A 56,293-nucleotide genomic window follows, 5' to 3' on the forward strand; every position below is an offset into this window, starting at 1 on the left:
CGCAATGGGGGTCCCCCGCGCCCTTAAGGCGTGGGGGAGGTTCTCTGCGGGTGTGCCGACAACGCCGCGTGGGGTGCCCCCAGCGTTAGCTGGGGGAGTGCCGTGCCTGGGGGCACCTCCCAGCGTTAGCTGGGGGAGCGTCGCGAGCCAGGCGGGAGTTTGCGGACACGGCCTAAGGGCGGGGTCCGATGACCTCGCCCGCGTCGTCGTGCACGCTGATGGCCATGGCCGGACAGCAGTCCGCGGCGTCCAGCGCCCGCTCGTCCGCCCCGATCTCCTCGTTCACCGGCCGCGAGGAGCTCTCACCCAGGACGAACAGCTCCGGCGCGATGTTCGCGCACATCCCCGACGCCATGCACTGGCGGGAATCGACCGCCACTTTCCACGTCATCGGCGCTCACCACCCCACCGGCAGGACCCGCGGCCCACGCACCAGCATCTGGCTCTTCCACTCCACGTCCCCGGCGACATGCAGACCGGGGAAGCGGCCGATCAGCGCGCCGATCGCCTCCTGGAGTTCGAGCCTGGCGAGCGGCGCGCCCAGGCAGTGATGCACACCGTGCCCGAATCCCAGGTGCTGATTGCCGCCCCGGGAGATGTCCAGCTTCCCCGGCTCGCCGAAGCGCAGCGCATCGCGGTTCGCGGCACCCACGGCGACCAGCACCGGGTCTCCGGCCCGTACGAGCGTGCCGCCGACATCGATGTCTTCCTTGGCGTAGCGCGGCTGCCCGGCGCCGCTGCCCAGCGGCACGAAGCGCAGCAGCTCCTCCACGGCGCCGCCGATCAGCTCCGGCTTCGCGCGCAGCAGGGCCAGCTGTTCCGGGTGATCCAGCAGCGCGAGCACGAAGTTGGGGATCTGGGTGGCGGTCGTCTCGTGGCCCGCGACGAGGATCCCCACGCACAGGTCGACGAGTTCCAGCTCGGACAGCCGGTCGCCGACGTCCCGGGCGTCGATCAGCGCCGTCATCAGGTCATCGCGCGGCTCCCGGCGGTGGCCCTCGATCAACTGGCCCATGTAGGCGCGGAGTTCCTCGAGATTGGCGTCGAACTCCGCCGCCGTCAGCGAGCTGGTGGACAGCGCGGCGTCGCTCCACACCCGAAAGCGCGGCCGGTCCTCGGTCGGCACGCCGAGCAGCCGGCAGATCACCGCGACGGGAATCGGCAGGGCGTACCGGTCGACGAGATCGGCCGGCGGGCCGGCCGCCTCCAGCTCGTCCAGCAGCTCGCTCGTCAGCTCCTTGACCTGAGGCCGCAGCTTCTCGACCTGACGGACCGTGAAGGCCTTGGCGACCAGCGAGCGCAGCCGGGTGTGATCGGGCGGGTCCATGCCCAGGATGCCGCTGCTGCGGCGGCCCTCGGACTGCCGGGGCTCGTCGTGCGTCTCGCCCTCGGCCCGGCTGAAGCGGAGGTCGCCCAGGACGAGCCGGGCATCGGCGTGCCGCGTGACGAGCCATGCCGGCTCCCCGTAGGCCATCCGCACGCGGAGCAGTCCGGGGCGGCTGCGCGCCCGCTCGTACTCCTCGGCGAGGTCGAGGCTCTCGGGCGTATTGAAGGGGTAGGACAGTGGTGCTGTGTCGGCCATGGTCATGGAGACCTCCCTCATGTAAGCACCTGCTTACACAAGGTAGGCCGCTCCCTCCGGAGCGGTCAACGACGCAATATGGCCGTCATGGTGACGCGCCGACGAGAGGAGCGTGGCAATGGAGCAGACCCCGCAGAACACCGCCGGGCGCACCGGCACCGACACCGCCGGCGCGGCGCCCGAACGCCGCCGGGACGCGCAGGGCACCCGGCGGCGGCTGCTCGACGCCGCGTCGCAGCTGTTCGCCGAGCGCGGCTACGAACGCTCGACCGTACGCGATATCGCCGCCCGCGCCGGCGTCAACCAAGCCCTTCTCTTCCGCTACTTCGGCACGAAGAAAGCCCTGTTCGGCGAGGTCATGGCGCGCGGCGGCCAGGAGCAGCTGCGGGCCACCCCGCCGGACCGGCTCTTCGAGACGGCGCTGCGCGGCATGCTCGCCGACGACGGCGCCGCCAAGGACCGCTCGCTGGAGGTCTGTCTGCGCTCCATCGGCGGCAGCGACGAGATCGCCGAGGCGCTACGCGGGCTGGGCGAGGAGTACGCGGACGTGCTGGCGACCCTCTCCCGCGCCGAGAACGGCGATCTGCGGGCCGATCTGGCGCTCTCCTGGCTGCTCGGAATTGGCTTGATGCGAGTGGTTGTCGGAAAAGAACCGCTGGCGAGCGCCGACCCGGACGCGATATGCGCCCTCGCCGGCAGCGCCCTGAACATCCTGCTGGAGGGACCGCCGGAGGGCCGGGAGTAGCCGCGCCCCCGACCCTGCGCGTCCGTCGCGCGTACCGGCCACCTCGGCGACCGATCCGTTGGTGCGGCCCCACACCGTCGCTCCGCAGATATGCCGTGCACGACGTACAACCCGACCGCAGGGTCCATCAGTTGGGGCTCGGCGCCCGGCCGTCCATCTCCTCATGGATGCGGCGCAGGTCGGCGGTGAGCGTGTCCAGCCAGATGACGCAGTCGACGAGCAGCGCCGCGGAAAGGGCGGGCGGGCCGTCGCCTTCCGCGCCGCCTCCCTCCGGGCCGTCGCCGGCCGTCGGTGCGGGGGCGACGGCCACCAGCCCGCGGAGGTCGAGCGGTGCCGCGTCCGCGACCGCGGCGGCGGAGTCCCCCGTACGCAGCCGCTCGGCGAGGGTGCGGTAGCCGTCCGCCGTCTGCCCGGCCGCATGCCGCAGCCAGGCGCCGACCGCCCGGTCGGTGATCCGTCCGGGCCGTCCGGGCAGCAGCCGCTCGCCGCGCCGGGCGTGCGCTCCGGCGGCCAGCACCGCCGGCCAGTCCATCTGCCGGGAGGTCTTCTCCCGGGGTTCGCTCTGATACTGGGCCAGGCTCTCCTCGGCCAGGATCAGGGCGCGATGGGTGGCAAGGACGCCGGCGCCGAGATCGTTGCCGGCCGGTTCGCCGGCGGTCCGCTCCACGACCCGTGCCGTGGTCCGGCCGACGGCATCGGCGACGGCCGCGCACACCCCCGCCATGCTCCGCCGCAGCTCGCTGCCCGCTCCCCGCGGCCAGGCCAGCAGCCCGCAAGCCAGGCCGATCAGGCTGCCGGTGAGCACATCCGCGAAGCGGGTCGGCGCCAATTGCCATGTCACGGGCGCCACCTGCGCGAACAGCGTCGCGACGACCAGCGTGAAGCCGCCCTGGGCCCAGGCCGGGCCGCGCATCGGCCCCACGGTGAACGCCGAGAACATCACGACCGGCAGCACGACCGCGTACACCGTGTCGCGGTCCTGGACGAGCGCCAGCAGCCCCCCGGCCGCCACCGCCCCCACCAGCGTGCCCAGCAGCGCCCGCCGGACCACCGAGCGGGTCTCCAGAGTGGTCGTGCGGGTGAGCGTCAGCGTCGCGAGCAGGACCCAGAAGCCGTGTGACAGATCGAGCACCCCGGCGATCGCCCGCGCCGCCGCCAGGCCCAGCGCGAACCGGCAGGCGTTCTGGAAGATCACCGAGCGCGGGGTGAAGTGCGTGGACAGCCGCCGCCACCACAGCTGCGGGCCGCGCGCCCGCGCATACGTGAAGGCGTGCCCGGCACGGTCCTCGGGGACCGTGCGGTCCCCGCCCACCAGCCGGGTCGCGAGCACCAGCACCACCGCGGAGTCCGCCGCCTGCACCGCCAGCGCCCGGCGGCGCAGCGAGACCAGCCGCTCATCGGCGCCGAGCCGCGCCAGCGCGGCCACCGCGCGGTGCGCGCGCGCCGGGCCCAGCTCGTCCTGCAGCGCCGCCGCCGAGGGACCCGGCCGCCCACCGCGCAGCGCGTGCGCCGCCTGCCGTACCGCATCGCCGATCGCTTGCAGCAACGCCACCGTCTCCGCCCGGTACGAGCCGCACGTCCCGGCCTCGCCGTGCAGCGCCGCCAGCTGGGCCAGCAGCGCACGGATCGCCTCGGCGGCGTGCGCCATGGCCTTGTGCGCAAGGGTGGGGGAGGCGGGCAGATCGGCGGGCGGCACGCGGGACGGACGCAGCCGGTCCCCGGCCGCCCGCGCCCGCGCGAGCGCATCTTGGGGAGCGGGCCCGCCATGGTGGTCCGCCAGCTCCGCGGCCGCATCGGCGGCGTCGGCCAGCAGCGCGCGGAACGGCGGCGTCGCGGGCTCCGGCAGGATGAGGGCCTGGGCCGCGGCCAGCAGCACCGTCCCCAGCAAGAACCCGTAAACCCGCTGGTCCAGAGTGTCCGGCGCATACGGCGGGAAGCACGGCAGGATGTACAGCAGCTGCATCCCCGGCGCCGCCCCGGCGATCCGCGGCCCCGCGATCCCGGCGTAGGCGACCATGAAGCCGATGACGAGCATGCCGAGGACCGCCGCCCAGGTGCGCACCGCGAGCAGCGTGCCCAGCGTGACGAGCGCCGATCCCGCGGGGATCGCCATCAGCGTGGTGGCGGCGCGCTGCCGCCCCGACCCCGGGATCCCGGCGAGCGCGCCGAGCGCCACCACCGAGAAGGCGGCGTACAGCGACATCACGAGCGCGTCGAGGCCGTAACGGCAGAGGTAGAAGGCGGCACACGCGGCCACCGTCACCCGCGCCGCATTGCCCACCACGGCCCGGTGTTCCCGCAGACCAGGTCCGCCGCGCTCCACCCCTCCACTATTGGCCGCCCGGTGCCGGGCCGCACCGCGGGGCCGCACCGGGGGCGGCCCGCCGGGCTCCGCCGCGCACTGCCGGGCGCTGCCGGGTTTGGCGGACCCGCCCCCGCCTACGTACAGTTCCGCCGAAGCGTGAACAGGCACTTTGCAACGAACAACACACAATCCCAGGAAAGCGGCGCAGCGGCGATGACGGTGACCGAGGAAGGCCGGGCCGTGGGCCCGGCCATCGACGTGGAGCGGATGGCGATCTGCCTGAGCGTGCTCGAGGAGCTCGACGCACTGCCGCTCGACCACCCGGACGCGATCACCATACGGCGCGCCACCGCCGGGATCTTCCGCAAGGTCAAGCAGCGCCGCCGCCAGGAACGCCGGGCCGCCAAGACCGCCAACGACCTCGCGGTCACCGCGGCCACCGCCACCGGGGCGCCCGACCGCATCGACGACGAGACCCAGGGCCTGGCCCTGACCAGCTCCGTGACGACCGAGATAGCCGGGATCCTCGAGCGGCCCCGGTCCTGCTACGTCTGCAAGAGCCGCTACGTCGAGGTCGACGCCTTCTACCACCAGCTGTGCCCCACCTGCGCCGTCGAGAACCGGGCGCGCCGCGATGCCCGTACGGACCTCACCGGCCGGCGCGCACTGCTCACCGGCGGCCGCGCCAAGATCGGCATGTACATCGCGCTCCGCCTGCTGCGCGACGGCGCGCACACCACCATCACCACCCGCTTCCCCAACGACGCGATCCGGCGCTTCACGGCCATGCCGGACAGCGCGGAGTGGCTGCACCGGCTGAAGATCGTCGGCATCGATCTGCGCGACCCGGCCCAGGTGATCGCCCTCGCCGACTCGGTGAGCGCCGAAGGCCCCCTCGACATCCTGATCAACAACGCCGCGCAGACCGTGCGCCGTTCGCCCGAGGCCTACGTCCAGCTGGTCACCGCCGAATCCGCCCCGCTGCCCGCCGGTGAGCTGCCCGCCTCCCTCGTGCTCGGCCACTTCGGCAGCGGCGCCCCCGCCGCGCTCCCCGCGGTCTCGGGCGAGAACGGCGGGATGACCGCCGAGCGCCTCACCGCGCTCGCCCTCACCAGCGGCTCCGCCTCGCCCGCCCGGATCGAGGCGGGCACCGCCATCGACGCGGGCGGCCTGGTACCCGATCTGCACGCCACCAACAGCTGGATCCAGAAGGTGGACGAGGTCGACCCGGTCGAGCTCCTCGAAGTCCAGCTGTGCAATATGACCGCGCCGTTCCTGCTGGTGAGCAAGTTGCGCCCGGCGATGGCGGCCGCGCCGGCCCGCCGCAAGTACGTCGTGAACGTCTCCGCCATGGAGGGCCAGTTTAGCCGCGGCTACAAGGGCGCCGGCCACCCGCACACCAATATGGCCAAGGCGGCCCTGAACATGCTCACCCGCACCAGCGCCCGCGAAATGCTGGAGACCGACGGCATCTTGATGACCGCCGTGGACACCGGCTGGATCACGGACGAGCGCCCGCACCCCGACAAGATGCGCCTCGCCGACGAGGGCTTCCACGCCCCCCTCGACCTGGTCGACGGCGCGGCCCGCGTCTACGACCCGATCGTCCGCGGCGAACTCGGCGAGGACCTGTACGGCTGCTTCCTCAAGGACTACACCCCCGCGGCCTGGTGACACCGCGGCGGCCGGCCCGACATACCGGCCGGCCGCCGCGGCCTTCCCCGTCGAACCCGCCGCCGCAGCTTGGGTGACGGCCCACAGCACGAGACGTGACGGCCCACAGCACGAGACCGAGGCAGCTGAACGCCGCACCCAGTGCGCATACGGCGCCCCAGCCGGCCGCCGTGTAGAGGGAGGTCGCGGCGATGGCGCCGGTGGCGCTGCCGATCGAGTAGAAGACCATGTATCCGCCGATCAGCCGGCTGCCCGCGTCCGGGTGCAGCGCGTAGATCAGGGTCTGGTTGGTGACATGGACCGCCTGCACGGCGAGGTCGAGAAGGATCACCCCGGCGAACAGGGCCCAGAGCGAGCTGCGGGTGAAGGCCAAGGGCAGCCACGAGGCGGCGAGCAGGGCCAGGGCTATGCCGGTGGTCCGCCGGGAGAGTCCGCGGTCGTTCAGGCGGCCCGCCACGGTCGCGGCCAGGGCGCCGGCGACACCGATCAGCCCCAGTGCCCCGATCGCGCTGTGGGGCAGGAAGTACGGGGCCTCGCTGAGCGGCAGTGCGACGCTGCTCCACAGGGTGCTGAAGGCGGCGAAGACCAGCAGACCGAACAGGGCCCGGAGCCGCAGCACCCGTTCCCGCGCGAAGAGCGTGATCGTGGAACGCAGGAGCTGTCCGTAGCGCAGGGTGTTCGGCGCAGCGGCACCGTGGCGCGGCAGCACCCGGTACAGGACCAGGGCGAGCAGAGCGGTGAGCGACGCCGAGGCGAGGTAGACGGAGCGCCAGCCCGCGAGGTCGGCCAGGACGCCGGATGCGGTGCGGGCGAGCAGGATTCCGCTGACCACGCCGCTGGTGACCAGGCCGACGACCCGTCCGCGCCCGGCGGGCGGGGCCAGTGACGCCGCGAAGGCCACCAGCGTCTGCGTGACGACCGCGAGAAGCCCCGTCGCGGCCATACCCGCGAGCAGGGCCGCCGCCGTGCGGGCGACGGCCACCACGGTCAGCGCCGCCACCAGGAGCAGCAACTGGGCCACGACGAGCCGTCTGCGGTCGGCCACGTCGCCCAGCGGCACGAGGAAGAAGAGCCCCAGCCCGTAGCCGACATGAGTGAGGGTGACCACGCTGCCGACGAGTGCCGGGCTCATGGCGAGGTCGTGGCCCATGGTCACCAGGAGCGGCTGGGAGAAGTAGACGTTGGCCACCGCGGCCCCGCAGGCGACGGCGAACAGTATGACGACGCGACGGGACAGGACGAACCCCTCGGGACCTTCCCCGCTCCGGGCCGCGGTCCGTCGCGTCGCGGCCGCACAGTTGCCGGACATCAGCACCCCCACATTCTGGTTTCAACTTGCTACCGTTGGCGACGGTAACTTCCTTGGTAGCATGTTGCAACCACATGAGAGCGAGGGACGCCATGGTGACCAGGACGCGCTTCGACGACAGTGAATGCCCCGTCGCCCGGTCGGTGGACGCGATCGGCGACTGGTGGTCCCTGCTGATCGTGCGGGACGCCTTCGACGGAAGCCGGCGCTTCGGGGAGTTCCAGCGCAGCCTCGGCGTCGCCAAGAACATCCTCACCGCGCGTCTGCGCACCCTGGTCGCCGGCGGCGTCCTCGAATCCGTCCCCGCCTCGGACGGCAGCGCCTACCGCGAGTACCTACTGACTCCGAAGGGCGAGGCGCTCTTCCCCGTCATTGTGGCGCTGCGGCAGTGGGGCGAACAGAACTTCTTCGCCCCCGGCGAACCGCACTCGGAGCTGGTCGACCGCCGAGGGGGGCATCGGCTGCGCGCACTGGAAGTGCTCTCCGAGGACGGGCGACGCCTGAACCCCGACGACACCACCGTCCACAAGGTTTCCGCCCGGTGATCCGATCCGGAGCCCCGTGCCGGTACGCCGCTCCGCCGGGCCGGTGCCCGACCGCCCGCGGTGCGGGGGCCGGGCACCGTTGCCGCTCGTTATCCGTGCATCCGTGCCGTTCCTGCTCGGCTCGGCGCCACTAACTCCGCGGAACGTCCTTGACGAAGACGATCCCGTCGATTCCGGTCAGGTGGGCCGGGTCGAGCGGGGCGTAGCCGAACCAGGGGGATACGCGGGGCGCGGGCCGGGTGTCGGCGAGGGCGGTGGCCAGCCGCGGGGCGTCGATGACGCAGCGGTCCTCCGGGAGCGCGTACAGGAGTCCTTCGACGGTGTCCGGCGGCGGGGTGTCCACTCCCTGGTGCCGGAGCGTGCCGAGGGCCGTGGCCACGAAGGCGTACTCCTCGCCGAGTTGGGCGTTGACGAGAGCGCCGGCGCTCCACCACTCCACCGGTCCCTGCCACATCTGCATCGAGCTCTTCTCCCGCTGGAGATGGGAGTTCTGGGCGTTGACGAGTGCCGGGCCCCGTTCGGCGAGTGCGAGGAGGTTGTGGGCCATCATCAGGTCCCGCAGCGCGCACAGCCGTGTCATGCGCGCCGGTGAGGTGTCGGCCATCCAGTAGTGGTAGCGCAGCAGACCGGTGGCGGTGCGCCCGTACAGACACGCCCGGTCGAAGTCGTCCCGCGAGCTCACCGCGTTCAGATGCGGAGTCTGCAGGTCGAGCAGCGCCACCAGATCGTCGGCGAGCAGCCGCAGCCGACCGGCCTCGGCCGACCGCCCCACGGACTGGGCCGGTTCCATCATCGCAGCCGGGTTCGTCCACCGGTCATCGCTACCGATCAGGCCGTCGAGTGCCTCCGCGGTGCAGGGCAGCAGATCCGCGTCCACCCGGGCCGCGAGGTAGCCGTGGAGTGCGGTGAGGGTCTGCCGGGGGCTCGCGGCGGCGCTGATCTCCAACGGGCCGTCGAACCCGGCGAAGCGGACCCGCTCGGACTCGGGCCGGTCTTCGTTGTGGGCGCGCATCCAGCGCACGAGTTCACGGTTGCCGGTGAAGGCGCCCCAGCCGTGGCTGAATCCATGCTCCATGACCTCGTCGAGGGTGCCCGTGCCCGAGGTGACGTAGTCGTCCACGACCAGGCCCGTCATGCAGTCGCTCTCGATCGCGATCGTCCGGTAGCCCTCCTCCTCGACGAGCTGCCGGAAGAGCTCGTTGCGCAGTTCGAGCAGGGTGTCCTCGCCGTGGGTGGGCTCGCCCAGGGCGAGCAGCCGCGGCCTGGCCGGGAGCAGACTCATGACGGCGGTCGCCTCGACGGCATGGGTGGTGGCTTTGATGTCAGCAGCACTTGACTTCATGCCTTCAACGGTATCGTTGAACCCTCGGTGGAAACTTTTTCGCGATATCGGCAGGACCATGGGACGAAACCTTCAAAACGGCGAGCGCCTCAGGCCGGTTGACCTGGCGCGCGGGCACGGTCTGTCCACGCAGGCGGTCAGGAACTACGAGGAGGCCGGCATCCTTCCGGCCGCCGGTCGCACGGCCCACGGCTACCGCACCTATACGCCGCTGCACGCGGGGGCCCTGCGCGCGTTCCTCGCCCTGGTGCCCGGCCACGGCCACCAGACGGCGACGTCGATCATGCGGGCGGTGAACGACGGCGCGGACGACGAGGCGTTGCGCCTCATCGACGAGAGCCACGCCCAGCTCCTCGACGACCGCCGGACCCTCCAGGCGGTGGAGCGCGCCCTTGGCGACCTGGGGCCCACCACGGCGTCCGAGCCCGGTGCGGGGCCCGAACCGGCCGCGTTGTCCGGGCCCGGCGGCACGTTCATCGGGCCGCTGGCGGGGAAGCTCGGAATCCGGCCCGCGACGCTGCGCAAATGGGAGTGCGCCGGGCTGGTGCGCCCGCGCCGCGACCCGCTGACCGGGTACCGCGTCTACGACGAGGCCGACGTACGGGACGCCCGGCTGGCCCACCAGCTCAGGCGGGGCGGCTACCTGCTGGACCAGATCGCCCCGCTGATCGCCCAGGTGCGGGCGGCCGGCGGGCCGGCGCCGCTGGAGGCCGCACTGGGCGACTGGCGCGGCCGGCTGTCCGCCCGCGGGCGGGCGATGCTGACCGGGGCCGCCGAGCTGGAGGCGTACCTCCGCGAGCGGACGAACGGAACGGCGGCGGGCAACGCCCCTCCGCCGCAGGTCAGTTGACCTGCGGCGGACGGTCGCCGGCCGCTATCGTCCGGCGGTATGCACCGCACCGAGCCGTTCATCGACGATGCCACCGACCATCGCGCCTGTTGGTTCTGCCCCTCCCTGCGCCTGCCCCCGGGCGGCTTCGATGTGCTGGAGGGGCCCAGCCTTGACTATCCGTTCGATGCCGCGGACGGTTTCCGCTATCACCGGGTGACGCGGGTACCGGCGTGCGTGCATCCCGAGCGGATCGGCCTGGAGCCGGGCAAATACCGCTCCGAGGGCCGGATGCCGGAGCTGCCCGAGACCGGCGGGGCGGCGGCGCCGGCCGTCGCCCCGCCGCCGCCCCGCGAGCCCGATGCGGCACCCGTGCGGGCATTGCTCGAGCGACGGGCGAGGCGGACGAAGCGAGCGCCCCGTCATGAACCGGCGCCCTTCGAGGGCCCGCTGCCGCCGGGCGTCCCGGACCGGATCGACGACCTCGCCCCCTGGATCCACTCCCTGCTGGCCGACGCCCGGCCCGACCGCCTCGCCGAGACCCTGGCCGGCGCCGAAGCGGCCGCCCGTGAACGCTTCCCGGACGAGGCCGTGCTCGGCGTGCTGCGCAGGGTGCTGGCCGGGGGCTGAAGGCGCGGGGCGCGGCCGGGAGACGGAGCGGGCACGGAAGGACGTCGGAAGCATCGATCAGGCAGTGGCCAGGTGACTTTGACGGCGGGTCACGAGGCGGAGACGAAGCCGCGGCGCGGTGGTTGAACGCCGACGCGGCCGGCTCCGTATTACTCCCCATCACTCATCCTCTGAGGAGGGGCACATGTCCGAGCCCATCACCCCGCCGCTGACCGCCCTGCCCGACGGAGAAGCCGAACTCCGTGTGGTGCTCCGGCTGCAATGGGAGGACGTCGCCGCGCTCGGCCAGGAGGCCGGCCGGCTCGCCGTGCAGATGAAGAGGCCGGTGACGCTCGACGAAGCCGCCAGTCACCGGTTGCGCGGCCGTCCGTCCGCGGCCCATGCCAAGCCCGTGGCGCAAGGGCGGGAGCGGCTGCCGCAGCCTGCCGTCGCGCCGGCGTCCGTGTCGCCGCTGCCCGCCCGTTCCCCGGGGGAACAGGCCCGGCAGGCGATCGAGAAGATCACCGGGGGCGGCCAGGGGACCGCCTGACCCCGTCGGGCTCCCCCCACCCGTGCGCGGGGAGCCCGACGGCGTGGTCCGGGCCGGGCTCGCGTCTCAGGACTGTGGCCGCTTCCCGTGGTTGGCCGCGTGCTTACGGCGGGACTTCTTCTTGCGGCGTCGCTTCGAGGACATACCGGCTCCTTTCTCGATGATGACGCTTTGGGCTTCTTTCTACCATTCCGCGCCATTGGTGCCGCGGCAGCCTTGGCCCGGCCATGTCCCCGCGGCCGCACCTTCGCCCACCGGCCGCACTCCCGCCCGCCGGCCGCGCTCACGCCTCCGCCGGTGGCCGCCGCAGCACGTACAGGCCGACGCACACCACCAGCACGATCACGCAGCCGGCGAACGTCAGGCCCGCGCCGCGCAGGCCCAGCGCCAGGGTCAGCGCCCCGACGCCGACGACCGGCAGCGAGATGCCCAGGTAGGCGACGAGGAAGAAGGCCGAGATGGTGCCGCCCCGGCGCTCGGGCGGCGCCGCGGCGCTGACGGCGGCCAGACCTGCGCGGAAGGCGAGGCCCTGCCCGGTGCCGCCGCACAGCGCGCCGATGACCAGGACCGGCAGCGACTGCACCGCCAGTGACGTACCGACCAGCACCAGCCCCACCGCCAGCACCAGACAGCCGCCCGGCAGCGCCCGCCGCACACCCAGCCGGCCCGCCAGCAACTGGCCGAGCGTGGACCCCAGGAACACCGTGCAGACGATCACCCCCGCCACGGCCAGGTTGTGCATCCGCAGCGTCTGCCCGACGAAGCTGGGCGCGACGGCGGTGAACAGACCCAGCAGCGAGAACCCGGCGAACGCCGCGACCGCGGACGGCGTGAACACCCCGTGGACCTCCGGCGGCAGCCGCAGCGCCGTCGGCCGCAGCCGCGTGGGCCGCCGGGGATCGCGCACGGTCTCCGGCAGGAGCCAGGTGACCACCGCCGCCAGGGCCACCAGCAGCAGATGCACCAGGAACGGCAGCGCCAGCGGCCAGGGCGTGTACTGGGCGAGGACGCCCGCGAGCAGCGGACCGCAGCCCAGACCACCCATGTTCGCGGCCGTCGCGGCGAACCCCGCCCGCCCTTCCCGGCCCGGCTTCGCCAGCTCCAGCACGGCGGCGGTGGCCGCGCCGCTCAGCAGCCCCGCGGCGAATCCGGAGAGCACCCGCCCGGCGAACAGCGCCGGCAGCCCGCCCTCGAAGAGGAAGCACAGCGCGCTGGCCGCGGACAGCCCCAGCGCACACAGCAGCACCGGGCGCCGGCCGACCTCGTCGGAGACGTTGCCCGCCAGCAGCAGCACGGTGATCACCCCGATCGCGTACGCGGCGAAGACCACCGTGACCATCAGTTCGGAGAACCCGAGCTCCTGGCGGTAGAGCCCGTACAGGGGGGTGGGCAGCGTCGTGCCGGCCATGCCGATGGCGAACACGCCCGCGGCCGCGGCGTACCCCGGACGCCGCGTCTGCTTGCGACCTGTGTGAAGGGACATGGCGACAACGGTAGGAGCAGGCCGTACAGACCTGCGGCTCCTGCGCGCCTATCTTGTGGCGTCATGGACCGCATTCCGCGCGAGACTCCCGACGAGGCGAACCCCCTCGGCCACCTCACCCTCGACCGGCTCCGGCGGCGCACGAGCATGAAGTGGCTCCGGTATCCGCCCGACGTCCTGCCGCTGTGGGTGGCCGAGATGGACGTCAACCCGCCCCGGCCCGTGGTGCAGGCGGTCGCGGACGCGATGGCGCTCGGCGACACCGGCTATGCGTACGGGACGGCCTACGCCGAGGCGCTGGCGGAGTTCGCGCGTACCCGATGGGGCTGGGACGGGCTCGACGTGGCGCGGACGGCGCTGGTGCCCGATGTGATGCTCGGCGTCGTCGAGATGCTGAAGCTGGTCACCGGCCCCGGGGACCCGGTCATCGTCAACTGCCCCGTCTACCCGCCCTTCTACCAGTTCGTCGGGAACATGGGCCGGCGCGTCGTCGAGGCGCCGCTGGGCCAGGACCTGCGGATCGACCTCGGCGCGCTGGAGGACGCGTTCCGGCGCGCCGTCGCGGGCGGGCGGCGGGCCGCGTATCTGCTGTGCAGCCCGCACAACCCGACCGGAACCCTGCACACCGCCGAGGAACTGACCGCCGTCGCCGCACTCGCCGACACCCATGGCGTACGGGTCGTGGCCGACGAGATCCATGCCCCGCTGGTGGCCTCCGGAGCCTCCTTCGTGCCGTATCTGAGCGTGCCCGGCGGGGAGCGGGGCCTGTCCCTGCTGTCGGCATCCAAGGCCTGGAACCTGGCCGGACTCAAGGCCGCCGTCGCCGTGGCCGGCCCCGCGGCCGCCCAGGACCTCGCGAGCCTGCCCGAAGAGGTCGGCCACGGCCCCAGCCACATCGGGGTCATCGCCCACACCGCCGCCCTGCGCGACGGCACCGCCTGGCTCGACGCCCTGCTGTCCGGCCTCGACCGCAACCGCCGTCTCCTCGCCGGCCTGCTGGCCGAGCACCTGCCCGCCGTCCGCTACCGGCCGGGCGAGGCCACCTTCCTCGCCTGGCTCGACTGCCGCGCCCTCGGCCTCGGCGACGACCCCGCCGCCGTCTTCCTGGAACGCGGCAGGGTGGCCCTCAGCTCCGGTACGGCCTTCGGGACCGGGGGAGAGGGGCACGCCCGCTTCAACCTGGCGACCTCACCGGAGGTGATCACGGAGGCCGTACGGCGCATGGCGGCGGCGGCCACCGGCTGACGCGGCGTCACTGCGTCACTTCGCCGACCCCCGGCACGGTCGGCCCCACCTGCCTGCGCTCGGCTAGCCGTCCCAGCAGCCGGGTGCGGTGCTCCTCGTCCGCGGCCAGCGCGAGCGCCGTCCACGCCATGGCGAGGCCGCCGTCGAGCACCGCGCGGTCCGCGCCCGCCGTGACGCCGTAGCGGGTGAAATCGGGGTTGTGCATGATGGCACCCGCGCAGTCGTAGCCGATCATCGGGTGGATGGCCGGCAGGACATGGGAGACATTGCCCATGTCGGTGGAGCCGCCGCGAAAGGCCGGATCGCGCGGCGCGACGGTGCGGCCGAGGGCGGTCGCGGCGACGCCGTACAGGCGGCTCATCTCGAGGTCCTGGCGCAGGTCCGCATAGTCGTTGCCCACGGTCTCCAGGGCGAGTTCGGCGCCGGTGGCGAGGGCGCCCGCCTCGAAACAGGCGCGGATGCGGGCCTGCAACTCCTGCAATTCCTCGACGGTTTCGGCCCGGCAGTCATAGGCGGCGGTGGTCCGGCCCGGGATGACATTGGACGCCTCACCGCCCGAGGTGACGATCCCGTGGACGACGCCTCCGGGCACCATCTGCTGCCGGTACGCGCTGATCGCGACCTGGGCGATCATCATCGCGTCGGCCGCATTGACGCCGCGGTACGGCAGCGCGGCCGCATGCGCCTCCCGGCCGGTGTACGTCACCCGCCAGCTGCTGATCGCCAGGGAGTTCATCCCCATCGCGTCGGACGGCGCGGCGTGCACCATCATGGCCGCCGCCACATCGTCGAAGGCGCCGCCGCGCAGCATGTCGGCCTTCCCGCCGCCGAACTCCTCGGCCGGTGTGCCCAGCAGCTTCACCGTGACGCCGATGTCGTCGGCGACGGCGGCGAGCGCGAGCGCGGCGGTCACCGAGGCGGCCCCGTTGACGTTGTGTCCGCAGGCGTGCCCGATGTCCGGCAGGGCGTCGTACTCCGCACAGATCCCGATCACCAGATCGCCCGACCCCGCGGTGGCCGAGAACGCCGTCGGCAGGCCGCTCACCCCGCGCTCGACCCGGAAGCCCGCGCCTTCGACCAGATCGGAGATCTTCTTCGCCGACCGGTGCTCCTCATAGGCGAGTTCGGGCTCGGCGTGCAGGCTGTGGCTGAGCGCGATGACCTCGTCCTGGCGCCCCGTGACGGTCGCCCGGCAGCGTTCCCGAAGGTCGGCCACCGTGGGGCCCACACCGAAGGACGTGCCCCTCGCGCCCCTCGTGCCCCTCGCGTCCATCTCGCTCATCACCATGCGTATCTCCTTCGTCGGTGTCGGTCGGCCGGGGTCAGCGGGACCCGGGCCCGTCAGGGGTGTGGCCGGGGCGCCGGTACAGCAGCGCGATGAGCGCCCCGGCCAGCGACACGGCCGCGCAGATCGCCCACGAGTGGGTGTAGGCGGTGACGGCCGGCAGCGGCCGGCCCGCGGCGGTCTGTGCGGCGAAGACGGACAGCACCACGGCCGCGCCGAGCGAGCCGCCGACATTGATCAGGAGCTCGTTGATGCCGGAGCCCACGGAGGTCTGGTGCCGCGGCACCGCCTCGACGGCGAGGGTCCGGGTGGCGTGCTGCAGCAGCCCGCTGCCCAGCCCGACGACCGCGGTGAAGACGAGATACGGCGGCAGCGTGCGGTGCCAGGCAAAGGTCGCCAGATTACCGGCGGCCATCAGCAGCGAGCCGGTGACCAGCGTCAGCCGGTCGGAGATCCGCCCGGCGACGGACGGCGCGATCAGCGCGCCGAGCACCAGGGCCAGCATGTTGGGCAGCAGGGCGAACGCCGTCATCAGCGGGGAGAGGCCGAGCCCGTAACCGGCCTCGGCGCGCGAGGTACTGAGGAAGACGGGACTGGCGACCAGCAGCCCGAGCATGCAGGAGCTGAAGGTGAGCGTCACCAGCGCGACCACGACGACACTGCGCCTTCGGAAGAGCCGTACGTCCATCACCGGATCGGCCGTGCGCAGCTCCACCAGCACCCATACGCCCGTGACCACCAGTCCGCCGACGAGGCTGCCCAGGGTCTTGGGTGAGGTCCAGGCCCAGCCGGGGGCGCCGCCCTGCCCGAGCCCGAGCATGATCGCCACCAGGCCGGTGCACAGCAGCGCCGCGCCGGCCCAGTCGGCCCTGCCGCCGGGACGCGCCTCGCTCTCCGGCAGCAGCGGCCAGGTCACCACCATCGCGATGGTCACGGCCAGCGCCGGCACCCACAGGGCGGCGGTCGGCCGGGCCACGTACTGGGCGATCAGCCCGCTGCACACCGTGCCGAGCGCGAGCCCGGTGACCAAAGAGGCGACCATGAAGCTGATGCCCCGGCGGTTCTCCGCCGCGGTCCGGCGGTTGCGCACAATGCCGACCAGCAGGGGGAAGAAACCCGCGAAGGCGCCCTGGAGCACCGACCCCGCAAGGAGCAGCCCGAAGGACCGGCTCACGCCCACCAGCACCGAACCCAGCAGCACGATGCCCAGGTTCCAGCGCAGCACCCGACGGTGGCCGTGCAGATCGCCGAGCCGGGACAGGACGGGCGTGAACGCGACGCTGGCCAGCAGATTGGCGACGCTGATCCAGTTCAGCTCGGCGACGGTGACATGCAGGGTCGCGGTGAGCCCCTTGAGCAGCGGGCCCAGGAAGCCCTGGGTGACGCCGCTCGCGAGCTCGACCAGGACCAGGCTGATGAGCACGGCCGCCGCCGGCGTCGCACGACGCCCGCCTCCGGCGGAAGGGCCGGATCCGGCGGAAGGGGTGAGCTCAAGGGCTCCGGTCTCGGTCATGGAGGGCGCCGCACCTGTTCTGTGAGGGCACACGGGGGGTGCCGTGCCGGGGGAGGCCGCCACGGGCACTGAAACGGTGCGATGGCGGAAACTGCTGCTCAATGTGGCGGGGGCGGCGTACTCTCGGCAATATCCGACCGCAATATCGAGGGAAACACGCATCCTAGGGATGATCATTGGCGGATTCAGGCATGGAAAGCGGTGCGCCGGAGGTTTTGGACCGACTGGATCACGCCATCGTCCGGGTGCTCACCCGCGAGCCCCGAGCCGCCTTCGCGGACGTGGGGGAGCGCCTGGGCGTCCACGAACGGACCGTCGCCCGCCGGCTCGACCGCCTGGTCGGGGCCGGACTGGTGCGTTTCACCGCGTTCCTCGTACCCGAATTCCTCGGCGAGGGACTCGTCGTGGAACTGGGCGTCCGCTGCGCCCCGGGCCGCCTGCACGACACCGCCGTCGCCCTCGCCCACCGGCCGGACACCCGCGCCGTCGACGTCGCCTCGGGCTCCTCCGAGGTCGTCGCCGAGGTCATCGTCCCGGGACCCGACCACCTCCTGACCACCGTGGACGGCTCCATCGCCCGCATCCCGGGCGTCACCGACATCCACACCTCGGCCGTGCTGCGCCTGCTGCTGACCGCCAACGACTGGGACCCGTACGGCGACGAACCCACCCCCGCGCGCCGCCGCATCGCCGAGGGCGGCGAGCTGCCCCCGCCCCTGGTCGTCGACGAACTGGACCGGCGCCTGGTGGCCCTCCTGGAGCGCGACGCCCGCGCCCCCATCACCCGTCTCGCCCGCGAGCTCTGCGTGGGCGAAACCACGGCCCGCCGCCGGCTGACCCGCCTGATGGAGTCCCATGTCCTCCACCTCCGCATGCACGCCGAACCCGAGGTACTGGGCTTCCCGGTCGAGGCCCGCTTCCGCCTCAGCCTGGAACACCGCGCCCTCGACGCCGCCGTACGCCACCTCGCCCGCGAAAGCGACGTACGCCATCTGCTGATCACCACCGGCCGCGCCAACGTCCTGGGCTACTCCAGCCACCGCTCCGCCCAGGACCTGCACTCCTTCACCGCCCGCGTCTTCGCCGAACTGGAGGGACTCACGGGCGCCGGGACGGAGCTGCTGCTGCGCACGTACAAGCGGGCCGGGGTCGTCACGGCGGCGGCGGGCGCCGGGCCCGGCGGCGGGTAACGGCCGGGGCGGGGCGCCGGGCCGCCGGTGCCGACGCGCCGGCTCACTCCCCCCGCGTGCCCGAGGGCGCGGGCAGACGCTCCTGCTCCCTGGACGCCAGCCGGGCGTAGGCACGGACATCGGCGTCCGGGTCGTCCGCGACCGTGGCCAGCGCGCGCCGGGCGTCCGGATGCGCGGTGTGGCGGCCCAGGGCCAGCACCGCGGCCTTGCGTACGTCCGCATGGCCGTCGGCGAGGGCCAACCGCAGTGCGGGGACGGCCGGTCCGTGCGCGGCGGCGGTCAGGGCCCGGGCGGCTCCGGCGCGGACCTGCCAGGCCTCGTCGTCGAGGGCGGCGACGGCGAGGGCGTCGTACGGCGGCGGGCACCCGGTGGTGGCCAGCGCCGCGAGCGCCGCGGCCCGTACGAGGAGGTCCGCGTCGCGCAGCGGCGCCGCGAGGTGCTCCGGGGTGCCGACGGCGCCCAGCCCGTGCGCGGCGGCGACCCGGACCTCGCGGGAGGGGTCCGTGGCGGCGCGCCGGAGGTCGTCGGCGGCGTCGACGGAGACCAGGGCGCGGACGGCCTGGATGCGGACGTCCACCGCGGGGTCGGCGAGGGCGGTGGCGAACAGCGGGCGGTCGCCCAGGCCCAGTACGTACAGGACGTTCAGGGCCGACGACCGCACGAGGGGGTCGGCGCCGCGCACGGCGGCCGCGCCCAGCGGTTCGCGCAGCTCGTCCTCCGGCGGCAGGACCTCGACCAGTTCGCGCAACGAGGCGCCGGCGGCGGCCCGTACGGCCGGGTCGGCGTCGGCGAGCAGGGCGGCGAGGGCCCGGCCGGTGCCGGGCGGGACGCTTTCGGTGAGCGCCTCGACGGCGGCGCGGCGGACGGCCGGGTCGGGGTCGGCGAGGTAGGGGCGCAGGGCGGGCAGGTCCGGCTGGTCCTCGGCGAGGGCGAGGAGTTCGAGGATGCGGGGGGAGGGCGCGCCCGAAGGCCCCGGTCCGGCCGCGACGTCGCCGGCGGCACCCGCGGCCGTGGCGGCCGCCGCCGCGCCCACCGGCGGTGTGTCGCGCGGGCCCGCCGTCGCCACCTGCTCCGGATGCACCTCCCCGAGGAAGCGGGACGCGCCGCCGGAGGGCGCGTACTCGTCCACCGGCACGAGGTACGGCGCCACCGGCCGGGCCGTGAACTCCATCGCCCCGGTGGGGGACTTGCGCAGGTCGAGGTGGTGCAGCCACCCGTCGTCGTCGCGTTCCGGGTGATCGGTGCGCTCGTGGTAGAGCCCCCAGCGGGACTCCGTCCGGGCCAGCGACGACCGGGCCGCCATCTCGGCGCAGTCGCGGATGAAGGTGACCTCGGCGCAGCGCATCAGTTCGTGCGGGGTGCGGGCGCCCATGGCGGCGATGTCGGCGCGCATCCGGTCGAAGTGCTCGACGGCCAGTGACAGGCGGGCGCCGCTCTTGGGCGGGGCGACATAGTCGTTGACGAAGCGGCGGAGCTTGTACTCGACCTGGGGCTGCGGCGGACCGTCGGGGTTGCGCAGCGGCCGGTAGATCAGGTCATGGGCGGCACGGAGCTGGCCGACGGGCAACTCGCCCTCGTACGCGGCATGTCGGGCGGCGTCCGCGCCCGCCAGGTCGCCGAAGACGAACGCGCCGATCATGTAGTTGTGGGGGACACAGGCCAGGTCCCCGGCCGCGTACAGGCGCGGCACGGTGGTGCGCGCATGGTCGTCGACGCGCACGCCCGACGCCGAATGCCCGCCGCACAGCCCGATCTCCGAGATGTGCATCTCGATGTCGTGGGTGCGGTAGTCGTGGCCGCGCCCGGAGTGGAAGGTGCCCCGGGTGGGGCGTTCGGTGGTGTGCAGGATCGTCTCCAGCGCGGAGACCGACTCCTCGGGGAGATGGCTGAGCTTCAGGTAGACCGGTCCGCGTTCGGAGGCCACCTCGGCCGCGAACTCCGCCATCATCTGCCCCGACCAGTAGTCGGACTCCACGAACCGCTCGCCGTGCCGGTTGACCTGGTAGCCGCCGAAGGGGTTGGCGACATACGCGCAGGCCGGGCCGTTGTAGTCCTTGATCAGCGGGTTGATCTGGAAGCACTCGATGCCGGTCAGTTCGGCGCCCGCGTGGTAGGCCATGGCGTAGCCGTCGCCCGCGTTGGTGGGGTTCTCGTAGGTGCCGTAGAGATAGCCGGAGGCGGGCAGTCCGAGCCGGCCGCAGGCGCCGGTCGCGAGGACCACCGCGCCCGCGCGGACCGCGACGAAGGCGCCCGTGCGGGTGTGGAAGCCCACCGCCCCGATCGCCCGGCCGTCCTCCCCGGTCAGCACCCGCACCGGCATCACGCGGTTCTCGATACGGATCCGCTCGCGCATCTCGCGGCGGCGCAGCTGCCGGTAGAGCACCTTCTTGACGTCCTTGCCCTCCGGCATCGGCAGCACGTACGAGCCGGAACGGTGCACCTGGCGGACCGCGTACTCGCCGTGCTCGTCCTTCTCGAACTTCACACCGTACGACTCCAGCCGCCGCACCATCGCGAAGCCGCGGGTCGCGGTCTGCCGGACGGTGGACTGGTCGACGATGCCGTCGTTGGCGCGGGTGATCTCGGCGACGTAGTCATCGGGTTCGGCGCGGCCCGGGATGACGGCGTTGTTGACACCGTCCATGCCCATGGCGAGCGCGCCGGAGTGGCGGACGTGCGCCTTCTCCAGGAGGAGCACGTCCGCGCCGCGTTCGGCCGCGGTGAGTGCTGCCATGGTGCCGGCGGTGCCGCCGCCGATGACCAGGACGTCGCAGGAGAGTTCCTCTGGGGCGTCGGGGGCGGGGATCTCCATGGAGGTGCCTCTCATCGCGGCGAGTAGGGCATGCCGACGCGGTGGCGGATGCGTTCGGCGGGCTTGCGCCGGACCATACCGACGCGTTCCGGCCCGTGGTGTTGCCGCAGTATTGCGCCACTGCCCGCCCCGCCGGTTACGGCCGTGACCTGCGATTTTTGCGCCGCGGCGGGAAGATGGGCCACCACCGGAGGCGGGCCGCCCCGCCCGCTCAGGGGCTCCGATCGGAGTCGCCGCCGCCGGTGCCCGCCGTCACCGGAGCAACGCCTCCCAATTCGCGACAACTTCGCACCGCCGCTGGCCAAAACCCGCCCGGTACGCAACGCCGACGCCCCTCGCGCCCTCCTCCCGCATGCACCTGTACTCACTTCTTCTCTGGAGGTAAATCTTGCGACGGTTGGGAACAGCGGCCACCGCACTCGCGCTGGCGGCCGCCGGCCTGGCGGCGACGGCCGGGTCCGCGAACGCGGCGTCCGGACCGGTGGGCAAGGCCGCGTCGGCCAAGGCCTGCTCGACCGCCTGGGGCAGCGGCGCCAAGTCGGCCACGGACGCCTACGGCAAGCCGCTGAAGAACATCACGACCAGCCGCAGCGCGTGCTACGACCGCATGGTCTTCGACATCGGCGGGGCCGGCGGGAAGGTCGGCTACCACGTCGGGTACGTCAACGAGTTCCACCAGGACGGCTCCGGCGAGCGGATACCGGTCAAGGGCGGCGCCATCCTGGAGATCTTCGTGTCCGCGCCCAGCTTCGACTCGGCGACCGGCAAGCAGACCTATGCCGGCAAGGCCGGGAAGTCGCTGCCGGGCGTGAACCTCACCGGATACAAGACGTTCAAGGACACCAAGTTCGGGGCGAGCTTCGAGGGACAGACCCAGGTCGGTCTGGGGACCCGCGCCAAGCTGCCGTTCCGCGTGTCCCAGTCCGGTCATGAGCTGATCGTGGACGTCGCGCACTCCTGGTGATCCACCGCCACGCGCGGGGCCGCCCGGCCGCACCCGAGGAACGGCCGGGCGGTCCCGCCCGGGTGGCCGAAGTGTGACGTAGCAAATATTCCGGGAGGGTCCGCCTGCAACCGGCGGGTGGGGCAATTAGTCCTACCCGGTATGAAACGACTACCGAACCTCCGTATGCGGCGGTCCCGCACCGGCCGCAGAGCGGGCGCCGCGCTCGCCCTCACGGCGTTGACCGTGCCCCTGACGGTGGCCTTCAGCACCACCGCCTCGGCCACCGCCGCGTCCTCGTGCTACGCGGTCCGCGGCCCGTATCAGAAGCAGGCCGAGAAGTTCCTCGGGCTTCGGGTGGACGGCCGGCAATCGGCCTCCGACTGCCGGGCGATCCGGGCCTTCCAGACGAGCCATGGCATCACGCCGAACATCGGTTACGCGGGCCCCGTCACCTGGGGCGTGATGCGCGTCGTCGCCCAGCAGCAGGCGGCCGGGCACCAGCCGAACCGGGCCCACAAGTGCCCCACCGACCGAGGGCGAATAGCCTGCGTCGACCTGACCCGCCAGATCAGCTGGGTCCAGGACGGATCGAAGCTGGTGTACGGCCCCGTACCGGTCCGCACCGGCCGCAACGGCTACGAGACCCGCACCGGCGCAAAGCGGATCTACTGGCGCCATCTGCACCATGTGTCGACGCTCTACCACGTGGCCATGCCCTACAGCCAGTTCTTCGACGGCGGTCAGGCCTTCCACTCCATCAGCGGCAGCGTCTGGTCGGCCCCCGGCTCGCACGGCTGCGTCAACATGCGCGGCAAGGACGCCAAGAAGTACTGGTCCCTGCTCAAGAACGGTGATGACGTCTACGTCTACGGCCGCAAGCCCGGCACCTGAGCGGCAGCGGAGGACAGGGGCAACGCAGCGCCCGGTGGCTGGAGGTCACCGGGCGCTCGGCATCGTCAGACATCCTGCCGTGGGCCGCGGGAGGCGGCGGGCAGCGCACAGGCCGCCGTACCTCCCGGCATCCGGTGACGGTTGACCGCGATGAGCCGGTACCCGACGTGGGCGGCCCAGCGTACGGGCGGGAGGGTGAGCAACGCCCCCACGACCGGCCACCCGCCGCGCGCGCTCAGCAGCAGCTTGGCGACGGCCTGGGCGCCGCCGTGCACGGAGCCCGTCGGCGTCACCCACAGCACTTCGTGCTCGGCCCGCCGCTGACTGACGCCGAGCTCCTCCAGATCGGCGAACTGCCAGGGCGTTGCCTCGCAGCACGGGTGCAGGCGCCGCTCGGCGAACCGCACCGCGGACGTGCAGAAAGCGCAGTCTCCGTCATAGACGAGTACGGCCTGCTTTCTCATGCGCGCGTCCCTCTCCCTCGTCCTGTGCCGGCCAACGGCCTGCGCAACGTTACCGCGCAGGCTCGTGGACCCGATCAGCGGGCGAGCAGGTTGTACAGCGCCATCGGCGTCACATAACCGGGCCAGCGGTGGTCGGCGAAGAGGTGCACACCGGCGTCCTGGTAGCACTGGTCGACGAGTTGGGAGCAGATCATGTGGCGGGTGCTGGCGACGTAGCGGCGCAGTCCCGGAACGGGCAGATGGAAGCGGTGCGCGGCGATCGCGAAGTAGTCGAGGAAGCTGTACGGCACCCCGGTGTACGAGACGGCCGCTTCGCAGATGGCCGTGCGCTGCCGCTCGGTGAGCCCCGGAGGGCAGACGTAGAGGACGTTGGCGCCGCCGTAGCGGCCGAGGGCGCCGATGCGGGCCCCGCCCGGCTCGGCCTCCAGCAGCCGGTCGTCGGGCAGGACCAGGAAGGCGTGTTCGTAGTCGGCGAAGCCGTCTTTGTTGATCCACTGTCCGAAGCGGATCAACTGGCCCGTGACGCCGGATATTTGGGTGAGCCCGATGTCGCCGGGCAGGGGGTGGGTGTGCCTCATGAGCAGCTCCCAGGGCGCAAGGCGGATTACGAGGGTGATACCCGGTGTCCGGCCGGGCGCACCGCTTCCGCAACGCCACACTGGGCCCGCTCGCGCACGGGACCTCACTGCGGTCGCAGGGGTCTCACGGCGACCGCGTCACGGCCGCCGCACCACCAGCTCCACATTCCGGTCACCCGCACCGCCCGCCATCGCCTCGTGCACGCCCCCGGTCATCCGGGCGGCGAGACCGGGGGCGTTGTAGGACAGTTCGCGGTACAGGGAGGCGAGACCCACCGCCGAGAGATCGCCGATGTCCGTGTGGTGCGGGGCGGCGGATTCGATGAGGGTGCCGAACAGGGAGAGGGTCCCGTCGTGGTTGTCGACGAGCTCCAGGAGCCGGGCGTGGTGCGGATAGTCCACGTGTGAGGCGGTGTTGACCTCCCAGAAGGACCGGGCGGCCGTGGGGTGGGCGTGCGGTGTGACGCGGTTGATGTGACTGTGGCCGTTGATCCATGCCACGACGTTCGGGAACCGGCCGAGCAGCGCGATCAGTTCCTCGCCGTCGTGCCGCCTCTCCTCCGTGCGCCCGGCGTCCGGGCGCCGCGTCATGCTGGGGCTGTGGTGGTGGCTGAAGACCAGGATGTGCGCGTCGTCGGCCCCCGCATTCCGCACCAGCCGCCCGTCCGCGTCGTAATGACGGGCGCTGTGCGCCGCCAACGTCCGCTCCAGCCAGGAGAATTGGTCACTGCCGAGGGACCCTTCGTAGTGACCGCTGCGATAGGTGGTGTCGATGCTGATGCCGATGACCCCGTCCGCCACGGGGAAGGAGTAGTACATCCGCTCGCCGTCCAGATGGTCCTCGCCGTACCCGTGTCCCACCGGCCCCGCTCCGGCGAAGGCCGGGTCCAGGTGTGCGCGCAGGTACTCGTGCGGCGTGAACATGCGCCGGCGCTCGTCGGGCGTCACCGTCCGGGCCCCGGCGGCGTTGCGGCGCAGGATCTCCTTGAGCACGGTGCTCTTGGGGTCGCCGCCGGTATTCAGTACGCGGGCGAGGGCGGCCACGTCCGTATCCGGGACGGAGAACAGCTTCCGCGTCCCGGTGACGTAGTCCCGCAGCACGGGATCCCCCGGCGCCAGGCAGCCGCCCGGCAGATCGTCGTGATTGCCGGGCGTCGAGTACCAGGGAATGCGCAGGCCGGGACTGACCACCGGGCGCAGCGCGGCGTCGAGGTAGCCGGGTATCTGCGGCAGGCCACGCCGCTTGTCCTGGTCGCGCAGGGCCCGCTCCGGGTGCCAGTACAGCGCGAGACCGGAGTCCTGCACGCCCTCGTACGAGAGCGGGTCGCCGGTGTTGGGCGTGATGCGGCCGCCGCTCATGAGGGTCAGGAACCACTCCAGCTCCATCGCGGAGTGGTTGTCGATGTTGTCGCCCGTGGACATGACGAACGCCGGCGGCCGGCCGGTGTGGGGGCCGCCGTCGAGCGCGTTGACCTGCTCGACCAGCGAGACCGAGCCGGCCACGGACAGGGCCTCCTGCGCCCGCCACGACCCCGCCGACCGCGCCCGCAGGAACTCCGTGCGCAACGGGCTCTGGACATCGGCCACATGGAGGTCGGTGAGCTGTACGAAGCACGCCAGCGCGGTGCGCCGGTCCTGGCGCCCGGGCCGCGCGGCGGCCAGCTCGGGCCGGACGACCACCGGCCAGCCGGGGCCGGAGACGATGCGCCGGTAGCCGCTGCCGCCGGCCAGGCGCGCCGTCGTCTCGAGGGTGGTGGCCCCGTACGGTGCCGCCCGCCCGCTACCCGGGCGGGCCGGGGGCGGGGCGGGAGCGGCTCCCGGGGGCGGGGCGGCCGCGGCCGCACTGTCGCGGCGCTGACCCGGCAGCGCCCAGCCGGCCCCGGCTCCGGCGAGCGCGGCGCCGGACGTGAAGAGGAATCGACGACGGTTGGTGGTGGTGTCCATACCGGCCATGAGGCCCTCCGTGCCGTGGGCGGCGTACCGGCCACAGCGGTGTCACCAAGCGGAACATCTCCTTCCGAGAGCGTGTGCGTCCCGCGTGACCGGAAATTGAACGGAGCCGGAATGCGTCACACCCGTCACCTGTCGGTACGGACCGCCGGCATCCTCGTACGGCGGTCCGGGGTGTCCCTCATGACGAGGGTCTGACCTGTCGGACAGACCCGAGGGCGTCCGGGCTCAGACCCGAGCCGTGAAAGGGCACGCCCAGTCGGCCGGCTTGCGTCGGCCCGAGTAGCGCCGGGCCTCGGAGAGCTTCTCGTACTCCACGAGATTGGGGTTGATGTTGCCCTGCAGCTCGATGTCCTGCTTGCGGATCTTCTCCTGCAGCCGGTCCCACAGCCCGGCGGCCTTTATCCGGTCGAACTGGGCGTGAGAGTTGAAGGCGAGCATCGGGAACGGCGGGCGGCGGCCGATGCGGCTGTGCGTCTCGTGCAGCCCGATCACGAAGAACGGGTGCCCGGCGACGCTGTAGGCGAAGGCGCCGGACGAGGGGTCGGGGTCATAGCCGTCGGCCCAGCCGTGCGTGCGGCTGTCATGATCGTGTACGGCCTGCAGCTGCTGCCACATCAGCCGCTCGAACTCGATCTCCGACACCATCAGGGGACCCGAGAAGGTGGCCACGAAGCTGGTGAAGGGCTTGGCGTCCCAGTCCACCGCCGCTACGTAGGCCTGCAGGTCAGCCGCCATCTGCTGGGCGGAATCGTCGTCTCCGAACCACGTGTAATGGTGATGGGTGATCCCACCCTGCCGCCACGCCGAGCGGCCGGCGAGGCAAGGAAACGAGTCGCCGAGCAGGAACTGCCCGACTTCAGTGGCGGCGGAGGCGTGAACCGTCATGTTCGCGAGACCTTAGACCTTTGTTCGGGGGACACAACCCGTGGGGGGACCCCGGCAGTCAAGATCGGGCATGGCCGTTTCGTCAAGCCCGGGGGTCCCGGCCCCCACATCGGGTGACGAGGCATCGCCCCACGTCACCGAGCACCACCCCGCCAAGATCGCTCGCGGGGTGCGCGGCGGCGCAGCCATCGGCCGGTCCCCGGTCGTGGCCGATTGCGGGTTCCGTGTGGTGGCAGGCACTCTTGCGTCATGTCGCACGTAAGGCTGGAAGCCTGGATCGGTGGAGAGTGGCTCGAGGTGGACGCCGTGAGCGTCACCGTGGAGGAGTCCGCGCTCACTCTCTCCTTCGACCGTCAGCGGACCGAGTCCGGGTACCGGGACCTCATCTGGGAGCCGCTGGAGAAGTTTCTCGGCGAGTACCGCGACGAGCCGCTGGTCGTCGTGCCGCTGGGCCGCAACTTGCCCGTGATGTTCGGCCCCGGCGCCGCCGGCCCCTTCCGGCTGGCGGAGATGCCGGACGACTGACCGCGGCCCCGCGACGGCGGCTCCTCCGCGGCGGTGCGGCCGGCTGCCCTTACTGCAGTCCCGTCTGTGCCTTGCTGAACAGTTCGCCCTCGGAGTAGAAGAACACCGCATTGCTGCTGCCGTCCGCGCCGTAGCACGTCCAGGTGACGGGGTAGCCGCGGGTGTCTCCGGCTTCGCTTTCCTGCTGGCAGGTGCTGGCGTACCGGAGCAGGGTCTGCTCGCTGCTGCCGGCCTTGATCTCGTTGAATTCGGCGAGGGTCAGCGGGTCGCTGGTGAGAGCGCTGGCTTTGTATATGCCGACGGCCAGGAGCAGCGTGAGGAGGAAGATGCCGGCTATCGCGCTCTTTTTCACGGGTGGGGCTGTCCTTTTTGCGGGTGGGATGCGGGGAGCTTTGCGGGTGGGATGCGGAGAGCGGGGGGAGGGGCTGCGGGATCGCCCGGCGGCCGTAGCGGTTGCCCCGCGACGGCCGGCCGGTCGCCCACGATGACGGACGGGGCGTCGGCGTGGGTGACGATCCGTCGGTTGGTGGTGCGACGTCACGTTGTCACGTCAGTATGCCGTGACCCGTACCCCGTCCCTTCGACGAAGACCGGCCGGCGCTACGGCGAAGGCAGCAGCCGTGGTTCGATGCGCCGCTCGACGGCCGAGTCGCCGTCGCGCCGGACGATGTACGCGCCCTTTCCCGGAATCTCGGTGACGGCTTCCACGAGTTCCGTTCCGCGGTAGACCAGGCCCACCCCGTCGTCGGTGCAGTGGGTGACGGGCAGCGTGCCGTCCGCGACGAGCCGGTGCACCAGCGGGCGGCGGCCCGCGTCGCTGTCGTAGTGAACGCCGTTCCCGTAGGGCAGGAATCCGAGCGCGTCGGTGAGCGGGCGCAGTTCAGGCCCGAAGGAGTCGGTGGTGCCGCCCTGGAACCAGCAGATGGATCCCGCGCTCACACCGCTGAGCACGACGCCGGCCTCCCACGCGCGGCGGAAGACCGCGTCGAGTTGGTGGACGCGCCACACCGCCAGCAGGTTCGCCACCGAACCGCCCATGACCCAGACCACGTCCTGGTCGAGGACGGCGCCCGCTACGTCCTCGAGGTTCGGCATCGGAAAGAGATGAAGCGGCGTCAGGTCGAACCCGGCCACCCGCGCGGCCTCACCCATCCGCGCGGCGAAGTGCTCGGAATCGCCGATCGCCGTGCCCACGTACATGACGCGGGGCCGGCGGCCGTGGACCCCCGACAGATGGACCGCGTGGTGCACGAGGGCGCCGAAGGTGACCCGGGTCCGGTCTCCGATGCGGTGACCACCCGAGGTGGCGAGGATGGTGGGTTCCGGCGCACTCATGGCCGAAGACCCTACCAAGGGCCCTGTGGTGTGGTGCCTGCCGCGACATGGACGACGAGACAGCCCGACGATGTGGCCCTGCTCCGTACGACGCGGGGATACCCGGTAGCGGAACCGGCGGCCGGTGGCGAAGATCGCGGTATGCGCATTTTCCTGGAGTCCGAGCGGCTCGTGCTGCGCCCGTTCACCGAGGGCGACGCCCACCTCCTGTTCGCCCTGGACAACGCCCCCGGCGTCATGCGCTTCATCAACGGCGGGCGGCCGACGACCCATGAGGCGATCCGGGCGGAGACGCTGCCGCGGTTTCTGCGCGACTACCCGTGCTTCGGGACCCCGTCCTTCGGGACCCGTGGCTACTGGGCCGCGCAGGAGCGGGCCACCGGAGTCTTCGTGGGCTGGTTCGAATTCCGGCCGCTGGACGCCGGCAGCCCCGCCGTGGTCGAACTCGGCTACCGGCTGAACGAGGTTTCCTGGGGCAAGGGCTATGCCACGGAGGGCTCGCGGGCCCTGATCCGTAAGGGGTTCACGGATCTGGGGGTGGAGCGGGTGACGGCGAACACCATGGCCGTCAATGCGCGATCCCGGCGGGTGATGGAGAACGCGGGCCTGACATTCGTCCGGAGCTTCACCGGACAGTGGCCGGAGGCGATCGAGGGTTCCGAGCACGGCGAAGTCGAGTACGAACTCACCCGCGCCGAGTGGGAGGGGCGTCGTCAGGCGGCGCCACCGGCCGCTACCGCGCTTGGGGCGGAAGCCGCCGCCTCCAACTCGACGCCCGCGGCGGGCCGCGACACGCGACGCCCGCGATGATCCGCGGGTCTCCCACCAGCCGCCGGAGAGCCGTGCTTCGCCTGCCGTGCCGCCAGAAGCCGGCCGGTCAGCGACGCGCACGGGCCAGCAAGGCCGCGTGCGGCAACGCCAGCATGCCGTCGTCGTCGGCGAACTCCGAGCCGAGCGCCTCGAAGTGACGCTTGATCTCGGCGCGCTTGCCCGGCGCCTGGCTCTGCACCACCTGCCCGATGGAGGCGACACCCGCCGCGGGACCGCTCCACCATTCCTCGACGCTCGCCCGGTGGTCCCACCGGAGCGTTTCGGTGACCGCATCGCGCAGACCCGCCGACCCCAGCAGATCCGTCAGACCGCGCTCATCACGCGGGAAATCGTCCTCGGGAGCGAGCGACGGCAAGTGGGACGGCCGCACCACGCCCGCGGCGTGAACGGCGCGGCCGAGCAAGGCCTGCCCCGCCGCGGGAGGCGCCGCCCAGATCGTCAGCGCGATCCACCCGCCCGGCCGCACGACGCGGCGCAACTCGGTCAGGGCGACCTTCGGCCGGCCCACGTGGTTCAGCACGAAATTGCCGACGGCGGCATCGAACTCGCCCTCGGCGAAGGGAAGATCGGGCAGCGCGGCGACCCGGACATCGGCCGCGGGCGCCGCCCGGCCGGCCAGTTCGACCATGCTGGGCTCCGCATCCACGGCCGTCACCGTCGCGCCCCGCGCGCACGCGGCAACGGCGACGGTGCCGGGCCCGGTCCCCACATCCAGCAGCCGCACACCGGGCCCCACCGACGCGGCGTCCAGCAACCGCGGCACCGGGTGCGCGCACAGCCTCGCGAAGCTCCGGGCATAGGCGGCAGCCCGTCCCGCCCAGATCAGCCGCTCGCTCTCATCGAACACCGTGACCGCCACCGGTACCCCTCCCGAAGCCACCATGAAGATCGAACGCGGTTGCCGGGACCGTAGCGCACGGCGGTCCCGGTGGCGGGCAGGAGAGGAAAACGGGGCACCATCGTGGCCGGGAACGCACGGTCGCGGTGGTCCGCGGTCCTGGCGGGCGGGTGTTCCTTCGTCAGCAGCGCGACGTCCGCCCTGGCTGCGGCGGTTCACGGCCGGGTGACGTTGCCCAGGGCGGCGCGGATGGTCTCGGTCCGCTGCGCCTTCGGGTGTCGGCGGCCGGTACGCCGCGCGCTGCGCTTCTCAAGGCCGGCTCAAGGCCGACTCAGGGCCGTATCGGTGGCTTCTCAGGGCCGTGAGCCGGCGCGCGGGGCGCGGCGGCGTCGGGAGGGGCGTTCCGGTGGGGTGGCTTCGGGCGGGCCATCGGCGGCGGGGGCCGGTGGCGGGGGGAGGGGCCGGAAGGGGAGTTCGCCGGGGAAGCCGACGCTCAGGGCGAGCTGGCGGCCCGCGAGCCGGCGGGCTTCGGCCAGGGTCAGGGCGGGGTCGCCGGCGACGAGGCGGGTGGCCAGGCCGGTGAGCAGGGCGAGCGCCACGGTGGCCACCTCGTCCGGGACGCAGTCGTGAAAGACGCCCTCGTCCAGCCCGGCCGCCACGGTGGCGGCGAGCGGCTGCATGATCCGGTCGTTGAGCGCCGCGAGGCTGCGGGCGAGTTCGGGGGAGCCGGCGGCCCGCATTTCCAGTTCGGACCACAGACGCCACTCCATGACGTCGTCGTGGGTCAGCGGCAGCCCGAAGTCGATCAGATCGGCGAACCGCTCCGGGGGAGCGGACCGTTGCTCGTCGCCGGTGTGCCGGGCCAGGCGCGCCTCGGCGGTGCTCAGGGACTGCGCGAGCGAGGCGGTCAGCAGCTGGGCGCGGGTGCTGAAGTGGTAGTGGACCAGGGCCGTGGAGGCGCCGGCGCGGCGGGCGATATCGGCGATGCGTACCCCGTCGAAGCCGTCGCGGGCGATCAGCTCCAAGGCCGCTCGCAGGATCCTCTCCCGCCCGTCGTTCGCGCTCATGCGCCGATCCTGTCATACGCCGGGGGATTGAATCCGTGCTGGGCTGACTTTAAAGTCAGCCGCGGCCGGTGACGTCCACCGTCGCCGCGCCGACGGGCGCGCCCACCGCCGCGCGCCCTCCGCTACGGCCCCCAGGGAGATCACATGACCCGCTACGGCCCCATGTTCGGTCCCGACATCACGTTCCTCGGCGTGGACCGGTGCACCCTCGACGAGCCCGCCACCTACCGCGACGCGGATGTCGTCATCGTCGGCGCGCCCTTCGACGGCGGCGTCTGCCACCGCCCCGGCACCCGCTTCGGCCCGATGGCGATCCGCTCCACCGACTACGGCGCCCACGACGGCACCCGGCCCTCCCTCGCCCTGCGCGTCGACGGCCTCAAGGACCTGCGCGTACTGGACGCGGGCGATGTGGAAATGTTCGCCGGCGACATCGAAGGCAGCATCACGGCGATCGAGGAGGCGGTGACCGCCATCGCCGCATCCGGCGCGGTGCCGATCGTGCTCGGCGGCGACCACACCATCGCCCTTCCCGACATCACGGGCGTCGCCCGCCACCACGGCTTCGGCCGGGTCTCGGTGATCCACTTCGACGCCCATGCCGACACCGGCGACATCGAGTTCGGCCATCTGCACGGACACGGCCAGCCCATGCGCCGCCTCATAGAATCCGGCGCGGCGCGCGGCGACCGCTTCCTCCAGATGGGGCTGCGCGGCTACTGGCCGGGCCCCGAAACCCTGGATTGGATGGCCGACCAGAAGATGCGCTCGTACGAGATGAGCGAGATCGTCTCGCGCGGCCTCGACATCTGTCTGGAAGAGGCCATGACCCTGGCCCTCGACGACTGCGACGCCGTGTTCCTCTCGGTCGACGTCGATGTTGTCGACCCGGGCATGGCCCCCGGCACCGGAACGCCCGAACCGGGCGGCCTCACCTCCCGCCAACTCCTCGACGCCGTCCGCAGACTGTGCCTGGAGCTCCCCATCGCGGGTGTTGACGTCGTCGAGGTCTCGCCGCCGTACGACCACGCCGACATCACGGCCTACCTCGGCAACCGGATCGTCCTCGAGGCGCTGTCCGGGATGGCCGCCCGCAGGCGGGGCGACACCTGGAACCCCTCCCGCCCCTTGCTGGACGGCCGGGGGACCCGCCCTGCCGCGGCGCGGACCGACTGACCGCGCGGCGGCGCCGAACAGCCGCCCGACCAGCGGGCGGCTGTCCTGTAGTGGCGCTCTGTTCAGCTCTGTTCAGCTCCGTTCCGGTGCCGCGGTGCCGGTGGCCGGGTCGGGTACGGCCTGCTCGGTTACGGCGTCGAGGGGTCGGCGTCCGCCCGTTCCACGACGGAGATCGCTCCGGCGGGGCAGAGCCCGGCGGCGTCGCGGGCGGCCGCACGGTGTTCGTGCGGCGGCCGGGGGAGCAGCAGCAGAACCCGGCCGTCCGCGGCGTCCTGGTCGAAGACCTCGGGAGCGGTCAGGGCGCACATGCCGGCGCCGCAGCAGCGCTCACGGTCGACGTGCAGTTCCATCGCTCTACACCTCGTCCCAGGTGACCGGCAGCGCGTGCACGCCGTAGATGCTCGACTTGGTGCGCAGCGGTACCTCCTCGGGCGGCACGGCCAGCCGCAGCGACGGGAACCGGGTGAGGAGCGCGGGCAGGGCCACGCGCATCTCGACGCGGGCCAGCTGCTGGCCGAGGCACTGGTGCATGCCGTGGCCGAAGCCCAGATGCCCGGTGGCCTTGCGGTGCACGTCGAGGGCGTCGGGGTCGGGGAACCGCTCCGGGTCGCGGTTGGCGGCCTGGAGAGAGAGGGTGACCGACTCGCCGGCCTTGATCAGCTGACCGTCCAGTTCGACGTCTTCCAACGCCGCCCGTATCCCGGTGTCGGCGATGGTCAGATAGCGCATCAGCTCGTCGACGGCCCGGTCGGCCAGGCCCGGATCACCGCGCAGGGCGGCGAGCTGCTCCGGGTTGCTCAGCAGCGCGAAGGTGCCCAGGGCGAGCATGTTGGCGGTGGTGTCGAGTCCGGCACCCAGCAGGAAGGTGCCGATCCCGGCCAGCTCCTCGTCGGTGAGATCGCTGCTGGTCAGGTCGCTGAGCAGATCGTCGGTGGGCGCGGCCCGCTTGGCCAGGACCAGCTCGTGCAGGATTTCCTGGAGCGCGGTGTAGGCGGCCGCCTGGTCCTCCAGGCTGACGCTCCGGTCGGTCACCGTGAACGTATGGCGCTGGAAGACGTCCCGGTCGTCGGCGGGCACACCCAGCAGTTCGCAGATCATCAGCGAGGGGATGGGCTGTGCGTACGCCTCCACGAGGTCCAGCGGGCCGCCTCGGCGCTCCATGGCGTCGAGGTGCCCGGCGCTGATCTGCTCTACGCGTGCGGTCAGTTCGCGCATCCGGCGGACGGTGAACTTGCCCATGAGCAGCCGTCGGAAGCGGGTGTGCTCGGGCGCGTCGATCCCGGTCATGTCGCCGACCGGCGCCGGAGGCAGCTGTGCGGGCGCTCCCTGCATCGGGAGGTGCATCAGCTCGTACCGGGAACTGAAGCGGGAGTCACCGAGGATCGCGCGGACCACGGAGTGGCCGGTGGCCAGCCAGCCCAGGTGCCCGTCGGGGTAGCGCATCCGGCGGAGGGGCTGCTCCTCGCGCAGCCGTGCCAGCTCGGCGGGCGGGTCGAAGGGACAGCCCGTGGGGCGGGCCGTCGGGAACTCGGAGAGCGGTGCCGCCTCCTGGGCGTCGCGCTCGGGGGCGGGTGTCAGCGGTTCGTTGTGCATGGTGTCCTCCGGTGGGAAGCGACGTGCGTGAACGGTGACGTGCGTGGACGGTGAGGTGCGGGGAAGGTGAGGTGCCGGGTGGGGCCAAGCGGCTCGTGCGGTGGGCCTGTCAGCCCTTGGCGCTGCGGCCGAAGGCCGCACGGGCCCACAGGTAGCCGACCAGCGTGAGGCCGACGCACCAGGCGAGCGCGATGAGGGCGCTGTTGCCGATCTCCGTGCCCATCAGCAGGCCGCGCAGTGTCTCGATGACGGGTGTGAAGGGCTGGTACTCGGCGAACCAGCGGAGCCCGGTGGGCATCGAGTCTGTGGGGACGATCGCGCTGCCGAGGAAGGGCAGAAACGTCAGCGGCATGGGCATGTTGCTGGCGGTCTCGACGTTCTTGGCCACCAGCCCCATCGCGGCCGCCATCCAGGTGAGCGCCAGGACGAGCAGGGCGAGGACGCCGGCGGCCGCGATCCACTCCACGGGCGTGGCGCTGGGCCGGAAGCCCATCAGGAGGGCGATGCCGACGACGACGGCGATGCTGAACAGCGTCTGGATGACGCTGCCGACGACATGTCCGGTCAGGAACGCAGCGCGGGAGATCGACATGGTGCGGAACCGATTGACGATGCCCTCGGTCATGTCGGAACAGACACTGACGGCCACGGCCACCGCGCCGGAGGTCGCGGCCATCAGGATGATGCCGGGTGCGACATAGTCGATGTACGCGCCGCCGCCGGTGGACCGGCCACCGATGCCGCTGCCCAGTGCACCCCCGAAGGCATAGTTGAACAGCAGCAGCATCATGACGGGCATGGCGACGACCGAGACCGTCATCGAGGGGTAGCGCATGGCGTGCTTGAGGTTGCGCCGCAGCATCGTCATCGAGTCTCTGGCGGCGTAGGACAGGGTGGTCATCGGGCGTTCTCCTTCGGCGAGTTGGCCGCGGCACCGGTCCGGGGCCGGCCGGTGAGGGTGAGGAAGACATCGTCGAGATCGGGGGTGTGCACCGTGAGCGCCTCCGCCTCGATCGACGCGTCGTCGAGGCCGTCGAGGACGGCGCGCAGGGCGGGGATGCCGCCGTCGCTGGGGAGATGCAGGGTGAGCGACTCGCTGTCGTACGCCGTGGAACCGAAGAGGGCGGCGGCCGATTCGAGGCGATGCGTGTCGGCGAAGCGGAGGCGGATGTGGCCGCCGGGGATCAGGCGCTTGAGCTCTTGCGCGGTGCCCTCGGCGATCAGCTTGCCGTGGTCCAACAGGGCGATGCGGTCGGCGAGTTGGTCGGCCTCCTCGAGGTACTGGGTGGTCAGGAAGATGGTGACGCCTTCGTCGTCGACCAGGCTTCGGATGATCTCCGACATGGTGCGGCGGCTGCGCGGGTCGAGACCGGTGGTCGGCTCGTCGAGGAAGATGACGCGCGGTTTGCCGACCAGGGTCATCGCGAGGTCGAGCTTGCGCCGCATACCGCCCGAGAAGGTGGCGACGGACTTCCTGGCCGCCTCGGTCAGCTCGAAGCGGCGCAGCAGCTCGGCGGCGCGCCGCCTGCCTTCGCGCCGGGGCAGATGGAGCAGGTCCGCCATCAGCAGCAGGTTCTCCTCGGCGGTGAGGAGGTTGTCCAACGCCGCGAACTGCCCGGTGACGCCGATCGAGGCGCGTACGGCAGCGGGCCGCCGGGCGAGATCGTGGCCCGCGACGTATGCCTCGCCGGCGTCTGCGTCCGCGGAGATGAGCGTGGAAAGGATCTGAACGGTGGTGGTCTTGCCGGCGCCGTTGGGCCCGAGCAGCGCGAAGATCGTCCCCTCGGGGATGCGCAGGTCGATGCCGTCGAGCACCAGTTTGTCGCCGTACGACTTCCGCAGCCCGGTGGCGGATATCGCCGGCCCGGTGGCGGTCGCGGTCGCTGCGGTCATGGCAGCCATGTCTCGTGGTCTCTTTTCTGCTGTGGACGGTGACGGCGCTGCGGCTGCGTGCCGTGGTGGGTCAGGGGCGGCGGATTGCGATGTCGCCGAGCTCGGTGCGGGCGCGCACCTCGACCGTCTCGTCGGAGCGTGTGGGCCCTGGGACGGACCGACGGAGATCGGCTCGGGGGTGCCGCATTCGGGCATGGCTGTCTCGTCCTCTTGACGTAGGTGTGAATTCCCGCTGGTCGGGCGGGTGGTGAGAAGAGGGCCGGTCGGCCGGTCGGTCGCGCGATCGGATGCCGTGGTGCTCCGGCTGTGCGGGGCCGCCGCTAGCGGAACCGGCCCGTGAAGCTCTGTCCGCTCGCTTCCGCGGCGGCGGCGAGCTCGGCGCGGAGTTCGTCGACGTAGGGGGTGAGGTCCATGGCCCCACAATGGCATCACTTTGGCGCCATGACAAGTGTCGATGGCGCAACCTTGGGGGCAAGGGGGTCGTGAAGTGTCGGCAGCAGGGCGGTGAACTGCGGTTTTGTGCCGGTGATTTCGGGTCGAGCGACGGTGGTGCCATCACGGTGCCGAATGGTGTCACTTCGGCGTCGTGAGTCTTCGGTCCGCGCGGCTGTGGCCTCCGCGGGGCGCCGGGGGTGCCGCACCTCAAGGTCTTGACGGCTCGAAAAAACATTCGGCTGACGGAGGCGGGCGCTGCTATGTTGCGGAAGTGGCGAAACTCAATCAGATCATTGCCGTGGAGAAGGGCATCAAGTCCAAGACTCATCAGGATTTGACGGCCGCTCACCACGGGTTGCAGAAGCCCGCGCTCCTGGCCGGAATCTCCCGTACGTATCAGCCCAAGGACGAAGAGGGCGAGCAACTGCCACCCGAGGCGACGCGGGTGCAGGTGAAGGCCGAGGACGTGCTCCGCGATACGGCCGCGACGCTGACGCGGCTGTTTGATGTGACCGCCACCAAGGACTGGGCCAACTGCACGGCGCGCGCCGATGTGAAGGTGGAGGGGCGGACGCTCCTCAGTCAGGTGCCGGTCTCGTATCTGCTGTTCCTTGAAAAGCAGCTCACCGATGTGAACACCTTTATACGGAAACTGCCGGTGCTGGACGCTTCCGAGTCCTGGGTCCAGGATCCCTCGACGGATGCCTGGAAGACCGAGCCGGTCAGGACCGTGCGGACCAAGAAGGTGCCCCGCAACCACGTGAAGGCGGAGGCCACCGACAAGCATCCGGCGCAGGTGGATGTGTACTACGAGGATGTCCCGGTCGGTTACTGGACGACCGTGAAGTTCTCCGGTGCGCTGCCCGCACGGCGGGTGAACGAACTGCTGGACAGGGTGGAGAAGTTGCAGCAGGCGGTAAAATTCGCCCGTGAAGAGGCGAATGGCGCCGAGGTCACCGACGAACGCGTGGGTGAGGTCGTCTTCGGCTACCTGTTCGGGTAGCGTCCATAACTCCCCGGGCGCTTTGATTCGTCCGGGGTGCGCGAGGAGCGCAAGCTGAAACTGAAGTTTGTCGTGACGAATGCGGTTTCCAGTGGAGGTTCAAGTCCTCCCCGCGGCACTTACGGGCCGCGGTAGCCCAACTCGGCAGAGGCGGACCGCAATCAATCTCAGACTCTTGCTCCAGTCTCAGTAGTCGCCACCGATCGCCGGATCGACCGGGCCGGGCCCGGTCGTCGGATGCCGGTTCAAGTCCGGCCCGTGCAGCTCTTTTGCCGATGCGCGGTAGTTCAAAGGCAGAACACGACGACATGATGACTGACCCGCGCTCTCCACCGTGCCGGCGTGTGCAATGCGGTGGCATCACAGGGCTCGGGGGCAGGCTACGCCCCCGGGCCCGCTCCTTTTCCCGGCACGCCGCCGCGCTTTCCCGCCGTGACCGCCGCTACCCCAAGGTCCGGTCGAGGTTGAACGCCGCGCTGATGAGCGCGAGATGGGTGAAAGCCTGCGGGAAGTTGCCTATCTGTTCGCCGGTGCGGCCGATTTCTTCGGCGTAGAGGCCGAGGTGATTGGCGTAGGTGAGCATTTTCTCGAAGGCCAGCCGGGCTTCGTCCACGCGGCCGGCGCGGGAGAGGGCTTCGACGTACCAGAAGGAGCAGATGGAGAAGGTGCCTTCTTCTCCGCGCAGTCCGTCGGGGCTGCTCTTGGGGTCGTAGCGGTAGACCAGCGAATCGGAGACCAGCTCCTCACCCAGCGTTTCCAGCGTGGCGAGCCATTTCGGGTCGGTGGGGGAGATGAATTTCGCCAGCGGCATCATCAGCACGGCGGCGTCCAGGACCTCGTCGCCTTCGTGCTGGACGAATGCCTTTCGCTCGGGGGACCAGCCGCGTTGCATGATCCGGCGGTAGATCGCGTCGCGCGTGCCCGCCCAGCGCGGCATGTCCGCCGGCAGACCGCGGTGGGTCGCGATCCGTATCGCCCGTTCGATCGCCACCCAGCACATCAGCTGCGAGTAGAGGAAGTTCTGGATTTTTCCGCGGGTCTCCCATATCCCCTCGTCGGGCTGGTCCCAGTTGGCGCAGACCCAGTCGACGAGTTTTCCGACGGTGTCCCAGTGATCGCTGGAGAGCGGCTCGCCCCATTTGTCGTAGAGATAGAGGGAGTCGATGAGGGCACCGTAGATATCGAGCTGCAGCTGATTGACGGCGTTGTTGCCGATCCGGACGGGCGCGGAGCCGAGATGCCCTTCGAGGTGGAGGAGTTCTTCCTCGGGCAGTTCGCTGCGGCCGTCGATGCCGTACATGATCTGTAGCGGGCCGCCGCTGCCGTGACTCAGGCAGATTTCCTCGGACAGGAAATGCACAAAGGCCTTGGCCTCGTCGGTGAAGCCGAGCCTGAGCAGGGCGTAGATGCAGAAGGCGGCGTCTCGCACCCATACATAGCGGTAGTCCCAGTTGCGCTCGCCGCCGATCTGTTCGGGGAGACCGGTCGTGGGAGCGGCCACGATGGCGCCGGTCGGCGCGTAGGTGAGGAGTTTGAGCGTGAGCGCCGAGCGGTGCACCATCTCCCGCCATCGTCCCCGGTAGCGCGACTGCGACAGCCAGGTGCGCCAGTACCGCACCGTGGCGCCGAACAGTTCTTCCGCCTCCAGCACCGCACAGGAACGCGGCTGGACGCCGTCGCCGATCCGGTCGAGCGCGAAGACGGCCGACTCGCCCTCCGCCAGGGTGAAGGAGGCCCGCGCGTCGACGCCGTCGGTTTCGACCGGGACGCTGGACGTCAGCGCGAGGGAGAGGTCGGGGGAGCGGAAGAGGGTCTGGCCTTGCTGGGTGCCGACCGTGTGGGCGTGCCGGCCGTAGTCGAAGCGGGGCGCCACACGGGCGGTGAACGGCAGCGACCCGCGTACGCACAGCACCCGCCGGATCAGGCGGTGCCGGTCCGCCTCACGCGAGTCGTCGACGATCGGCATGAAGTCCTGGACCTCGCCCACACCGTTGTCGGCGAAGAAGCGGGTGATCAGGATGTTGGTGTCGGGGAAGTAGAACTGCTTGGTGCGCGCGGGCACATCCGGGGCGAGTTCGAAGGCGCCACCGCGGTCCGCGTCGAGGAGGGCCGCGAAGACGCTGGGCGCGTCGAAGCGGGTGCAGCAGTACCAGTCGATGGTGCCGTTCGTGCCGACCAGGGCGGCCGTGCGCATGTCCCCGATCAGCCCGTGCTCGGCGATGGGGGTGTAGCGGGGAGCGTCCGCTTTACGGGGGCGGAGGCTTTCGCAGGTGGTCATGTGACCTCCCCGGCGTGGGGGCAGAGCGCTGGATTCAGGGTACCTCCGGGGGTGGGGTGGCGAGGGGCGAGAACGGGGCTCCGGGGGTGCCTGAGGGGCGCCGTGTCAGGGGGATGTCCCCGCGCCGGCGCGTTCCTGGGCGGCCGCGGCTTGTGTGTCGTTGCCGAGGTGCTCTTCGAGGCGGGCCTGGGCCGACCAGTTGTACGGGCACAAGGGGCGAAGCTGGATGCGTTCGCTCAGCAGCGTCCGGGCGAGGTCGGCGTGGCCGGCGCGGAGGGCCGCCTCAACGAGGGTGCGCTGGACGGCGTCCCGCTGGGCGTGACTGCCGCCGAAGGTGTGGAGGCGGTGCCGCAGCGGCAGCAGCAGATCGGCGGCCCGCTCCCAGTCCCGCCGGCCGTAGGCGATCAGCGCGCGGCAGACCGGCAGGCCGATGTCGGTGGTCATGGCGCGATTGGTGACACTGGGTGCCGCGCCGGCCACCCACTGCTGACGGTCACCTACCAGGCGCTCGGCCTGGGTGAGGCGGCCCGCCCCCACGTACGCCATCACGGCGTGCACGTCGTTGAAGGCGTAGTGGGCGCCGTCCTGGCGGCCTTCCCAGGCGTCGGCGAGCCGCGCCCACCGTGCGCTCTGGTCGTTCCCCGCCAGGTGGAGCCGCCACAGCAGGGCGGCGGCGTCCAGGAGCTGCATCGCCGCGCCCGGCGAGGCGTCGTGGTGGATGGCGCGGTCGTAGATCTCCAGCACGCGGGCGGTGTCGCCCCGCTCCAGGGAGTAGAGGGCGTAGTGCCACCAGTTGTGGACGGTGAGCAGGGTGCCGGCCGCCCAGTCGTCGGTCCGGGCGTCAAGGAAGCGGATGCCGTCCGTGAAACGGTCCCGCATCTCGTAGGTGTGCACCGCGGCGTGGATTCCCCAGACGTCGCGCGGGTGCTGGGCGAGCGCCGCCAGGGCGGCATCCTCGGCGCGTTCGTAGTGCCCGGTCTCCTCCAGGCCGAACGCGTACATGCCCAGCAGCGGGCCGTGATGGCGGTCGTCGTCGCTCCAGGCGCCCAGCGCTCCACCGATGCGGTCGCGCAGGCGCGGGGCATTGCCGGTGAGGAAGTCGATCTGATGCCCCACGAAGAGCGCCAGCGCGTCGCGGGGGTAGGCGACGGTGAGGTCTTCCAGGAGGCGGCCGGCGCCGTGGATGTCCCCGTCCAGGCAGGCGGTGACGGCGGCGAGGTGCATCCGCTCGCGTCGGGTGGGGGCACCCTCGTCGAGGCCGGAGCGGAAGCGCGCGAACGCCTCCCGGGCGGCGGCCGCGTCCTTCTCCTCGGTACCCAGCACTCCCAGGTACGCGCCCAGGGCCTGTCCCATGACCGACCTCGGCGAGGCGGCGAGCGCCGCCTGTGCGCTCCGCACGACCTCGGGCCGGAAGAACAGCAGGTCGTCGAGGGCCTGTTCGTAGTGAGCGGCGGCCTCGGCGCCGGTGTCGCTCATGCGGTGCCCGTGACGGTCCGCTGTCATAGGTTGCTCCCGGGGTGGCGATTGCGGGCGGGGCCGGCAGGAGGAGCGCCGTGCGTGCCGTCGCCACCGTCGCGCCGCGGCGCTCGCTCGCCGTCCCTGTGCTGTTCCATCGTGGCCAACCGGCGGCGCCGCGGAAAGAGCGACTCGGGCGCCACGGCGGAATCCCTCATTCGTGTCGGCCTGCTCGGGGGAGCAGGGTCCCCCCGAGTAACCGCCTGCCTGTGGCGGGAGGCAGGGGCGACCGGTGGCAAGCGGGAGAGATCGACTTCCCCGACGGGTATGCGGATCCCGACGGCGCCGACTGGCTGTTCCAGCCGCTGACCACACCGACGCCGGAAGCATTCAAGGAGTTCGCCGAGGACTACTACGAGACGACGGTGGACCTCGACGCGGTGCGCCGCGTGTACGACCTTCGCCCACTCAACCGGCGGACGGTCCGCGCGCTGAACGCCACAACGTCCCTGAAGGCCGTCGCAGCCGCGGCCGTCGGGATCGGCCATCCGACGGATGCCGAACTGCCGGACCGACGGCCCCACGGGGACTGACCTCTGCCTGGCCCGGTCCGACGGCCGCTCACTGCGCCGCCCCGGGCGAGCGGTTCACCGCCCGGCGGCCTCCCGTGCCACGGCACACAGCGCCGTGATGCGGTGGTCGGGACCGAGCGTGCGCAGCGCCTCGGCATGGGCGTTCTCCGCGAGGCGGGCCGCCTCCTGGATGTCGCCCTTGAGCGCCAGCATCCGGGCCAGCTCCGCGATCGCCTCGAGGGTGAACGGATGCTCATCGCCCAGCTCCACCCGACGCGTGGCGATCGCCCGGCGCATCGTGGCGATCGCCGTCTCCTGGTCGCCGCGTTCCCAGGAGGTCAGCGCGTGGTTGTGCCGGGCTGCCGCCGTACGGGCGTGATCGGGTCCGTAGTAGGCAATATGAGCCTGGAGTGCCTCTTGGGACTCCCGCCCGACCTGGTCCCAGCTGAGCTCGGGTACCTCGTCCTCCACCGTGGCTCCAGGGATCCGCGCAGCCACCAGCGCCGCCCGCTTCGTGGCCGCCGTCATCAGGACGGAACGCACGGCGACGTCCTCGCTTCGCTTCCCGTGGAGGTCCGGCAGCAGATCCGTCAGCTGCCGGGCGAGACGCAGCGCGATCCCGAAGCGCCCCAGCAAGGACTGGTGATCCACCTCCAGATAGATCGTCTCGGCGGTCTCGGCGTGTGCCGGCCCCAGAACACGCTGCGTGATCTCATGGGCGTCACGGGCCAGTTGGATGGCCTCCGCGAGCCGGTCGCTCCTGCCGTAGAGGCCGGACAGCCGGATGCACGCTTCGGCCAGGAGCAGCGGTGCCTCATCCGCCCACGCCGTCGCGGCGTCCAACGCCCCCCTGAGCACGGGCTCCGCTCCCGACAAGTCTCCGCTCAGGTCGGTGACCTTCCCCAGGGCGATGGCGTCGGCGACCGCACCAACGTCCCGGTAGGCCCCCTGCGAAGCACCGGCCTCCGCCGTACCGGCCTTCGCGATGCCCGCGGCGAAGGGCAGCGCATCGGCCCACCGGCCCCCCGCGTCGTGCGCGTCCCGCAGGCGGCGCGCCGCATCCAGTACCGCGTCGGCGGTGACGCCGTTCTCCAGCAACGCAAGGACATGCGGCTCCACCAGCCGCGCCGTGCCCGTGTCCCCGTCCTCGGGCACGGCCCTGTTCACGAGCTCGGCAGCCGCTTCGTACAACGGCGCGCGCCGCTCGGGCGGCACGCCCGCCGCAACCGTCTCCAGCAGCAGACCATGTGCGGTCAGACACCGCTGGGGCCGTCCGGCGGCTCCGCCGGGCACCTCGATCAGATCCACCAGCGATGCCGACAGCAGACCACGCAGCCCCGCTTCGATCCGCTCCGCCGCGACCCCGGGCACGCCCACCGCCAGCACCGCGGAGGGGGCGAGCAGACCGACGGGTACCGGTGCGTGCCCCCAGCACGCCAACAACCGCAGCACGCCCACGGCTTCGGGAAGTCCGCGCTGTGCCAGGGCATCCAGCGACAGCTGCCAGGTGCGGCTCAGCCTCTCCCGAGCCCCGCTCTCCAGACCCGCGCCCCGATCGAGCAAGCCAACGGGATCCTCACCCAGCCGCACCAAGTACTCCTCGACGGTCCAGCTCTCGAGCACCTGCTGCGACAGAAACCCTCCGGCCAGCGTCAGAGCCAGCGGATGACACCCCAGCCGCTGCGCCAGCCGCCGTGTCGCCTCCGGCTGGTGGACGCCGGGCGCCAGGTCGTGGAGCAGCTGTGCCGCCTCCACCACAGGCAGCTCCGCCACCCGGTGCATCCGGGCCCGTACACCGCTCCAGGCCGGGTCGTCGGCCTGACGGGACGTCACCAGCACCGTCCCCCGCGCCGAGGCGCGCAGCCAGCCGTCCCGCAGCGGCCGCGGATCGTCCGCGTTGTCCAGTACCAGCAGCCATGGCTCCGCAGACGCGTCCAGCCGCTGCCACACCAGGTCGGCCGCGGCCCGCCGCCCCTCCTGCGCGGCCCTGACCTCCTCCGGTCCCGCTCCCCGGTCCGCCGCCACGGCAAGCATGCCCGCGCGCAGCTGCGACTCGGTGGAGGCATCCACCCACAGCGCCACCCCCGACGGAGCCGCCTGGTCGAACAACCACCGTGCCACCGCGGTCTTCCCGCAGCCGCCGAAGCCGTGCAGCACATGCACTCCGCCACCGGCGCCCAGCTCGGCCGCGAGTTCCTCGCGCAGCTCCTCCCGGTCACGCAGCGCCGTGCGCAGCGGTGCCGACAGCGGAACCCGCACCGAGGCGGGCCCCGTTGGCACCCGCATCGCCTCCGACGCGCCGTGGTGATGGTGTTCGGTGATCTGGATGTCCCGCTCGGACTGGAAGATCCGCCCCTGCCCGTAGGCCGCGGCATGCGGCGCGTAGTCCTCGCTCACGACCCCGCCGTCCCGTCGATCCGCAGAACGTGGGGTCGGCCGCCACCCCGGCCGGTCTCCCTCTGCCCGCCCCGCGTTGTCCCAGCCGCGCCCGCTAACGCCGAGATCCGTGCACCCACGGCCGTCCCCCTCCAGCCAACATCATCGACAGCGTCACCCTAGGGCAACCGGCCATCCGGGAACACCGGCTGACCAGCCCACTTCGAGGGAACGACGCTCTCCTGCGTTACGCCGCGCTGCGCGTTCCACCGCTCGTTGCGCTTCTCGGCGGCGACACCGCGCTGCCCGGCCCACGCGGCCGACCGGGTGACCAACCCCCGCCCCAGGTCAGCGACGCCGATCGGGCGAGCGGCGCCCGATACGGCGATCCCGGCACCGAGCCGTCGCGGACCGCCGGCCGCGGCACGGAGCGCTCAGGAACCCCAGTCCGATCCCCAGCATCCAGCTGTCCTTGGCCAGCGCAACACCTTCCTCCGTCGGCCGCAGACCCCCGGGCTGCCGCATGCCCGGCAGCCGCAGATACAGCCCGACCAGGCCACCAGAGAGCCCGGTCAGCGCCAGCCCGGCCAGCCGGCTCGGTACGAACGGGACGAGCAGCGCACCGCCGACCGCGAGCTCCGAGCACGCCAGCAACCGGGTGAACCGCTCGGCGGGGATCCGTTCCAGAAAGGGATACGCCGCACAGGCCATGCCGTGCACGCCCTCGGCGGTCGCCTGGTCCGCCCGCCATTTCGTCAGCCCGGAATTGAGGATGAAGGCGCCGGTGGCCACACGCGGGGCCACATCACGCGGCTCGGGCAACTGCACCATGGGGAGCCTCCAGGATCGGTTCTCGGCCCCTCGCCGAGCTTAGAGCCTGTCCTGGCACCTCGCCCGGGGAGCCGGGCGAGGCCGCCGCCCGCCGCCCGGCCATCAATTCGCTGGCAGCGCCCGGCCGCGCTTGTTATTTTCTGGCCACACGCCAGGTGCGAGATGCATGGCGACCGCTGCGACAAGGGAGGTTGATGAATATGGCCCGCCAGACGCTTCATCAGCATGCCCATGTCCGGGTCGCGCGCCGACAGGCTGCGGCCCGGTCGTCCGAACGACCAGGAGTGTCGCGTGTCTTCCTTCTTCTCACTCACCGGTACGGATCTGACCACTGACCGCCTCGTGCTGCGGCCATGGTCCACCGACGAACTCACCGCTGTTGTCAGCGATGCCCATCTGACGCACTGGGCACAGGACTTCCCCGCCGAGGGCGACCGTGTCATCGCCCAGATCCTGACCGAAGCCCCCGAGGGGCTGAACGCGTACGGCCACCGCCAGGTCATCGAGCGTTCCAGCGGCTCGGTGATCGGGTCCATCGGCCTGTTCTGGCCCCCCAACGACGGCTCCCTCGAACTCGGCTACGGCATCGTCGCCTCACGCCGAGGCCGCGGCTACGCCTCCGAGGCCGGCCGCGCCCTCGTGGCGTTCGCCCTGACCGCACCGGGCGTGCACACGGTGTACGCGAACGTGGAGCTGTCGAACCCGGCCTCGGTGCGCGTACTGGAGAAGGCCGGGCTGCGGCGCTGGAGCGACGACGCCACCACGGCCCGCTTCCGCACCACGGCACCGGATCCGTCCTCGCAGTGATTCCGAGGGGAGACCGGCAGCGGAGCGGAACGGTCCCGCTGCCGGTCTCCCCGGCCCGGATTTCAGCGGCCGGGCGCCGGGATCCGCCGTCGGCCGCTCCGGCCGTCCGCCTGCACGACTTGCACTTGCCGCAACGTAAGCCCCTACGGTCCGGTGCCATGAAGACAGTGGTTCATGACACGGCGTCCGCCATGCTCGATCTCCTGCACCGTCCGGTGGAGGAGCGGCTCGACGCCCTACGAGAGATTTACCGCCCCCTGCAAAGGGTGATGTCCACGGTGGGCGACATCGACATGACGCAGATGCACCAGATGGGCAGCGGCTTCCGGATCGATGGTGAGGACCCGCGCTACCTGACGGCCCTGGAGCAGATGCGGGGCGCGGGGGTGTGGAACCAGATCGAGGACCGCCTCGCCGCGGCGTGGGAGCGGCTGAACGGTGCGGTGCCCGGAATCAAGAGCGCCGAGACCGTGCATGTGGTCCTGGTGCTCGGCAACCCCGACGACGACCTCCTGACGGTCCGCAACGCCGGCTACCTCGGCATGGGCGGTATCCCGGGCGCGATCCAGCTGACGATGTGGCCCACCGAGACCAGCCTGGCGAAGATCGGCCACGCCGCCGCGCACGAACTCCATCACAACGTGCGCTACGCCAATGTGGCCTGGAACCCGATGACGGTCACGGTTGGCGAGCAGGTCGTCGCCGAAGGACTGGCCGAGGCGTTCGTACGCGAACTGGCGGGGGAGCGGGCCATGGGGCCCTGGACGACGGCGCTCTCCGGCGCGGAACTGGACCACGTCCACGAGAAGATCGCGGCCGGGATCGATGTGGCCGGGATGCCGAACCTGCCCGCGTACGTGTTCGGCGACGCCACCGCGGAGCGCATGGGACAGCGGCCCGTCGGACTGCCGGACTTCGCCGGCTATGCGGCCGGCCTACGGATCGTGGACGCCCACCTGGCGGCCTCCGGCCTGACGGCCGCCCAGAGCACCGCGCTGCCCGCACGCGAGATCCTCACGAACGCGGGCGTGCCGACCGGCGCGTGACCGGCGGGGGACCGGTGCGGGGGACCGGCGCGCCCCGGGCTTCCGCAGACGCAGGGGGCCGAGCGGGTGAACAAGCCGCCGCTGCGCCGCTCCCGGCAATCGGCGGCGTCCCCTGACCGCAGCCCGCCAACAGGCGCCGCGCGCCGGCGGTCGGCAGGGTGGACACCATGAGCGACGTACCCCGCCCCCGCCTCCCGCTGCATCCCCCGGCCCCCGGCGCCCGCCGCCACGTTGTCCCCGTCCACCGCCGCCAGGCCCGCACCAGGTCCCGGGCCGCCTCGCTTGCGCGGAATTGAGATGCTCACGGCGCTGAACCGACGCCTGGGCGTCGGACTCCTGCACCATGCCCACACCCTTCCCGACCACATTGCGCTGACCATCGGCCGGCGCGAGTACACCTACCAGGAGGTTGCGCACACCGCCCGGCAGTGGGCGTCCTTGCTCGTCGAGGCGGCCGGACCCCGGCCGCGGCGGGTCGGTGTCCTGGCCTCCCGTAACCAGGCCGCGTACGTGGGGGTGGCCGCCGCGCTGTTCGCCGGAGCGGCCTTCGTCCCGCTGAACCGTGAGCTCCCGCTGCGGCGGACCCGGACCATGCTGGAGCGGTCCGGCCTCGACGCGCTGATCGTCGACGAGGCATCGCTGCCCCAGCTGCCGCAGCTGCTCCGGGGCCTGCCGCGGCGGCCGGCCGTGCTGCTGCCCGACAGCCCGCGCGCAGGCGTCCCGCATCTCGGCGACGGCGACGGCGACGGTGGCGGCCACGGCCCGGTCCTGGACGCGGCCGACCTCGCGGCCGCCGCCCCGCTGGACCAGATGCCCGAGGCCGGCCCCGAAGACCTGGCGTACGTGCTTTTCACCTCCGGCAGCACCGGCGAGCCCAAGCAAGTCCCCATCACCCACGCCAACGTCCGGTCCTTCCTCGACGCGAACCAGGACCGCTACCGGCTCACCCCCGACGACCGGCTCACCCAAATCGGCGACCAGACCTTCGACCTGTCGGTCTTCGACCTGTTCATGGCCTGGGAGAACGGCGCCCGGGTCTGCGCGATGGACCCCCTGGAGCTGCCCGCGCCCTTTCCCTACCTGGAACGAAACGGGATCACCGTCTGGTTCTCCGTACCGTCCGTAGCCGCGGCGCTGCGCGAGCGGGGCGCTCTGACGCCCGGATCGATGCCGACCCTGCGCTGGAGCCTGTTCTGCGGCGAGGCGCTGCCCAGGGCCACCGCCGAGGCCTGGCAGACCGCCGCCCCCGGATCGACCGTGGAGAACCTCTACGGCCCGACCGAGCTGACCATCGCCTGCACGGTCTACCGCTGGGACCCGCAAACGAGTCCCGCGCTGTGCGTGCACGACAACGCGCCGATCGGCCTGCCGTACCCCGGCCTGCAAACGCTCATCCTGGACGAGGACCTCGCACCCGTCGCGGACGGCGCCACCGGCGAACTGTGCGTGGCCGGCCCCCAGACCACCCCCGGCTACTGGCAGGCACCCGAGCCGACCGCTGAGCGCTTCCTCACCCGCGAGGGCAAGACGTACTTCCGCACGGGCGACCTGGTGCGGATGCATCACGGCCAGTTGGTCTGCATCGGCCGCAACGACCAGCAGGTCAAGGTCGACGGCTACCGGATCGAACTGGGCGAGATCGAAGCGGCGCTGCGCCGCTATGGGGCGACGGAGGCCGTGTGCCTGATGTGGCCGGACCCGGCAACGATCACCGCGGTGATGCGCGGAGCGGCGGATCCGGCCGCCGTGGCCGAGGCGTCCGCGGACAGCCTGCCGCCCTACATGGTGCCCAAGTCGGTGCACGCCATCGACACCATGCCGCTGAACGCGAACGGCAAGGTGGACCGCACCGCGCTGCGCCGCTGGCTGGACGACGGGGCGGCCCGCAGGTGAGGCGCATAAATTCTCTTGCCGCAATCAGCAAGATCAAGTAATATCACCCGACGTGAACACCGGACCGGCGCTACGCCACACACGGATTGGCCTCCCGGTGGAGGGCTGATCGCACAGTGGGTGCGCAGAAGGCACCCCCTCAGTTCGGCACGCGGACCTCCCAGCGTTTGTGCACTGCGAGTCCTTTTTCGTGTCGAACAACAGCGAGGCCAACCACATGCCAGTCACGTTCAACCACACCATCATCGCCGCCAAGGACCGCAACGAGTCGGCCCGGTTCTTCCGAGACCTGTTGGAAATTCCGGAAGCGCCGTCCTGGGGCCCGTTCATCAACATCCAGCTCACCGATGGCGTACTGCTTCAGTTCGCCGAGCCGCCGGTGGACATCCAGATGCAGCATTACGCGTTCCTGATCGACGACGAGCTGTTTGATCGGGCGTACCAGCGACTCTGCGACGGCGGCGTCGAGCACTGGGCCGATCCGCAGATGCGGCGCCCGGGCGAGATCAACAACGAGCACGGAGGCCGGGGGGTGTACTTCAAGGACCCCGCAGGTCACGCGATCGAGCTGATCACCCGCCCTTACCTGTAACCGGGACGGTGCCTGGTCGGGCACCCGGAACGCGGTGACCGGCCAGGCACCGTCAATCGGCCGCAGACCACGACGAATTGGCTCGCTCGTCGAACGTTTTCCGGCGAGCGAGCCGCGGTCTCCCCCTCCGGCCACACCAATTGCCTTGACGGGCATACGGGTTGCCCCGATCGCGGACCTTCGGCTACGGTGCCGACCGTCCGCCCGTAATCGAACAGAGGAAGTGGCGAACAGGCAGAACGACCAATGAAGGACCGCGATCAGCGCGTCTGCTGACGACTGATCAACGCGGTTGAGAGGGCCCGCAAAGGGCCGGAGTCGGACGAGATCCGACCACCCCATCTCCGCTGCTGACAACGGCAGCGTTCTTCCTTGAGTTCGTTCTGCGTACTCCCACTCCGGGCGATGCCTGCACCACCACGGCACCGCTCGTCGATTACAAGGATTCCTCATGGCTTCCCGCCCATCCGAGCCTGCCATCGACGCTCCCGCCGCTCCTGCCACTCCCGTCGCACCAGCTCCGTCGGTCAGGACCCGCGCCGTCGTCCTCACCCTCATGGCGGCGGTCTTCCTCTCCCTGCTCGACTCGCAGATCGTCGCCACCGCACTGCCCCGCGTGGTCAGTGACCTGGGCGGACTCGACCAGTTCAGCTGGGTCACCACCGGCTACCTCATCGGCGGCAGCGCCGCCGCGCCCGTCTACGGCAAACTGGGAGATCTGTTCGGACGCAAGCGCGTCTTCCTGGCCGCCATCCTCATGTTCCTCGTCGGATCGGCGCTCTGTAGCCTCGCCCAGACGATGGGTCAGCTCATCGCCTTCCGCGTCCTCCAGGGCGTCGGCAGCGGCGGCTTGTTCATCTGCGTCCTCGCCCTCATCGGCGAGATGTTCTCCCCGCGCGAAGGCGCACGCTACTACGGCTGGATCTCCCTCACCTTCGGTGCGGCCTCGCTCTGCGGTCCCACCCTCGGCGGCATCCTGACCGAACTCGTCGGCTGGCGCTGGGTGTTCTTCGTCAACCTGCCCGTCGGTGGCGTGGTGCTGGCCGTCGTCTCCGCGACGCTGCGCCTGCCCGCCCAGCCAAAGAAGAAGGCCCACATCGACCAGGCCGGTGTGATCCTCCTCGTCACCGCGATCGTCGCCCTGAACCTTCTCACCGGGTGGGCCGGCGTCACCTACGCCTGGACCTCCCCCGTCATCCTCGGTCTCGCCGCCGCGTCCGTCGTCGCGGTAGGTGCGTTCGTCCTCTCCCAGCGCCGTGCCGTGGACCCGGTCATCCCGCTCCGGCTGTTCGCCAACCGGACCTTCACGCTCGTGGTCATCCTCGGCTTCATCGCCGGTTTCATCGGTCTGGGCCTGCTCAACTACCTGGTCCTGTGGCTCCAGACCGTCCTCGGCCTCGACGTGCACGAGTCCGGCTACGTCCTCACCGCGATGATGCTCGGCGTCGTGCTGACCGCCTGGATCAGCACCAAGGTCATCGCACGCACCGGCTCCTACCGCTGGTTCCCGGTGCTCAGCATGACCGCCTTCGCCGTCGCCGCCGTGGTGTTCTCCACCGCAGGCCCCGAGACGAGTGTTGCGCTCGCCCTCGTCTATGTCCTGCTCTTCGGGATCGCCGCCGGCCTCAACTCCCAGGCCCTGAGCCTCGCCGCCCGGAACACCGCGAGCATGCAGGACATCGGCGCCGTGCAGGGCACCGCCAACCTCATGCGGCAACTCGGCACCGGGCTCGGCGTCTCGTTCTTCTCCGCCCTGATGAGCGCGCGCCTCGGCACCGGACTCCAGAAGCACTTGGGCGACGCATCATCCGGCGCCCGCATCGACAAGGACGGCTCACTCTCGCCCGAGGTGCTCGGACGCCTCTCCCACGCCGTCCGCCGCGAAATCGCCGACGTCTACGCGGACTCGCTCCGCGCCATCTTCTACGCGGTCATCCCGATCGCCCTCGCCGGAGTCATTGCCGCGCTGTGCCTCAAGGACATCAAGCTCGCGGACGTCGACACGGGCGTCGACACGGACTCCAACGCTGTCGCCCACGGCAGCGCCGAGTCCCGTAGCGCTTCCTGACTCACCCGCACCCATCCCACGACCGACCCCTGCGCACGGCCCGCGACCGTGCCGTACAGCCCAAGGAGATACCCCCATGATTCTGATCACCGGCGCCACCGGCAATGTCGGCAGCGAACTCGTCGCCCGGTTCGCCGCCGCGGGCGTGCCCGTGCGGGCCATGACCCGGTCGCCCGAGAAGGCCGACTTCCCCGACGGCGTCGAGGCCGTCGCCGGCGACTTCGATGTGCCCGAGACGCTCCCCGCGGCGCTGGCCGGCGTCGACCGCGTCTTCGTCGTCCCACCGGGCTACGGCCCGCAGGGCCCGGTCCAAGAACGCACCCTCGTAGCGGCCGCCCGCGAAGCCGGCGTCAAGCACCTGGTCAAGCTCTCCACCAGCGGCGTCGGCTTCGGTGCGACAGACCCGCTGACCTCCGGCCACCGCCGGGGCGAACAGGTCGTCCAGGACTCCGGCCTCCGGTGGACCATCCTGCGCCCCGGCACCTTCATGGTCTATCTCCACGGTTACGCCGACACCATCGGCAAGGAGCGGACCATGTACGTCACAGAGGGCGACCCGGTCTCCGCCATGATCCACCCACGGGACATCGCCTCCGTGGCCGCCACGGTCCTCACCACCTCCGGTCACGAGGGCCAGGCCTATACGCTCACCGGCGGCGAGGCCCTCAGCCCGCAACGCCAGGGCGAGATCGTCGGCGAGGTCCTCGGCCAGGAGGTCAAGGTCATCGAGCGCACCAGGGCCGAAGCGCGGGCGGAGTTCGACCGCCTGGGCTGGCGCGGCCCCCGTCTCGAAGCCCTGCTGGAGCTCAAGCGCCAGTCCGCCGCCTGGGACTGGAAGATCTCCGACTCCGTCGAGCGGATCACCGGCAAGGCGCCGCTGACCCTGCGCAACTGGGTCGACGAGAACATCCACATCTTCGGCTGAGCCGTCCCGCGCGCGGCGCGTGGGGTCTGGTGTGGCCGGCGCTCTCAGCGAGGCCGGCGCCGGGCACACCAGCCCCACGCTGTTGAGGCGCTCCGGCGGGAGGGCAGGCATTCAGCGCCGTGATGCGCCTGTGGCTCACGCGCGGGAAAACGGTCACCGGCCACGGAGTGGGGAGGACGCCGGGGGCGGTCCTGCAAACGATCCTGGCGGCCGTGACCGCTGTCCCGCCGGATCCGCTCACGATCCTCAGGGCCCGCGTGTATCCCTGTCGCCCGCACCGTGAAGACCGGCGCCTGGGATCACGACGAGTCCGGGGCGATGAACAATCCGTCGCAATTCATCACAAGATGAACGCGAGTACCGCTCCCCCCGATTCTGCTGTCATGCCGACAGCCCGTCGTGCGATTCGGGTGACCCCCGTGGACGCCGGGAGGACGTTCACCTCGATGCATCCGGAACGGCGTCCCGCACGGCGCGCGAGATGCGCAGATGGCTTCGTACGCTCGAAGGGACAGGTTCCGTTGCGTTCCCGTGTGTTCCCCTGCGCCATGCGGAGACGGTCTCGGGGACATTCACGGAGGTGACAGCCATGCGCGCCTCGTTGATACAGCTGTCCGTGGATTCGTCGGCCTCCGCCGAGGACCGACGCCGCAGGGCGGCTTCGCTGGTCCGCGGCCGGGCGGGCGACGATCTGGTGGTCCTGCCGGAGCTGTGGACGGCCGGCGCCTGGGCCTACGACCGCTGGGAGCAGGACGCCGAAGGGATCGACGGCCCCACCGCCGAGGTCATGTCCGCCGCCGCGCGTGAGGCCGGGGCGTGGCTCCACGCCGGATCGATCGTCGAGCGGGACGGGGACGGGACGCTGTACAACTCCGCCCTCCTTTTCGACCGGGCCGGCGTCCTGCGCGGTCACTACCGCAAGATCCACCGATACGGCTTCGACACGGGCGAGGCGACCATGATGGGAGGGGGCCGCGACATCGTCTCCGTGCCCACCGATTTCGGTGTCATCGGCCTCGCCATCTGCTACGACCTCCGCTTCCCCGAACTCTTCCGGGGCCTCCTCGACGCGGGCGCGGAGCTGGCCGTGGTGCCCGCCGCATGGCCCGCGGCCCGGCTGGGCCATTGGCAGCTCCTCACTCGCACGAGGGCCTTGGAGGAACAGGTCTTCCTCCTGGCCTGTGACGCGGTGGGAACGCACGGCGGTATGGAGCAGGCCGGTCACAGCGTGGTCATCGACCCCTGGGGAACCGTCCTGGGCGAGGCCCGGACCGCGGAGGAGACGGTGACGGTGGACTTCGACATGGCCCACGTCGGCCGGATCCGCTCCGAACTTCCGGTGCTGCGTGACCGGGTCCTGGCCATCGAAGCTCCCGGGGGGCGTTGAGCCGGCGGACCGCTGCGGGCGCCGCCGCAGGGAGCAGGGAGCAGGGAGCGGGAGGCGGGGGCGCGCTCGATTCCCTCAGGCCGCGTTCTGGGCAAGCGTCTGCTTCTGGTTCTGCCATGTGGTGATCCGGTTGATGATGAGGACGATCAGCCCGCCGGCGGCCACGTCGAGCACCGTGCCCAGGGTCGCCAGGTTCGCCGTGCTGCGCAGCCCCTCCTCGGTGATCGTCTCCTTCAGGTAGAACCCCGAGAGGGTCCGGCTGATCATCGTGTCAGCGACGTACAGCACCCACCAGGCGGTGACCAGGCCACGGAGGGCCACTTGCCGGGGCGCGCCGGCCCGCCAGATGTCCGACACCACCTGGTACGGGAACCACAGGTTGGCCACCGGCGTGAACCAGCCGGCGACCACCCAGGCTCGGGACCGGCGCTGCGCGGCGGGGCCGCCCGACAGCTCGGCGTTGATCCGCGCCCGCCACAACCAGACCAGGAACAGCACCCCGGCCGCGACGTAGACCACGAGCGCCGGTATCGACACCGACCTCGAGAAGGTGTCGGCCGCCTCGAGGTCCGCGACCGTCGCCGCCCCGGCTCTGAAGTCGTGAACGACGAGGTAGTTGCGCCAGTCGGACACCGTGCCCAGCACACCGCCCACGAGCGCCAGCAAGATCAGTGTCGTGGCGGCGCAGGCCGGGCCGCTCACCGTCCTGTGCTGCTGCTGTTGCGCGCCGGTCGGGCCCGCGGCGTCCACGGGCATGCCCTGCTGTGGACCGTCCACGATCCCCCCGGGAGTTCGTGCGATCGCCGGACATTGCGTAGGCCAGGAGGATGATACGAGGCGCAGCCCCGTTGCGTCCCGGGTTTCCGTCAACTCCCGTTCCCTCATGGTGATTTGTGCGGGAATGTTGCCGCTGTGGAAGGGCGCTACCAGAGGCCGGACAACCGCAGTGCCCGGAAGGCCGGCCAGGACAGCAGGGCCAGCCCCGCGACCAGCGTGAAGCCTTTCCCCAACGACCTCTGTGTGGCGATGGTGGCCCTCCAGGCCATCGTGCGTTTACGGACCCCGACGGATGCCAGTGCGGCCTTCATGGCGCGGGCCAGGTGGTGCGTGGGAGTGAGCGGGCTCATCGACGCCAGTGCGGCCTTCATGGCGCGGGCCTTGCGGCGCACGAGCGCGCCCGGCGGGCTCGTGACGCCGGGCACGGGCCCCACCGGATGCACATGGGGCGTCCACTCGGCGTCGAAGGTGATGACGGCGGAGGTCCAGGGATCGCCCCCGGCCGCCTCGTACAGCCGGGATTGCGTCGGCAGGTGCTCGTTCAGCCGTTCGGCCACGCCGGGCAGTCCTCCCGGCGGCCCGCCCGGCGCCAGCAGCACCAGCTTGCGCGCGGGCTGGGTGGCGCGGGCCCGCTCGACCTCCCACCACAGCCCCTCGCCCGGTCCCAGGCGCAGCACGATGAGTTGGGACAGCTCCATCAGCCGCAGCACCGCGGGCTGCCAGTCGTCGAGCGGCAGGTAGAACCGCGCCGCTCCCAGCCGCGGCAGCGGCTCCCCGGGCCTGCCCACCGCGATCACGGGGCCGACGGCGCCCAACGCCCCCGCGAGCTGCTCCTCCCGCGAGTGCATGTTGACGAACGCCGCGTCGTCGACCTGGGCCGCGGTGTCGTCGTCGGCGAAGCTGCGCAGGTAGAGCACGGGTCTGCGGCCGTCGGCCAGCAGGGCCTGGGCCGCGCCGCGCGCCGAGCGCGGGCGGGTGTAGCGCAGGGTCAGTACCCCGGCCCCCAGCGTGGCCAGGCCGCCGACCAGCAACAACGCCTGCGCTTCCAGCGGCATCTTGTAGCCCTGCTGCTGCGACATATTGGTGGCGAGGGCGCCCGCCGCGAACAGCGCGTACCCGACGCCGCCGGCCACCAGGAACACCGGCCGCTGCCACCACGGCTGACGCGGCACGAACCGGCTGACCACGTCGACGACCTCCGCCGCGCCCGACCGGCGACGCCGCCGCAGCCACAGCGCCGGTACGAGCAGTACCCCGGCGGGCGCCGCCCAGTACAGCGCGGCCGCGCGCGACGAGCTCAGTTCCCGGTCGAGCTTCGCCCGGTCCCGCCCGACGTCCGCTGCCAGATCGGCGACACGCCCGCGGGCCAGGGAGATCCTGCCTGTGCCGGCGTCGCGCGCGGCGGCGGAGACCGCGGACCGGCTTCCCCCTGACGGGGCGTTCGCCTCGAACCACGCGTCTGCCTGGCGGATCTCAGCGCGTGCAGAGGCCTCCCCGTCGGCGTAGCGGTCCAGCGCGGCGGTGAGCGCGGCGGCCCGCGCCGGGGCGCCGCGGAAGCGGTCGTGGGCCCGCAGGTCCATGCCCGCCGTGATCGCCAGGTGCAGCGCGACATAGGCCATGACGACCGCGACCGCCGCGACCAGCCGGCGCGAACGCCCGTAAGCCGGAGGACACCTCGGCCGACCCCCTCACCTCGCCCCAGCACCGCCGTCCGGCGCAGGCCCCGTCCCGTACTGCGACCTCGGCCCGCCGGCTGCGGCCGGTTCAGCCCGTGAGCGCGTGCCGTCGGGCAGCGGCCCCCACGGCGGGAGTGACACGCTCATGCCTGCTGCGCGGGACAGCGGCGGGCCCTCCG

Annotated in this window: 50 protein-coding genes; 22 read left to right on the forward strand and 28 right to left on the reverse strand. The window is 71.8% G+C overall.

The genetic code is table 11. The features are described from left to right. Positions 1-172 precede the first annotated feature (172 nt). The gene (locus ACIRPT_RS23330; RefSeq protein ID WP_403508941.1) at positions 173-391 is read right to left on the reverse strand and encodes a ferredoxin; all 219 of its coding nucleotides are present in this window, start codon (positions 389-391) and stop codon (positions 173-175) included. A 6-nt stretch (positions 392-397) separates the two neighbouring features. Further along, positions 398-1,588 (reverse strand): cytochrome P450, encoded by a 1,191-nt coding sequence (locus ACIRPT_RS23335; RefSeq protein ID WP_403830044.1) that lies wholly within the window; start codon positions 1,586-1,588, stop codon positions 398-400. A gap of 112 nt (positions 1,589-1,700) precedes the next feature. Between ACIRPT_RS23335 and ACIRPT_RS23340 the strand changes: the two genes are divergently transcribed. Then, on the forward strand, positions 1,701-2,327 hold the full coding sequence (locus tag ACIRPT_RS23340; RefSeq protein ID WP_403830046.1) for a TetR/AcrR family transcriptional regulator: 627 nt from the start codon (positions 1,701-1,703) through the stop codon (positions 2,325-2,327). A gap of 127 nt (positions 2,328-2,454) precedes the next feature. Here the strand turns inward: ACIRPT_RS23340 and ACIRPT_RS23345 are convergent, their stop codons facing one another. Then, positions 2,455-4,650, reverse strand: a complete 2,196-nt coding sequence (locus tag ACIRPT_RS23345; RefSeq protein ID WP_403830049.1) for an FUSC family protein — start codon at positions 4,648-4,650, stop codon at positions 2,455-2,457. Positions 4,651-4,845: 195 nt separating this feature from the next. Here ACIRPT_RS23345 and ACIRPT_RS23350 point away from each other — a divergent pair, with 195 nt between their 5' ends. Next, a complete protein-coding gene (locus tag ACIRPT_RS23350; RefSeq protein WP_403830051.1) occupies positions 4,846-6,306 on the forward strand; it encodes an SDR family NAD(P)-dependent oxidoreductase in 1,461 nt (486 codons plus the stop codon). Here ACIRPT_RS23350 and ACIRPT_RS23355 read toward each other — a convergent pair. Further along, on the reverse strand, positions 6,278-7,615 hold the full coding sequence (locus ACIRPT_RS23355; RefSeq protein WP_403830598.1) for an MFS transporter: 1,338 nt from the start codon (positions 7,613-7,615) through the stop codon (positions 6,278-6,280). The genes ACIRPT_RS23350 and ACIRPT_RS23355 overlap by 29 nt on opposite strands. A 92-nt stretch (positions 7,616-7,707) precedes the next feature. Here ACIRPT_RS23355 and ACIRPT_RS23360 point away from each other — a divergent pair, with 92 nt between their 5' ends. Next, on the forward strand, positions 7,708-8,160 hold the full coding sequence (locus ACIRPT_RS23360; RefSeq protein ID WP_403830600.1) for a winged helix-turn-helix transcriptional regulator: 453 nt from the start codon (positions 7,708-7,710) through the stop codon (positions 8,158-8,160). A gap of 130 nt (positions 8,161-8,290) precedes the next feature. Here the strand turns inward: ACIRPT_RS23360 and ACIRPT_RS23365 are convergent, their stop codons facing one another. Then, positions 8,291-9,502: an erythromycin esterase family protein gene (locus ACIRPT_RS23365; RefSeq protein ID WP_403830053.1), complete on the reverse strand. Its 1,212-nt coding sequence runs from the start codon at positions 9,500-9,502 to the stop codon at positions 8,291-8,293. A gap of 58 nt (positions 9,503-9,560) precedes the next feature. Between ACIRPT_RS23365 and ACIRPT_RS23370 the strand changes: the two genes are divergently transcribed. The 3 genes from ACIRPT_RS23370 (at position 9,561) to ACIRPT_RS23380 (ending at position 11,490) form a co-directional block, all read left to right on the forward strand. Further along, on the forward strand, positions 9,561-10,352 hold the full coding sequence (locus tag ACIRPT_RS23370; RefSeq protein WP_403830055.1) for a TioE family transcriptional regulator: 792 nt from the start codon (positions 9,561-9,563) through the stop codon (positions 10,350-10,352). 39 nt (positions 10,353-10,391) lie between these two features. Beyond that, positions 10,392-10,961 carry a hypothetical protein gene (locus tag ACIRPT_RS23375; protein ID WP_403830057.1) on the forward strand — a complete coding sequence of 190 codons (570 nt, stop codon included), beginning with the start codon at positions 10,392-10,394 and terminating at the stop codon, positions 10,959-10,961. A gap of 184 nt (positions 10,962-11,145) precedes the next feature. Continuing rightward, positions 11,146-11,490: a hypothetical protein gene (locus ACIRPT_RS23380; RefSeq protein WP_403830059.1), complete on the forward strand. Its 345-nt coding sequence runs from the start codon at positions 11,146-11,148 to the stop codon at positions 11,488-11,490. 66 nt (positions 11,491-11,556) lie between these two features. On the opposite strand, the gene ACIRPT_RS23385 is transcribed toward ACIRPT_RS23380, so the two are convergent. After that, positions 11,557-11,634: a 50S ribosomal protein bL37 gene (locus ACIRPT_RS23385; protein WP_373287922.1), complete on the reverse strand. Its 78-nt coding sequence runs from the start codon at positions 11,632-11,634 to the stop codon at positions 11,557-11,559. 139 nt (positions 11,635-11,773) lie between these two features. Continuing rightward, on the reverse strand, positions 11,774-12,973 hold the full coding sequence (locus ACIRPT_RS23390; RefSeq protein WP_403830061.1) for an MFS transporter: 1,200 nt from the start codon (positions 12,971-12,973) through the stop codon (positions 11,774-11,776). 63 nt (positions 12,974-13,036) lie between these two features. Between ACIRPT_RS23390 and ACIRPT_RS23395 the strand changes: the two genes are divergently transcribed. Further along, entirely contained in the window at positions 13,037-14,218 is a 1,182-nt protein-coding gene (locus ACIRPT_RS23395; RefSeq protein WP_403830063.1) for a MalY/PatB family protein, read from the forward strand. Between the two features lie 7 nt (positions 14,219-14,225). Here ACIRPT_RS23395 and ACIRPT_RS23400 read toward each other — a convergent pair whose 3' ends face one another. After that, a complete protein-coding gene (locus ACIRPT_RS23400) occupies positions 14,226-15,506 on the reverse strand; it encodes an amidohydrolase (RefSeq protein WP_403830065.1) in 1,281 nt (426 codons plus the stop codon). Positions 15,507-15,540: 34 nt separating this feature from the next. Beyond that, positions 15,541-17,016, reverse strand: a complete 1,476-nt coding sequence (locus ACIRPT_RS23405) for an MFS transporter (RefSeq protein ID WP_403830067.1) — start codon at positions 17,014-17,016, stop codon at positions 15,541-15,543. Between the two features lie 215 nt (positions 17,017-17,231). On the opposite strand from ACIRPT_RS23405, the gene ACIRPT_RS23410 reads away from it, so the two are divergent. Continuing rightward, positions 17,232-18,206: an Lrp/AsnC family transcriptional regulator gene (locus ACIRPT_RS23410; protein WP_403830069.1), complete on the forward strand. Its 975-nt coding sequence runs from the start codon at positions 17,232-17,234 to the stop codon at positions 18,204-18,206. A 43-nt stretch (positions 18,207-18,249) separates the two neighbouring features. Here the strand turns inward: ACIRPT_RS23410 and ACIRPT_RS23415 are convergent, their stop codons facing one another. Beyond that, entirely contained in the window at positions 18,250-21,018 is a 2,769-nt protein-coding gene (locus ACIRPT_RS23415; protein WP_403830603.1) for a fumarate reductase/succinate dehydrogenase flavoprotein subunit, read from the reverse strand. Positions 21,019-21,406: 388 nt separating this feature from the next. Here ACIRPT_RS23415 and ACIRPT_RS23420 point away from each other — a divergent pair, with 388 nt between their 5' ends. Both ACIRPT_RS23420 and ACIRPT_RS23425 read left to right on the forward strand, forming a co-directional pair. Beyond that, positions 21,407-21,982: a hypothetical protein gene (locus ACIRPT_RS23420; RefSeq protein WP_403830072.1), complete on the forward strand. Its 576-nt coding sequence runs from the start codon at positions 21,407-21,409 to the stop codon at positions 21,980-21,982. A gap of 165 nt (positions 21,983-22,147) precedes the next feature. Beyond that, complete coding sequence (locus ACIRPT_RS23425; protein ID WP_403830074.1) at positions 22,148-22,855, forward strand: L,D-transpeptidase family protein; 708 nt, start codon at positions 22,148-22,150, stop codon at positions 22,853-22,855. A 65-nt stretch (positions 22,856-22,920) separates the two neighbouring features. Here ACIRPT_RS23425 and ACIRPT_RS23430 read toward each other — a convergent pair whose 3' ends face one another. The 4 genes from ACIRPT_RS23430 to gntA all read right to left on the reverse strand — a co-directional run bounded on the left by ACIRPT_RS23430 (position 22,921) and on the right by gntA (position 26,735). Then, the gene (locus ACIRPT_RS23430; protein WP_403830077.1) at positions 22,921-23,319 is read right to left on the reverse strand and encodes a thiol-disulfide oxidoreductase DCC family protein; all 399 of its coding nucleotides are present in this window, start codon (positions 23,317-23,319) and stop codon (positions 22,921-22,923) included. 74 nt (positions 23,320-23,393) lie between these two features. Further along, on the reverse strand, positions 23,394-23,897 hold the full coding sequence (locus ACIRPT_RS23435) for a hypothetical protein (RefSeq protein ID WP_403830079.1): 504 nt from the start codon (positions 23,895-23,897) through the stop codon (positions 23,394-23,396). Between the two features lie 138 nt (positions 23,898-24,035). Beyond that, entirely contained in the window at positions 24,036-25,850 is a 1,815-nt protein-coding gene (locus tag ACIRPT_RS23440; RefSeq protein ID WP_403830082.1) for a TIGR03767 family metallophosphoesterase, read from the reverse strand. Positions 25,851-26,075: 225 nt separating this feature from the next. Then, complete coding sequence (gntA, locus tag ACIRPT_RS23445; protein ID WP_403508903.1) at positions 26,076-26,735, reverse strand: guanitoxin biosynthesis heme-dependent pre-guanitoxin N-hydroxylase GntA; 660 nt, start codon at positions 26,733-26,735, stop codon at positions 26,076-26,078. 249 nt (positions 26,736-26,984) lie between these two features. Between gntA and ACIRPT_RS23450 the strand changes: the two genes are divergently transcribed. Continuing rightward, positions 26,985-27,260 (forward strand): hypothetical protein, encoded by a 276-nt coding sequence (locus ACIRPT_RS23450; RefSeq protein ID WP_403508901.1) that lies wholly within the window; start codon positions 26,985-26,987, stop codon positions 27,258-27,260. Between the two features lie 49 nt (positions 27,261-27,309). Here the strand turns inward: ACIRPT_RS23450 and ACIRPT_RS23455 are convergent, their stop codons facing one another. Together ACIRPT_RS23455 and ACIRPT_RS23460 are read right to left on the reverse strand one after the other, a co-directional pair. Then, positions 27,310-27,612 (reverse strand): hypothetical protein, encoded by a 303-nt coding sequence (locus ACIRPT_RS23455; RefSeq protein ID WP_403830085.1) that lies wholly within the window; start codon positions 27,610-27,612, stop codon positions 27,310-27,312. 248 nt (positions 27,613-27,860) lie between these two features. Beyond that, positions 27,861-28,595, reverse strand: coding sequence for a Type 1 glutamine amidotransferase-like domain-containing protein (locus ACIRPT_RS23460; protein ID WP_403830088.1), 735 nt, complete (start codon positions 28,593-28,595; stop codon positions 27,861-27,863). A gap of 141 nt (positions 28,596-28,736) precedes the next feature. Between ACIRPT_RS23460 and ACIRPT_RS23465 the strand changes: the two genes are divergently transcribed. Then, positions 28,737-29,405 carry a GNAT family N-acetyltransferase gene (locus ACIRPT_RS23465; RefSeq protein ID WP_403830091.1) on the forward strand — a complete coding sequence of 223 codons (669 nt, stop codon included), beginning with the start codon at positions 28,737-28,739 and terminating at the stop codon, positions 29,403-29,405. Between the two features lie 67 nt (positions 29,406-29,472). On the opposite strand, the gene ACIRPT_RS23470 is transcribed toward ACIRPT_RS23465, so the two are convergent. Beyond that, positions 29,473-30,309: a class I SAM-dependent methyltransferase gene (locus ACIRPT_RS23470; protein ID WP_403830094.1), complete on the reverse strand. Its 837-nt coding sequence runs from the start codon at positions 30,307-30,309 to the stop codon at positions 29,473-29,475. Between the two features lie 308 nt (positions 30,310-30,617). Further along, complete coding sequence (locus ACIRPT_RS23475; RefSeq protein ID WP_403830096.1) at positions 30,618-31,331, reverse strand: TetR/AcrR family transcriptional regulator; 714 nt, start codon at positions 31,329-31,331, stop codon at positions 30,618-30,620. A 144-nt stretch (positions 31,332-31,475) separates the two neighbouring features. On the opposite strand from ACIRPT_RS23475, the gene speB reads away from it, so the two are divergent. Then, on the forward strand, positions 31,476-32,507 hold the full coding sequence (gene speB / locus ACIRPT_RS23480; protein ID WP_403830098.1) for an agmatinase: 1,032 nt from the start codon (positions 31,476-31,478) through the stop codon (positions 32,505-32,507). A 128-nt stretch (positions 32,508-32,635) separates the two neighbouring features. On the opposite strand, the gene ACIRPT_RS23485 is transcribed toward speB, so the two are convergent. From ACIRPT_RS23485 to ACIRPT_RS23500, 4 genes are all read right to left on the reverse strand, one after another. Then, positions 32,636-32,857, reverse strand: a complete 222-nt coding sequence (locus ACIRPT_RS23485) for a ferredoxin (RefSeq protein ID WP_403830101.1) — start codon at positions 32,855-32,857, stop codon at positions 32,636-32,638. Between the two features lie 4 nt (positions 32,858-32,861). Then, the gene (locus ACIRPT_RS23490; RefSeq protein WP_403830103.1) at positions 32,862-34,100 is read right to left on the reverse strand and encodes a cytochrome P450; all 1,239 of its coding nucleotides are present in this window, start codon (positions 34,098-34,100) and stop codon (positions 32,862-32,864) included. Positions 34,101-34,209: 109 nt separating this feature from the next. Further along, positions 34,210-35,001: an ABC transporter permease gene (locus ACIRPT_RS23495; protein WP_403830105.1), complete on the reverse strand. Its 792-nt coding sequence runs from the start codon at positions 34,999-35,001 to the stop codon at positions 34,210-34,212. Continuing rightward, positions 34,998-36,002, reverse strand: a complete 1,005-nt coding sequence (locus ACIRPT_RS23500; RefSeq protein WP_403830108.1) for an ATP-binding cassette domain-containing protein — start codon at positions 36,000-36,002, stop codon at positions 34,998-35,000. The genes ACIRPT_RS23495 and ACIRPT_RS23500 overlap by 4 nt, the downstream gene beginning before the upstream one ends. A 697-nt stretch (positions 36,003-36,699) precedes the next feature. Here ACIRPT_RS23500 and ACIRPT_RS23505 point away from each other — a divergent pair. Continuing rightward, positions 36,700-37,431: a hypothetical protein gene (locus ACIRPT_RS23505; protein WP_403830111.1), complete on the forward strand. Its 732-nt coding sequence runs from the start codon at positions 36,700-36,702 to the stop codon at positions 37,429-37,431. A gap of 442 nt (positions 37,432-37,873) precedes the next feature. Here ACIRPT_RS23505 and ACIRPT_RS23510 read toward each other — a convergent pair whose 3' ends face one another. Together ACIRPT_RS23510 and ACIRPT_RS23515 are read right to left on the reverse strand one after the other, a co-directional pair. Then, positions 37,874-39,709, reverse strand: a complete 1,836-nt coding sequence (locus tag ACIRPT_RS23510) for a glycoside hydrolase family 15 protein (protein ID WP_403830114.1) — start codon at positions 39,707-39,709, stop codon at positions 37,874-37,876. A gap of 105 nt (positions 39,710-39,814) precedes the next feature. Beyond that, positions 39,815-41,212, reverse strand: coding sequence for a tetratricopeptide repeat protein (locus ACIRPT_RS23515; protein WP_403830117.1), 1,398 nt, complete (start codon positions 41,210-41,212; stop codon positions 39,815-39,817). Positions 41,213-41,433: 221 nt separating this feature from the next. Between ACIRPT_RS23515 and ACIRPT_RS23520 the strand changes: the two genes are divergently transcribed. Beyond that, on the forward strand, positions 41,434-41,757 hold the full coding sequence (locus tag ACIRPT_RS23520; protein WP_403830119.1) for a hypothetical protein: 324 nt from the start codon (positions 41,434-41,436) through the stop codon (positions 41,755-41,757). Between the two features lie 54 nt (positions 41,758-41,811). Here ACIRPT_RS23520 and ACIRPT_RS23525 read toward each other — a convergent pair whose 3' ends face one another. Both ACIRPT_RS23525 and ACIRPT_RS23530 read right to left on the reverse strand, forming a co-directional pair. Next, complete coding sequence (locus ACIRPT_RS23525; protein ID WP_403830122.1) at positions 41,812-44,133, reverse strand: tetratricopeptide repeat protein; 2,322 nt, start codon at positions 44,131-44,133, stop codon at positions 41,812-41,814. Positions 44,134-44,460: 327 nt separating this feature from the next. Continuing rightward, positions 44,461-44,943: a hypothetical protein gene (locus ACIRPT_RS23530; RefSeq protein ID WP_403830125.1), complete on the reverse strand. Its 483-nt coding sequence runs from the start codon at positions 44,941-44,943 to the stop codon at positions 44,461-44,463. A gap of 291 nt (positions 44,944-45,234) precedes the next feature. Here ACIRPT_RS23530 and ACIRPT_RS23535 point away from each other — a divergent pair, with 291 nt between their 5' ends. From ACIRPT_RS23535 to ACIRPT_RS23565, 7 genes are all read left to right on the forward strand, one after another. Further along, positions 45,235-45,750: a GNAT family N-acetyltransferase gene (locus ACIRPT_RS23535; RefSeq protein ID WP_403830128.1), complete on the forward strand. Its 516-nt coding sequence runs from the start codon at positions 45,235-45,237 to the stop codon at positions 45,748-45,750. A 158-nt stretch (positions 45,751-45,908) separates the two neighbouring features. Beyond that, the gene (locus ACIRPT_RS23540; RefSeq protein ID WP_403830131.1) at positions 45,909-46,796 is read left to right on the forward strand and encodes a DUF2268 domain-containing protein; all 888 of its coding nucleotides are present in this window, start codon (positions 45,909-45,911) and stop codon (positions 46,794-46,796) included. A gap of 297 nt (positions 46,797-47,093) precedes the next feature. After that, positions 47,094-48,689 (forward strand): amino acid adenylation domain-containing protein, encoded by a 1,596-nt coding sequence (locus ACIRPT_RS23545; RefSeq protein ID WP_403830134.1) that lies wholly within the window; start codon positions 47,094-47,096, stop codon positions 48,687-48,689. Between the two features lie 217 nt (positions 48,690-48,906). Next, entirely contained in the window at positions 48,907-49,281 is a 375-nt protein-coding gene (locus tag ACIRPT_RS23550) for a VOC family protein (protein ID WP_403830605.1), read from the forward strand. A gap of 451 nt (positions 49,282-49,732) precedes the next feature. Further along, positions 49,733-51,349: an MDR family MFS transporter gene (locus ACIRPT_RS23555; protein ID WP_403830137.1), complete on the forward strand. Its 1,617-nt coding sequence runs from the start codon at positions 49,733-49,735 to the stop codon at positions 51,347-51,349. 76 nt (positions 51,350-51,425) lie between these two features. Next, positions 51,426-52,274, forward strand: a complete 849-nt coding sequence (locus tag ACIRPT_RS23560) for an SDR family oxidoreductase (protein WP_403830140.1) — start codon at positions 51,426-51,428, stop codon at positions 52,272-52,274. 589 nt (positions 52,275-52,863) lie between these two features. Further along, positions 52,864-53,661 carry a nitrilase-related carbon-nitrogen hydrolase gene (locus ACIRPT_RS23565; protein WP_403830143.1) on the forward strand — a complete coding sequence of 266 codons (798 nt, stop codon included), beginning with the start codon at positions 52,864-52,866 and terminating at the stop codon, positions 53,659-53,661. 75 nt (positions 53,662-53,736) lie between these two features. Here the strand turns inward: ACIRPT_RS23565 and ACIRPT_RS23570 are convergent, their stop codons facing one another. Together ACIRPT_RS23570 and ACIRPT_RS23575 are read right to left on the reverse strand one after the other, a co-directional pair. Then, positions 53,737-54,438: a DUF4328 domain-containing protein gene (locus ACIRPT_RS23570; RefSeq protein WP_403830146.1), complete on the reverse strand. Its 702-nt coding sequence runs from the start codon at positions 54,436-54,438 to the stop codon at positions 53,737-53,739. 146 nt (positions 54,439-54,584) lie between these two features. Beyond that, positions 54,585-56,057: a transferase gene (locus tag ACIRPT_RS23575; RefSeq protein ID WP_403830149.1), complete on the reverse strand. Its 1,473-nt coding sequence runs from the start codon at positions 56,055-56,057 to the stop codon at positions 54,585-54,587. Positions 56,058-56,293: the final 236 nt, after the last annotated feature.

The sequence above is a fragment of the Streptomyces sp. NPDC101227 genome (genome assembly GCF_044767545.1).
In the GTDB taxonomy this organism is placed as follows: Bacteria; Actinomycetota; Actinomycetes; order Streptomycetales; family Streptomycetaceae; genus Streptomyces.

Coding starts and splice junctions, on each gene's coding strand:
- ACIRPT_RS23330 (WP_403508941.1), bottom strand. CDS start 391: ATGACGTGGAAAGTGGCGGTCGATTCCCGCCAGTGCATGGCGTCGGGG.
- ACIRPT_RS23335 (WP_403830044.1), bottom strand. CDS start 1,588: ATGACCATGGCCGACACAGCACCACTGTCCTACCCCTTCAATACGCCC.
- ACIRPT_RS23340 (WP_403830046.1), top strand. CDS start 1,701: ATGGAGCAGACCCCGCAGAACACCGCCGGGCGCACCGGCACCGACACC.
- ACIRPT_RS23350 (WP_403830051.1), top strand. CDS start 4,846: ATGACGGTGACCGAGGAAGGCCGGGCCGTGGGCCCGGCCATCGACGTG.
- ACIRPT_RS23355 (WP_403830598.1), bottom strand. CDS start 7,615: ATGTCCGGCAACTGTGCGGCCGCGACGCGACGGACCGCGGCCCGGAGC.
- ACIRPT_RS23360 (WP_403830600.1), top strand. CDS start 7,708: ATGGTGACCAGGACGCGCTTCGACGACAGTGAATGCCCCGTCGCCCGG.
- ACIRPT_RS23365 (WP_403830053.1), bottom strand. CDS start 9,502: ATGAAGTCAAGTGCTGCTGACATCAAAGCCACCACCCATGCCGTCGAG.
- ACIRPT_RS23370 (WP_403830055.1), top strand. CDS start 9,561: ATGGGACGAAACCTTCAAAACGGCGAGCGCCTCAGGCCGGTTGACCTG.
- ACIRPT_RS23375 (WP_403830057.1), top strand. CDS start 10,392: ATGCACCGCACCGAGCCGTTCATCGACGATGCCACCGACCATCGCGCC.
- ACIRPT_RS23380 (WP_403830059.1), top strand. CDS start 11,146: ATGTCCGAGCCCATCACCCCGCCGCTGACCGCCCTGCCCGACGGAGAA.
- ACIRPT_RS23385 (WP_373287922.1), bottom strand. CDS start 11,634: ATGTCCTCGAAGCGACGCCGCAAGAAGAAGTCCCGCCGTAAGCACGCG.
- ACIRPT_RS23390 (WP_403830061.1), bottom strand. CDS start 12,973: ATGTCCCTTCACACAGGTCGCAAGCAGACGCGGCGTCCGGGGTACGCC.
- ACIRPT_RS23395 (WP_403830063.1), top strand. CDS start 13,037: ATGGACCGCATTCCGCGCGAGACTCCCGACGAGGCGAACCCCCTCGGC.
- ACIRPT_RS23400 (WP_403830065.1), bottom strand. CDS start 15,506: ATGGTGATGAGCGAGATGGACGCGAGGGGCACGAGGGGCGCGAGGGGC.
- ACIRPT_RS23405 (WP_403830067.1), bottom strand. CDS start 17,016: ATGACCGAGACCGGAGCCCTTGAGCTCACCCCTTCCGCCGGATCCGGC.
- ACIRPT_RS23415 (WP_403830603.1), bottom strand. CDS start 21,018: ATGGAGATCCCCGCCCCCGACGCCCCAGAGGAACTCTCCTGCGACGTC.
- ACIRPT_RS23425 (WP_403830074.1), top strand. CDS start 22,148: ATGCGGCGGTCCCGCACCGGCCGCAGAGCGGGCGCCGCGCTCGCCCTC.
- ACIRPT_RS23430 (WP_403830077.1), bottom strand. CDS start 23,319: ATGAGAAAGCAGGCCGTACTCGTCTATGACGGAGACTGCGCTTTCTGC.
- ACIRPT_RS23435 (WP_403830079.1), bottom strand. CDS start 23,897: ATGAGGCACACCCACCCCCTGCCCGGCGACATCGGGCTCACCCAAATA.
- ACIRPT_RS23440 (WP_403830082.1), bottom strand. CDS start 25,850: ATGGCCGGTATGGACACCACCACCAACCGTCGTCGATTCCTCTTCACG.
- gntA (WP_403508903.1), bottom strand. CDS start 26,735: ATGACGGTTCACGCCTCCGCCGCCACTGAAGTCGGGCAGTTCCTGCTC.
- ACIRPT_RS23450 (WP_403508901.1), top strand. CDS start 26,985: ATGTCGCACGTAAGGCTGGAAGCCTGGATCGGTGGAGAGTGGCTCGAG.
- ACIRPT_RS23460 (WP_403830088.1), bottom strand. CDS start 28,595: ATGAGTGCGCCGGAACCCACCATCCTCGCCACCTCGGGTGGTCACCGC.
- ACIRPT_RS23465 (WP_403830091.1), top strand. CDS start 28,737: ATGCGCATTTTCCTGGAGTCCGAGCGGCTCGTGCTGCGCCCGTTCACC.
- ACIRPT_RS23470 (WP_403830094.1), bottom strand. CDS start 30,309: ATGGTGGCTTCGGGAGGGGTACCGGTGGCGGTCACGGTGTTCGATGAG.
- ACIRPT_RS23475 (WP_403830096.1), bottom strand. CDS start 31,331: ATGAGCGCGAACGACGGGCGGGAGAGGATCCTGCGAGCGGCCTTGGAG.
- speB (WP_403830098.1), top strand. CDS start 31,476: ATGACCCGCTACGGCCCCATGTTCGGTCCCGACATCACGTTCCTCGGC.
- ACIRPT_RS23485 (WP_403830101.1), bottom strand. CDS start 32,857: ATGGAACTGCACGTCGACCGTGAGCGCTGCTGCGGCGCCGGCATGTGC.
- ACIRPT_RS23490 (WP_403830103.1), bottom strand. CDS start 34,100: ATGCACAACGAACCGCTGACACCCGCCCCCGAGCGCGACGCCCAGGAG.
- ACIRPT_RS23495 (WP_403830105.1), bottom strand. CDS start 35,001: ATGACCACCCTGTCCTACGCCGCCAGAGACTCGATGACGATGCTGCGG.
- ACIRPT_RS23500 (WP_403830108.1), bottom strand. CDS start 36,002: ATGGCTGCCATGACCGCAGCGACCGCGACCGCCACCGGGCCGGCGATA.
- ACIRPT_RS23510 (WP_403830114.1), bottom strand. CDS start 39,709: ATGACCACCTGCGAAAGCCTCCGCCCCCGTAAAGCGGACGCTCCCCGC.
- ACIRPT_RS23515 (WP_403830117.1), bottom strand. CDS start 41,212: ATGACAGCGGACCGTCACGGGCACCGCATGAGCGACACCGGCGCCGAG.
- ACIRPT_RS23530 (WP_403830125.1), bottom strand. CDS start 44,943: ATGGTGCAGTTGCCCGAGCCGCGTGATGTGGCCCCGCGTGTGGCCACC.
- ACIRPT_RS23540 (WP_403830131.1), top strand. CDS start 45,909: ATGAAGACAGTGGTTCATGACACGGCGTCCGCCATGCTCGATCTCCTG.
- ACIRPT_RS23545 (WP_403830134.1), top strand. CDS start 47,094: ATGCTCACGGCGCTGAACCGACGCCTGGGCGTCGGACTCCTGCACCAT.
- ACIRPT_RS23550 (WP_403830605.1), top strand. CDS start 48,907: ATGCCAGTCACGTTCAACCACACCATCATCGCCGCCAAGGACCGCAAC.
- ACIRPT_RS23555 (WP_403830137.1), top strand. CDS start 49,733: ATGGCTTCCCGCCCATCCGAGCCTGCCATCGACGCTCCCGCCGCTCCT.
- ACIRPT_RS23560 (WP_403830140.1), top strand. CDS start 51,426: ATGATTCTGATCACCGGCGCCACCGGCAATGTCGGCAGCGAACTCGTC.
- ACIRPT_RS23565 (WP_403830143.1), top strand. CDS start 52,864: ATGCGCGCCTCGTTGATACAGCTGTCCGTGGATTCGTCGGCCTCCGCC.
- ACIRPT_RS23575 (WP_403830149.1), bottom strand. CDS start 56,057: ATGGCCTATGTCGCGCTGCACCTGGCGATCACGGCGGGCATGGACCTG.